Here is a 57,671-nt window from a genome sequence, read left to right as displayed (position 1 = left end):
GGCCGCGCGACGGGAAACGCGCGATGGCGGGCCGGCCGCCGAGGCGAAGCGCGGACAATGGCGGCATGAGCTCCCCCAAGTCCGTCCTGTTCGGCTTCCACGCCGTCACCGTCCGCCTCAAGACCCATCCCGACTCCGTCGCCGAGGTGCATTTCGATCCCGCCCGGCGTGACCAGCGCATGCGGGCCTTCATCGAGCGTGCAAAGGAGGGCGGCGCCAAGCTCGTGGAAAGCAGCGATGAACGGCTCACGCAACTGGCCGGCAGCCCGCGCCACCAGGGCGTGGTGGCCCGCGTGGCGACGCTTGCACAGTCGCATTCGCTGGACGACGTGCTCGATGCCGCTGAATCGGAAGGCAAGGGCCCGCCGCTGGTGCTGGTGCTCGACGGTGTGACCGACCCGCACAACCTGGGTGCGTGCCTGCGCGTGGCCGACGGCGCCGGCGCGCATGCCGTTGTCGCCCCCAAGGACCGTGCCGTGGGCCTGAACGCCACGGTGGCCAAGGTGGCCAGCGGCGCGGCCGAGACCGTGCCCTACCTGATGGTCACCAACCTGGCACGCACCTTGAATGAGCTCAAGGAACGTGACATCTGGGTCGTCGGCACGTCGGACCAGGCCGAGCGCTCGATCTATGACCTCGACCTGAACCGCCCCATCGCCTTCGTGCTCGGGGCCGAAGGCGAGGGCATGCGCCAGCTGACGGCCAAGACCTGCGACGAGCTGGTGCGCATCCCGATGGCCGGCGCGGTCGAGAGCCTGAACGTGTCGGTGGCGTCGGGCGTGTGTCTTTATGAGGTGCTGCGCCAGCGCACGACGGCCGGACGTCGATAATTCTGACTGTTTAGAAAAATTTGGAGCAGCCACCATGGCCGTCATCGAAGTCAAGCACCCGCTCGTCAAGCACAAGATCGGCCTGATGCGCGAGGCGGACATCTCCACCAAGAAGTTCCGCGAGCTGACCGGCGAGATCGCGCGCCTGCTGGCCTACGAGGCCACGGCCGACTTCGTCACCGAGAAGGTCACCATCGAATGCTGGAGCGGCCCGGCCGAGATCGACCAGATCGCTGGCAAGAAGGTCACCGTCGTGCCCATCCTGCGCGCGGGCCTGGGCATGCTGGACGGCGTGCTGGACATCCTGCCCAACGCCAAGGTGTCGGTGGTGGGCCTGGCCCGTGACCACGAGACGCTCAAGCCGGTGAACTACTTCGACAAGTTCGTCGGCAACCTCGAAGCCCGCACGGCGCTCATCATCGACCCGATGCTGGCCACGGCGGGCAGCATGATCGCCACCGTCGACTTGCTGAAGGCACGCGGCTGCAAGGACATCCGCGCGCTGGTGCTGGTGGCCGCGCCCGAGGGCGTGAAGGCGCTGACGACCGCCCACCCCGACGTGCGCTGCTGGACGGCGGCGATCGACAGCCACCTCAACGAGGTGGGCTACATCATCCCGGGTCTGGGCGACGCGGGCGACAAGATCTTCGGCACGACCTGAACGGCCTGGCGGGCTGACGAACCGCTAGCGGCCGGCCCAGCGCGCCAGGGCCTCGTAGACCAGGTAGCGCACGCGCTCGAAGCCGGCCGTCGACGGGCACCAGACGTCGAAGTCGAACAACTCCTGCGGCCGCAGGCCCACCGGCGCCGCGCGCACGCTGATGCCCAGCGGCACGGCCTCGGCCTCGAAGGCGCGCATCGCGCGGCGCATGTGTTCCTCGTGCGTCACCAGCAGGATGTGCCGCACGCCGGCCTGGGCCAGCAGCGGCACCGTGTTGGCCGCGTTCTCGCGGGTGTCGCGGGAGCGGCCCTCCGCCCAGCGCAGCGGCAGGCCGTAGTCCTGCTCGGCCACGCGCGCGACGATGCTGGCCTCCGGTTCCCGCAACTCGCCGGCCGTCCAGCCGATGCCGCCGGAAAACGCCAGCGGCCAGCCGCTGCGCCGCGACAGCCACACGCCGTAGGCCAGGCGGTCCCCCGTGATGGCATTGGGCCGCCCCTGGCCGAACGGGCGCACCCAGCGCCGCACGCCGCCGCCGAGCACCAGCACGGCGCCGTGCGGCTGGCCGCGCAGCGCGACCACCTCCTCCGGGCCCAAGGCGGGCGGCAGACCGGCGGCGCGGCTCAGCCACTCGGCGGCGACTTCCGTTGACGACAGCCACAGCAGCACCAGCGCGGCGGCGAGCATCCAGCCGCCGGCGCGCCGGCCTCGTTTGAGCCGCCAGCCGCCCCAGGCCGCGAGCGCCAACAGCGGCGCGGGCGGCAGCAGCGCGGCCAGCATCAAGGTCTTGAATCCGGAATAGTCGAGGGCGAGGCTCACGTGGCCATCATCGCCGACAACAATAATGCCCCCCGCGACCATGAACCTCTCTCGTTCCCCTCTCCGACTCGCGCTGTGGGCCCTCCTGGGCCTGTCGGCCCTGCTGACCTTGTTGCTGCTGATCGTGACGCTGGCGCTGCCCGGCTGGGTCAGCGGGCGCGGCGCGGCGCTGGCCGCCGAGGCGCTGGGCCGGCCGGTCAGCATCGGGCACGCCCAGTTCCAGCCTTGGCGGCTGGCGCTCGTGCTGGACGATGTGCAGGTCGCCGGTGCGGCGCCCGACCGCCCGGCGCTGTTGACGCTGGCGAAGCTGGATGTCGCGCTGTCGCTGCGCTCGCTGGCACGCGGCCGGCTCATCATCGAGTCGCTCGCCCTGACACGGCCTGAGCTGCGCCTGGCGCGCACGGCGGACGGGCACTACGACATCGACGACATCCTGCAGCGCTTTGCCAGCAAGCCGGCCGGCAGCGGCAACGACGGCGGTGAGCCCCCCGAGTTCGCCGTCTACAACATCGAGCTGGACCAGGGCCGGCTGCTGTTCGACGACCGGCCGGTGCAGCGCCAGCATGAGCTGGCGGCCCTGCATCTGGCGCTGCCTTTCGTGTCGACGCTGGCCGCTGACGTGGAGGTCAAAGTGCTGCCGCGGCTCAGAGGGCGTCTCGACGGCGTGGCTTTCGACAGTCGCGCCGAGGCGCTGCCATTCCAGGACGATGCCAGCGGCCGGCTGACGCTCAAGCTGGCCGGGCTCGACATGGCGCCGCTGGCGGCCTACCTGCCGGCCAGCCTGCCGCTGCGGCTGAACGCGGGGCGGCTCGATGCCGACCTGGCGCTGGATTTCGCCGAACTGCCGCAGCAAGCCCCGAGCGTGAAGCTCAGCGGCACCCTGCAGATGCATGAACTGGCCCTGGCGCAGCCCGACGGCCAGCCGCTGCTGACGCTGCAGCAGCTGAGCCTGCCGCTGCTGGGCGTGCAGCCGCTCCAGCGCGAGCTGGCCTTCGGCCAGATCCAGCTGCAGTCGCCGCGGCTGTGGTGGCGGCCGCAGCCGGCCGGCAGCGGCGGCGGCGACGGGGGCAGCGCCACACCCTGGCGCGTCAGCCTGGCTGGCGCTGAGGTCAAGGACGGGCGGTTGGCGCTGCGCGAGGTCGAACTGGAGGCCATCGAGCTCAAGCTCGGTGCGGCGGCCTGGCCGCTGAAGTCTGCGGCTCAGCTGGACGCGAGCCTGCGTTTGGGCGAGGGCTCGCTGAGCGCGCAGGCCAAGCTGTCGCCCGAGGCGCTGCAGGCGCAGGCCGAGCTGCGTGACCTGGCGGTGGAGCGCCTGGCGAGCTGGTTGCCGTTGCCGGGCGGCGCGCAGCTGGCCAGCCGTCTGTCCGGGCGGGCCGAGTTGCGCGTGAAGCAGCCGCTGGCCGACGCGGCCGTCGACCGCACCCAGCTGACGCTGCGCGAGGTGCAGCTGCGCGACGGTCGGCTGAGCCTGTCGGCCGCGCCGGTGCTGGCGCTTGCCGAGGCGGCGCTGGACCAGGCCGAGATCGACCTGGCCGGCCGACAGGTGCGCCTTGGCATCTTGAAACTGGAGGCGCCCCGCGCCCAGCTGGCGCGCGCCGATGACGGGCGCTGGAACATCGACGCGCTGCTGCCGGCCGCTGCAGCATCGGCGCCAGCGGCAGCGGGCCCGGCCTGGAAGTTCCAGTGGGCGGGCCTGCAGCTCGCACGCGGCGCGCTGCGCTGGCGTGACGCCGCCGTGCCGGCGGGCGTGCCGTCGGTCGCCTTGGCGGTGGAGCCGTTGCGTGTTGAACTGGGGGCCGCTGCCTGGCCGGCCGCAGCAGCGGTGCCGACCCAGATCACGGCGCAGGTGGCAGCGCTGGGCGCCGACGACCGGCCCATCGCCGCCACGTCGGGCAGCCTGCAATGGCAGGGGCGGCTGGGGCTGGCCCCGCTGTCCGCCAAGGGCAGCCTGCAGGCCCAGGCGCTGCCGCTGCGCCTGCTTGACGCCTATCTGGACCCCGCCTGGGGCCTGCATCTGCAACGCGCCGAACTGGGTGTGAAGGCCGACATCGATGCCACCCGCCGCCCCAGCGGCGCCTGGCAGGCGACGCTGAGCGGTGACATGCGCGTGGGCCCGCTGGCGTTGATGCAGGCGCGTGTCGTGGAGGGGCAGCGCGTTGTCGGCGAGGACCTGCTGAGTTGGCAGCGTCTGCAGCTGGACGGCTTGAACGTCGCGCTGGCGCCCGACGTGCCGCTGCGGGTGGCTGTGCGCGACGCCGCGCTGGACGACGCCTACGCACGGCTGATCGTCAACGAGCAGGGGCGCTTCAACCTGCGCGACGTCGGCCCGGCGCAGGCGGCCTCGGCACCGGCCAGCGCGCCTGCACCGGCCGGCGCCGCGTCGGCACCGGTGTTCGCCGTCGAGCGGCTGCGCGTCAGCCGCGGCACGGTGGATTTCAACGACCGCTTCGTGAAGCCCAACTACAGCGCCCGGCTGACCGAACTGCAGGGTTCGCTGGGCGCGTTTTCGTCCGGCGGTACGGCCATGGCGCCGCTCACGCTGCGCGGCAAGGTGGCCGGCACCGGGCTGCTGGCGATCGATGGCCAGCTCAAGCCCGGCGCGCCGCTGGCCATGGACGTGCAGGCCAATGCCAGCGACATCGAGCTGGCGCCGCTGTCGGGCTATGCGGCCCGGTACGCCGGCTATGCCATCGAACGCGGCAAGCTGTCGGCCCGGCTGCGCTACAAGGTCGAGCCCGGCGGCCAGCTCGAAGCCAGCAACCAGATCATCCTGAACCAGCTGACCTTCGGCGATGCGGTCGAGAGCGCCGATGCAACCTCGCTGCCCGTGCGCTTTGCTGCGGCGTTGCTGAAGGACCGTGACGGGGTCATCGACGTGAACCTGCCCATCAGCGGCTCGCTGAACGATCCCGAGTTCAGCGTCGGCGGGCTGATCGGCAAGCTGTTGCTGAACCTCATCGGCAAGGCGCTGACATCGCCGTTCTCGCTGTTCACGGGCAGCGACGCGGCGCAGGAGGCGCAGGTCATCTTTGTGCCGGGCAGTGCAGACCTGGCGCCGACCGATCGGCTCGACCACATCGCGCGGCAGCTGGCCGACAAGCCCGGCGTGCAATTGACGCTGACCGGCTGGGCCGACGCCGAGACGGAAGTCGCCGCCATCCGCGAGAAGCGCCTGGACGCGGCCCTCCAGGCCGAGACGGCGGCCACGCCCGACGCGGCCTTGAAGCGGCTCTACGAGGCCAGCAAGCTGCCCAACAAGCCTCGCAACCTGCTGGGCCTGGCCAAGGACCTGCCCCCGGCGCAGATGCGTGGCATGCTGATGGGAAGTTATGAGGTGGGCGACGAGGCGCTGCGGCAACTCGCCGTCGCCCGCGCGGTGGCGGTGCGAGACGCGCTGCTGGCCCGTGGCGCGCCGAGTGCGCGCGTTTTCCTCGGCGCGCCCAAGCTGTGCGACGGGGCTTGCGAGGGCAACTGGCGCCCTCATGTGGAACTCTCCCTGGGCGCTCATTGAAAATCACGGCATGAACCTTGAACGCATCACCCTGGCTGGCGGCTGTTTCTGGTGCACGGAAGCCGTCTACGAACGCGTGCGCGGCGTGCATCGCGTCGAGAGCGGCTACAGCAACGGGCAGGGGCCGGCCCCCAGCTACGAAGCCGTCTGCGGCGGCAACACCGGCTTCGCCGAGGTCGTGCGGCTGGACTTCGACCCCGCCGAGGTGTCGCTGCGCGAGCTGCTGGAGGTGTTCTTCACCATCCACGATCCCACGTCGCTGAACCGGCAGGGCGCCGACGTCGGCACGCAATACCGCTCGGGCATTTACTGGCACACGCCCGAACAGCGCGAGCTCGCCGAGCAGGTGCTGAGAGAAGCCAATGATCACTACGGCGGTCGCGTCGTGACGGAACTCTTGCCAGAGACCAACTACCACCCGGCCGAGGCCTATCACCAGCACTACTACGCCCGCCATCCTGAGCAGGGCTACTGCGCCTTCGTCGTGGCCGGCAAGGTCGACAAATTCATGTCCAGCTTCAAGCGGTTGATCAAGTGATGCTCGGTTGGAGCGGGCTCGTCCATCACTACGCGGGCGCCACAGACACTCTGCGCTATGTCGATTTCTCGCTGGGCCGCGGTCGCCACCTGCTGCTGCGTGGCGCGTCGGGTGCCGGCAAATCCACTTTGCTGGCGCTGCTGTCCGGTTTGCTGCGCGTGCAGCAGGGTGAGCTGGAGGTGGCCGGCACCTCGCTGGCGGGCATGAGCGCACGGGCGTTGGACGCCTGGCGCGGCGAGACGCTGGGCGTCGTGCCGCAGCGGCTGCATCTGAGTGACGCCTTGACGGTGGCCGAGAACCTGGCGCTGCCCGCGCTCGCGGCCGGCCAGCGGGCCGACACCGCCCGCGCCGCCGAACTGCTCGAGGGCTTGCAACTCGCCGAGCTGGCCGAGCGGCGGCCGCATCAACTGAGCGTGGGCCAGGCCCAGCGCGTGGCTGTGGCACGCGCCCTGATGCGCCGCCCGCGATTGCTGCTGGCCGACGAGCCGAGCGCCAACCTGGACGACGACCACGCGCTGCACATGCTGGCGCTGTTGCTCGACGCCGCCGAGCGCGAAGCCTGCACGCTGGTCATCGCCAGCCATGACGGTCGCGTCATCGAGGCCCTGAGCGCCCGCGAGGACGTTGCCGAGGTCGTGCTGCGCGGCATGCAGCCATCGGGGCAGATGGAGGTGCCGACGGGCAGTTCCACCAGCTACTGGGCCGACGAGGGGTTTGCATGATCCGGCTCGCTTGGCGTTATCTGTGGTCCAGCCCGCTGACGACCGCACTCAATCTGTTGCTGCTGACTCTCGGGCTGGCGGCGGTGACCTTCGTGATGCGGGCCAGCAACCAGGTCGAGGCGGGCCTGCGGCGCGATCTGGCGAGCATCGACCTCGTCGTGGGCGCCAAGGGCAGCCCCATGCAGATCATGCTGGCTGGCGTCTTCCACCTCGACGCCCCCACCGGCAACATCCCGCTGGCCACGCTGGAGGCGCTGAAGCAGCAACCCCTCGTGGCCCAGGCCGTGCCCATGTCGCTGGGGGACAGCTACCAGGGGCACCGCATCGTCGGCACCACGCCGGACTACCTCGACCTGTACGCCGCCAGCCTCGCCCAAGGCCACGTGTGGGCGGCGCCGATGCAGGCGGTGCTGGGCGCTGAGGTGGCGCGCCGCAGCGGGCTGCGCGTCGGCGACCACTTTGCCGGCAGCCATGGCCTCGGAGAGGGCGGAGAGGCGCATGGCGACCACCAGTTCGAGGTTGTGGGGGTGCTCGCCGAGTCGGGCAGCGTGCTGGACCGGCTGGTGCTGACGGACATTGCCTCCGTGTGGGCTGTGCATGCCGGCCACTCGGAGCGGCGTGAAGCGCATGCCGACGGGCATGACGACGACGCGCGCGAGATCACGATGGCCCTGGTGCGCTACCGCAGCCCGCTGGGCGCGGCACTGCTGCCGCGCTGGGTCAATGCACAGGAAGGGTTGCAGTCGGCGGCCCCGGCGCTCGAGACGGCGCGGCTCATGCGCCTGGTGGGGGCCGGTACCGAGGTGCTGCAGGGCTTTGGCATCGTGCTGCTGGCGGCGGCGGGGCTGTCGGTCTGGGTGGCGCTGCTGCACGCCGTTCGGGCGCGCCAGGGCGATCTGGCCATGCTGCGCATGCTGGGGGCTCCGGCACGCCGCGTTGCCGCGCTGATCGCGCTGGAAGCGCTGATGCTGGCCGGGCTGGCCACGCTGCTGGGCCTGGCGGCCGGCCATGGCCTCGTGCTGCTGCTGGAGCAGTTGCTGGCGCAGCGGCAGTCGCTGCGCTTGGGAGGACTGGGCTTGAGCGAGGCCGAGTGGCTGGTGCCGCTGCTGGCGCTGGTCATGGCGCTCGTCGCGGCGGCCTGGCCGGCTTGGCGCGCGTATCGGCTGGATGTGACCACGCTGCTGCAGGCGCCGCGCTGACGCACGACAATCGCCGCACCATGAAGTTCAAGCCGCTTTTCTCCATCGCTCTTTGCCTGGCCGCCGCCTCGGCGCTCGCCCAAACGCCGCCGGCACTCGGCCAGGGCCCCGGCTATCACGACCCGCGCAGCCCCTTCAAGCCGCTGGAAGAGCGCGCCGACATCGTGTCGTGGACGCTGCTCGCGCAAGTCACCGCCCGGGCCGAGAAAAAGAAGATCGTGCCGACCTTCCCCGCGGCCGTGCAGGCGCTGGACCGCAAGACGGTCAAGGTGCAGGGCTTCATGATGCCGCTGGAGGCGGGCGACAAGCAGCAGCATTTCCTGCTGTCGTCGGTGCCCACGACCTGTTCGTTCTGCGTGCCCGCCGGCCCCGAGGGGCTGGTGGAGGTGCGCACGAAGAAGCCGGTGCGCTATACGCTCGAGCCCGTCGTCGTCGAGGGCCAGCTCGCCGTGCTGACCGACGATCCCTACGGCCTCTACTACCGCGTCGAGGACGGCAGCGCCGTCAACTGAGCAGCGTCTCGGGCTAGGGTGCCAGCCGGTCGCGGGCCCAGCCGTCGTCACCGAGTGTGAAGCGCAGCCGGTCATGCAGCCGCGAGCGGCGGCCCTGCCAGAACTCGAAGCGGTCCGGCAGCAGGCGATAGCCGCCCCAGTGCGGCGGCCGTTCCGGGTTCAGGCCATGCTGCACGGCGGCCTTGGCGGCGTTGGCCACGAGCACCCCGCGGGAGCTGATCACGCGGCTCTGCGGTGAAGCCCAAGCGCCCAGTCGCGAGTCCAGCGGGCGGCTCTTGAAATAGTCGTCCGACTCCTGCGCCGATGTCTTCTCGACCCGACCTTCGATGCGCACCACGCGCTCCATCTCGACCCAGTGGAACTGCAGCGCCGCGAACGGGCGATGCGCCAGCTCTTCGCCCTTGCGGCTTTCGTAGTTCGTGAACCAGACAAAACCGCGCCCATCGCAACCCTTGAGCAGCACGACGCGGGTCGACGGCCGGTCGTCGGCCCCCACCGTGGCCAGCGTCATCGCCGTGGGTTCGGACACGTCATGGGCGATGGCTTCCTCCATCCAGCGGTTGAACAGCGCCAGCGGCCCATCGGCGGCTTCGGCCTCATCCAGTTCACCCAGTTCGTAGCTTTTTCGGAAATCACTCAGCTTGCTCATGAGGCCGAAGTATGCAGACCTTCCCTTAAGTGAACGCCCCAGTTTCTCAACGCCGCGCCCGCCCGGCATGCTTGCGGCACTGCAGCAAGGATGAACAGGTCTCCCTGATGATCGAACGACGCCCCGCCGTCGTGGTGCTGGCCGCAGGACGCGGGTCACGCTTCCGCGGCACAGGACACAAGCTGGAGCAGGCGCTGGCCGCCACGCCCGGCGCCGACACCTTGCTGACGCGCACGCTGCGCCATGCCATCGCCACGCAGTTGCATGTTGTCGTCGTGACGACGCCCGCGCTGGCGCCGGCCGCCCATCAGTGGGTGGCGGCACGCGATGTCGTGACGCTGCCGGAACGTGACGCCGAGGACCGCCCCGTGCCCATCGGCATGGGCCATTCCATCGTTGCCGGCGTCAGTGCGGCCGGCGACGCGGCGGGTTGGTTGATCCTGCCCGCCGACATGCCGCTCGTGACGCCCGCCACCATCACGGCGGTGGCCGAGGGCTTGTCGCGCTACCCGGTCTGCTATGCCCAGTACCGCGGCATGCAGGGCCACCCGGTGGGCTTCGGCACGGAGCTGTTCTCGGAGCTGATGGGCTTGCAGGGCGACGAGGGCGCGCGGCGCATCGTGGCGCGCTATCCGGCCCAGCCCATCCCGGTGGACGACCCCGGCGTGCATGTGGACGTCGACACAGTCGAGGACCTGGCCCGGCTGGTCGGCTGAATCAAAGCGGCGCGCACAGGCCGTGGCGGGCCGCCAGATGCGCCTGGCGCTCGAGCTCCCGGTCACGGATGCCGTGCTCGCGCAAACCCTGGACGGTGCGCAGCAGGTACTCGAGCGTCGTGCCATAGCGCCCGCGCGCATGCTGAAAGATGTGCAGCAACTCGGGTTCGTGCAGCGGCCCCGTCCAATTGGGGCTCTGGCGGGACAAGGTGAAGGCCAGCGCGCGCAGCCGGCCGGTGCCTGGCGCATCGGTCGCGCAATTGAGCCAGCGCGGCTCGTAGACGCCGTTGGGCATCTCGCGCGCCCACAGGCGCGGCAGCACCTCCGCCCCGGCCGCACGCGGGATGCGATAGACCAGGCCGCGGCAACTGCCGCCCGACACCAGCGCCAGCACCAGCCCGGGCTGCTGGGGCGAGCCGCGATTGACGCTCGAGCGCATGCGCAGCACACGATGAAAGCCGGTGACCTTGGCCTGCAGGGCCTGGGCATACTCGAACTCCGGCCGCCAGATCAGCGAGCCGTAGGCGAACAGCAGCAGGTCGTCGCCGCTGTCCTGCCATTCGGCCGTCGTGCGCTGCAGCAGCTGGGCGCTGCGCGCCGGGCCGTGAGGAATGTGGATTGCCTGGGAAGCCATCGCCACTCATCTTGTCATGGCGGTACCCAGGTCGTAACCCGGGAGTCGTTGCGGGGAAGTAATATGGTTACCTAAAATTCCATGGGGTGGTTACAAAATCCCGGAGATACAGCGATGAATTCCGTACTCAAAGAAGTCACCCACCGCATCAGCGAACGCAGCGCCCGGCTGCGCGGCGATTACCTGGCCCGCATCGGCCGCATGGACGGCCGCCAGCGCGGCTTCGAGCGCATGGGCTGCGCCAACGTGGCGCATGCCGTGGCGGCGCTGCCGGCGAACGACAAGCTGCGCATCGTCGCCGAAAAGGCGCCGCACCTGGGCATCGTCACGGCCTACAACGACATGCTGTCGGCCCATCAGCCTTACGAGGGCTACCCCGACCTGATCCGCGCCGAAGCGCACCGGCTGGGCCTCACGGCGCAAGTCGCCGGCGGCGTGCCGGCGATGTGCGATGGCGTCACGCAGGGCCTGCCGGGCATGGAGCTGAGCCTGTTCTCGCGCGACACCATCGCGATGAGCACGGCCGTGGCGTTGACGCACGACGTGTTCGACGCGGCGCTGCTGCTGGGCATCTGCGACAAGATCGTGCCGGGCCTGCTGATCGGCGCGCTGCATTTCGGCCATCTGCCCTGCGTCTTCGTGCCGGCCGGGCCGATGAGTTCGGGCATCTCCAACAGCGACAAGGCCAAGGTGCGCGAGTTGTACGCGCAGGGCAAGGTCGGCCGCGACGAGCTGCTGAAGAGCGAATCCGCCGCCTATCACGGCGCCGGCACCTGCACCTTCTACGGCACGGCCAACAGCAACCAGATGCTGCTGGAGGCGATGGGCCTGCACGTGCCGGGCAGCGCGTTCGTGCATCCGCACGACGACCTGCGCGTGGCGCTGACCCGCGAGGCCGTGGCCACCGCGCTCGAGATCAGCGGCCGCGTGGCGGGCAAGGCGGCCAAGCCCATCGGTAAGGTGGTCGACGAGCGCAGCATCGTCAACGCGATGGCCGCGCTGCTGGCCACGGGCGGCTCCACCAACCACCTGATCCACTGGGTCGCGGTGGCCCGCTCGGCCGGCATCCTGATCGACTGGACGGACTTCTCCGACCTGTCGTCCGTCGTGCCGCTGCTGGCCCGGGTCTATCCGAACGGCAGCGCGGACGTGAACCAGTTCCAGGCCGCCGGCGGCCCGGGCTTTGTCATCCGAGAACTGCTGGATGCCGGCCTCATGCATGAAGACGTCATCACCGTTGGCGGCGAGGGCTTGCGCCCCTATGCCTTCGTGCCACGTGCCGTGGGGCAGGGCGGCGAGGTCTTGCGCGAGCCCTTGCCGGCCGCCAGCGCCGACGACAGTGTCGTGCGCACGGCCGCTGCGCCGTTCAGCACCACGGGCGGCTTGAAGCTGCTGGCCGGCAACCTCGGTCGTGCGGTCATCAAGTCGTCCGCCGTGCCCGAAGACCGCCACACCATCGAGGCACCTTGCCGCATCTTCACGACGCAGGAGGCGATGCTGGCCGCGTTCAAGAACGGCGAGCTGGAGCGGGACGTCGTCGTCGTCGTGCGCTTCCAGGGGCCCCACGCGAACGGCATGCCGGAGCTGCACAAGCTGACGCCGCCGTTGGCCGTGCTGCAGGGCAAGGGCTTCAAGGTGGCGCTGGTCACCGACGGGCGCATGAGCGGCGCATCGGGCAAGGTGCCGGCGGCCATCCACGTCAGCCCCGAGGCCCTGGCCGGCGGCCCGCTGGCGAAGCTGCGCGACGGCGACGTCGTGCGCGTGTGTGCGGTCAACGGCGTGCTGGCCGCGCTGGTGGACGATGCGGCCTGGGCGGCGCGCGACAAAGCCAAGCTCGACCCGGCCGAGGCCGACGTCAACGCACACGGCCTGGGGCGTGAGCTCTTCGCCGGCCTGCGGCGCAATGTGCTGAGCGCGGAAGAGGGCGCCATCACCTGGCTGTGAACCTCCGGGCTGCAGCGCGCGGCGCGCCGTGAACCCGGCGACGCAGGCTGCCGCCCTTCAACAAGGAAGAGAACCGATGCTTGAAACCCTGAGCCTGGCCAGCCACGGCCCCGTCATTCCCGTCATCGTCATCCAGCGCCTCGAGGACGCCGTGCCGCTTGCCGAAGCGCTGGTCGCCGGCGGCGTCAAGGTGCTGGAGGTGACGCTGCGCACCCCGGTCGCGCTGCAGGCCATGGAAGCCATGGCGCGCGTGCCCGGTGCCATCGTCGGTGCCGGCACGCTGCGCACGCCGCAGGACGTCACGAACGCCCGCAACGCAGGCTGCCAGTTCGGCGTCAGCCCGGGCTACACAGATGCGCTCGCCGCCGCGTGCAAGGCCGAGGGCCTGCCGCTGCTGCCGGGCGTGTCGACGGCGTCGGAAGTGATGCAGGCCAATGCAGCCGGCTTCGGTTTCCTGAAGCTGTTTCCCGCCGTGGCCGTGGGTGGCGTGAACCTGCTCAAGGCGCTGGCCGGTCCGTTCCCCGATGTGGCGTTCTGCCCGACCGGCGGCATCTCGCTGGAGACCGCGCCGCAGTTCCTGAAACTGCCCAACGTCAAGGTCTGCGGTGGTTCCTGGCTCACGCCGCAGGATGCCGTCGATGCCAAGGACTGGGCGCGCATCACCCGCCTAGCCGCCGAGGCCGCCGCATTGCGCGGCTGAAAGCGCTGTCAGCGCGTCGGTGCCGTGGGCGCTGACGTGCTGTCTGGCCGGATTCAGGCCGCCAGACGCACTGCCGCCGTTGCCGCCCGGCGCGGCGACGCCAGCCGCCGTAGCTCATCCAGCACTGGCCCCTGCCAAGGCAGCAGATACACCAGCGTGGCCAACGTCGCCCGTCGCCGCGACGACAACAGCGGCCTGCCACGGGCATCGAGCAGTAGCACGTTGGAGCGCACGCTGAGCGGATCGGCCTGCGCGATCGTGCCTTCGCTGAGCTCCACCCAGTCCCATTCCAGCCAGGCGTTGACGTCGGCATAAGCCCGCTCCCAGCGCGTCACGCCGGCCATGCGCTCCTCGCCGCCGGCCGGGCGCACCACACGCGTCTGCGCATGGTTGACCTCCGCCGCCGCGCTCGACAGCGCGGCCACGGGCCAGCAAACACTGCCTTCAGGCAGTCGGATCAAGCGTGACATGGGCAACTCCTCACGTTCGTGCAATTCGAACTGGAGGACAGTTTGTGTTCACCGTAACGACCGTACAAGCTGGCAGACTTGGCAGGTATGGGTGCTTTCGAAATGAACTATCAACAGCTGATCGACGTTGGGATGAGTGCCAACTTCGACAGTTTCGAGCGCCAGTTGGTTTCCGCAGCAGGTGCCATGGGCTTTCCGATCATTTCCGGAGCGTTGATGCGAGGCCAGCTGGCATCCGATGGCATGGCCGGGAGAACCTTCGGCAATACCCCGCCGGGGCATGTGGATGCAGCGCGTGACCTGGGTGACGCCCTGCGCGATCCCGTGCTTGAGCGACTCATGGCTCAGCCGCTGCCAGTGGTGTACGACCGGCAGACCTATGTCGAAGCGGGTGCAAGTGAGTTGTGGGAGCGCCAGGCACCCTACGGCTACAAGACCGGCATCGCGATCAAGCTCTACCTTCCCGGTGACAAGACCTTCTTGCTCGGCGTGGATCGCGAGGAGAGTCTGCCGTCGCCGGGTGAGGGGCTGACGCAACTGGTGGGCGGTTTGCAGACGCTGGCTTCGCACGCCATGGTGGCGGCAGATCGGCTGGTGAGCCTGAAGCTCAACGAGCGTGAGCTGGCCAGGCTGCCAAAGCTGACGAAGCGGGAAATGGACGTTTTGACCTGGACGGCGCAAGGCAAGACGGCCTGGGAAGTCAGCGTCATCCTCGGCATGAGCGAGAAGACGGTGAACTTCCATCTGGGCAACACGATGCGCAAGCTCGGCGTGAGCTCCAAGCACCAGGCCGTTATCAAATGCTTGTCTGCGGGTCTTCTTTGATGGGCGCAAGCTGGCAAACCTGCCAGGTTTCAGGTGGGGTCAAAGCGTGCAAAGTCAGGGCTGTTGTTCAACCCCTGCCACTCTTTGCCGGAGCTTTCAAATGAGCCTCATCGATATCATTCTTGAAGTCCTCAGCATCCCGCGTTTCGGCTTCTAATTGCAGCCGAGTTTGGCGGCCTTCATTTCGGTGAAGGCCGCCAATTGCTTTTTCAGGGTCCGAGTGCCTGACGCGTTGGCAACTCGGTCTTGCTCACACTGTGTCCATATCTTCTGAAACCTATGCCCGGCTTCTGAGCCTCGCCGACCAGGCGCCGCTCGAATGCCTGCCGCTGACCGCGCGGACGCTGGATCGGGCCAAGACGCTTGGCTACAACCAGATCGGCCAAGTTCGCTCGGCGCCCACGAGCCGACTCGTTGGCGACCTCGGCGAGGAACGCGCGGAAGAGCTGCGCCGAGCTCTCTACGACTTTGGCATGCGCCAGCCAGGCACGGCCGACGCGCTCGTCTGATCGGGCCTTCTTCCGCCGTTCTCACGGCGCCACTGTCAGGCTGTGATGGCGTTGCCGTCATGGCCTGAAGCCGCTGGGCACCAACGCCGCGGCGGCGTGTTCTTTCCTCGGTCGGTCCGCATGCATGCGAGCATGCGGGGCTTGAAACCGGCAGCCCAGGCTGCCCAGCCCCGCTTTCCCCGCCATGCAAGACCGTGACCTCCCTCTCGAATCGTGGCCGCGCCGCGCCGCGTTGCAGCATTTCCAGCACATGGCGCAGCCGGCGTTCAGCGTCACCGCGCCGGTCGACGTGACCGGCCTGCGCGAGCGCGCGGCCGCGCATGGCGCCACACCCTGGTTGGCCTATCACCATGCGGCGCTGGAAGCGGCCAATGCCGTGGACGGCATGCGGCAGGCGCTGCGGGCCGATGGCGGCGTGCGGGAGTTCGGGGCCATCCATGCCAGCACGACGGTCTTGCGCGACGACGGCAGCTTCGGGTTCCTGACGCTGCCGCGCGAGCCGTCGCTGGCGGCCTTTGCGGCGCGCGCGCGTCCCGGCATCGAACGGGTGCGCCGTGCGACAGGTGATCTGTTTGCCGCCGACGAGCCCGGCGACGTGCAACCGCAGACGCTGGTGCACATGACGACGCTGCCCTGGCTCGCCTTCACGGCCTTCACCCATGCGCGCGGCCAGGGCGACGACCGGCCCAAGGTGGCTTTCGGCCGTTTCACGGCGCAGGGCGGGCGGCTGACGATGCCGGTCTGCGTGGATGTGCACCACGCGCTGTGCGACGGGGTGCACGTGGGCCGATTCTTCGAGCAGCTCCAGGCAAGGCTGGACGCGATCTGAACGCTATCGGAACGCCGCGCCGGCGTCAGCCGTCGATCGTCACGATGACGGGGGCGTGGTCGCTCGGCCGCTCGTTCTTGCGCGGCAGCTTGTCGATCTCGCAGGCCGTGACGCGGGGCTTCAGCGCGTCGCTGACGAGGATGTGGTCGATGCGCAGGCCCTGGTTCTTGCGGAATGCCAGGTTGCGGTAGTCCCACCAGCTCCAGCTCTTGGGCGGCTGCTCGAAGAGGCGGAAGGCGTCGGTCAGGCCCAGCGCCAGCAGCTGCCGAAAATGCTCGCGCTCCTCGGGCGTGCAGTGGATCTGGCCGGCCCAGGCGACGGGGTCGTAGACGTCGCGGTCTTCCGGCGCGATGTTGAAGTCGCCCATCAGCACGAGCTGTTCGTGCTGCTTCATCTCGTCGGCCAGATAGGCGCGCAGGCCCGTCAGCCAGTTCATCTTGTAGGTGAACTTGTCGCTGTCCGGTGCCTGCCCGTTCGGAAAGTAGCCGCCGATGACACGCACGCCGCCGACCGTGCCGGCGATCACGCGGGCCTGTTCGTCGGCGAAGCCGGTGATGTTCTTCACCACGTCGTCGGCACGCTCGCGGCTGATCAGCGCCACGCCGTTGTAGGTCTTCTGGCCGAACCACTGCACCTGCCAGCCGGCCTCGCCGATCTCCTTGGTCGGGAATTTGTCGTCGGTGAGCTTGGTTTCCTGCAGCACCAAGGCATCGACGGGATGAGTGGCCAGCCAGTCCAGCACTTGCGGCAGGCGGATGGCCAGCGAATTGACGTTCCAGGTCGCGAACTTCTTCATGCGGGCATCCTAGTCCAGCGAATCAGTGAAATTGGTGGTGCGTGAGCCCTTGGCCAGCCGCAATCAAGGCGCAAGCGCGCAGGCGTGTAGGCACCCGGCAAGCGCTTGCAACGCGGAGTGCGGCTGGCCAAAGCCTCACGACGGCATCGCCCGGCAGGCGCTGCAATCCCTTGCACAAGCCTGGCTTCAGCGTGCTTTTTGACTGGTTTTCCCTCCGATGGGCGTGGAGGGCCACCGCTATTATCAAAACGCCCTCCATTGACGCCAGTGATCCGTCCCGCCTGGTTTGCCAGCATGAGGTACGAGCCGCCATCGACGCATGCGTGAAGCCATCCTGCTGTTCCTGCGAGCCAATCGCCGTCATCTGCTTGATCTGGCACTCGCGAGCCTGCTGGTCAATGCCTTCGTGCTGACCCTGCCGCTGTTCTCGATGCTCGTCTACGACAAGGCGGTCGGCAACGAGCTGCACGAGACGCTGTGGGCCCTGTCCATCGGCATGATGCTGCTGTTCGCGCTGGAGCTGGTGCTGCGCCTGTCGCGCGTGCTGCTCGTGGAGCATGCGGGCGCGCGCTGGGACATGCATCTGGACGAGCGCCTGCTGCGCGGCGTGCTGGCCGCGCCGGCCTCGCGGCCGCTGCCCGTGGGCACGCTGCTGGCGCGCTACCGCGAGCTGGGCGCCACGCGCGACGTGCTCTCCGCACAGTTCCTGCTGCCGCTCGCCGACGTGCCGTTCGCCGTGCTGTTCGCGCTGGTGCTGGCCGTCATCGCCGGGCCGCTGGTGCTCATTCCGCTGGGCACGGGCCTGCTGCTGCTGGCGGCTGGCGCGGTGCTGCAGGCGGCTGCCGCACGCCGCTCGCAGGTGGCCAGCAAGGCCACGGCGACCAAGCTGTCGTGGCTGGTCGACGTGTTGACGGCGCGCGAAAGCGTCATGTCCGCCGCCGGCGCGCGCGTGGCCGAGCGCGGGCTGCGCGAACCCTCGGCCATCGCGGCGCGTGCGTCGTCGCGGGCGCGGGTGTGGCAGCAGGTCAGCCAGCAGCTGCTGCCCGTGGGCATGTCGGCATGCACGGTGCTGACGCTGCTCGCAGGCGTCTACCGCATCGAGGCGCAGGCGCTCAGCGTGGGCGGGCTGATTTCGACAACCATGCTGGGCGGCCGGCTGGTCAGCGCCATCTGCCTGTTCGCGCCGGTGGTGCTGCGCTGGCAGGAGTTCATGCGGGCCCTGCGCGACATGACCCAGACGGTGGCGCTGGACGCCGCCGCGCTGCCCGAGGGCGAGACCACCAGCCAGACTGCGCCCTTGGGTGCGGCGGCCGGGGAGGGCGTGCGGCTCAGCGGCGTGGGCTTCGCCTATCCCGACAAGCCGCCGGTGCTCGCGGATCTGAGCGTCACGCTGCAGGCGGGCGAGATGGTGGCCGTCGTCGGCAGTTCCGGCGCCGGCAAGTCGACGCTGTTGAAGCTGCTGGCCGGGCATGTCGCACCCAGCTCGGGCCAGTTCGCGCTGGGCGGTCGCGTCGTCTGTGACGATCTCACGCGCCGCTGGCTGGCCGGTGCCGTGGCCTACAAGCCGCAGGAGCCGGGCTTCCTGGCCGGGCGGCTGCAGGACGTCGTCGCCCCCGGTGAGGGCGATGCCCGCGAGGCGGCGCTGCTGCAGGCCTTGCGCGTGGCCGGTCTCGGGCCGCAGCTGGACCGTGGCGAGCTGGGGCTGAACACCGAGCTGGGCCCCAACGGCGCGGGCTTGTCCGGCGGCCAGCGGCAGATGCTGGCGCTGGCGCGCGTGCTGCACCAGACAGCCGACCTGATGCTGCTGGACGAACCCACGCTCGGCCTGGACCGGCAGGCGCAAGAGGGCTTTCTGGCCGCGCTGCCGGGCTGGAAACAAGGGCGCTGCGTGGTTGTCGCCACACACAGCGCCGAGCTGATCCAGATCTGTGACCGCGTGCTCGTGCTGGAGCGCGGCCGCCTCGTGGCCGATGCGCCGCCGCAGCGCCTGCTGGCGCCCGGCGCGGTCACGCCGCGCACGCCCGTGCCGCGCACGACGTCCGCCTGAAGGGATGCGACACATGGTTTTCTCACCGCGTAGCCCGGCTGCTGGCCGCTCGCTCGCCGCCAGCGGGCTGATCGCGGCCGGTCTGGCACTGTTGGGCCTGGCGCCCACGATGGCCCAGGCCCAAGCAGAGGCGCCTGCTGCTGCCGCCTCGGCGCCGGGCTCGCCCGCGCTCGTGGACATGGCCAAGCCGCGCGTCGCCAGTCTGCAGCCGCTGCTGGGTGTGCCGGCCGTGCTGCCGCTGAGTGGCAACGGGCCGCCGCTGTCGCTGGGAGACGCCTTGCAGCTGGCCTGGCAGAACAGCCCCGAGGTGGCCGCCGCGCGCTTTCGCTCGCTGAGTTTTGACTACACGCGCAAGGCCGCGCGTGGCGCGCTGCTGCCGCGGCTGGAGACGCGCTTCTCGGTGGGCCGGGGGCATTTCGAGACGCCCGACAGCCAGGTCAATCTGGGGCGGGGCGACCATTCCGCCGTGCTCAGCCAGGCCTTGGTCGACGAGGCGGCGCGCAGCGAATGGACACGCCAGGACCTGCTGGCCGCGTCGGCCGAGGTACAGGAGGCCGGCGTCGAATCGCAGACGCTGCTGGACACCGGCTCGGCCTGGTTCGCCGTGCTGCAGCAGCGCGTGGGCGTGGAGCTGGCGCAGGACTACGAGAAGGCGCTCAACGAGTTGCTGCGCTACATCGGGGACCGCGTCGCTGCGGGCGGCGCCAGCCCGGCCGAGCGCGAGCGCATCGCCGCGCGGGTTGCCAACGTGCGCTCCGGGCTGGCGGACTCGCGCGCGGCGCTGGCGGCGGCGTTGCGCAACTTCCAGCGCCTGTCGTCCGTCGCGCCGTTCGGCCTGTCGCTGGATGCACCGCTGGACCTGTATTTGCCGGCCAACGCCGAAGCCGCGATGACCGAGGCCGACGCCGGCAATGCCGACATCCTGTCCGCCCGGCTAGAACAGCAGGCGGCCGAGTTCGAGCGCCGCGGCAATCGCGCCGCCTTCCTGCCGCGCGTGGCGCTGGAGCTCACGCACTCGCAGACGCGCAATTCCTCGGGCACCGAATCCAACCAGCGCGACAGCAAGGCCATGCTGGTGGTGACGCTGCCGCTGGCCAACGGCGGCGCCGACTACGCGCGCATGCGGGCCGCCGAGGCGCGCCGCAACGAGCTGGAAGCGCGGGCCGAAGGCACGCGGCGGCGCGTCGTGCAGGACCTGGAGACCAGCTATGCCAACCTGGCCGCTGCGACCGAGCGTTTCTCGTCGGTGCGCGACGAGCTGGAGGCCAACCGCAAGGTAGTCGACGCGTTCCGCACGCAGCTGAGCGGCGGCAACCGCCAGCTGCTGGATGTGCTGGACGCTTACCAGCGCCTGCACCAGAGCCGCCTGGACATCGTGCAGGTCATCGTCAGCGCCGCGCAGAACGAGTGGCGCATCGCCCACCTGACCGGCGCGCTGCGCCAGGTCGTTGCGAGGTGAATGTGAGCCTCTCGCCCAAGCTCGCCTCGCTGGACGCGGGCAAGCGTCGTCGGTCCCCCGAGGGGACGGCGATGCTCGCTGCATCGAGCGGCGAGCACATCGCCAGCCGGGCTGGCTTGGGACGGCCCGGCGCTCGGGCCGAAGACTCTTTCAGCCGCGAATGCGGCATGGACAACTGACATGGCAGGCGGCGGCGGCAAGGGCGGCGGCGATTACTGGCCGGGCTTCGTGGACGCGTTGACCAACGTGGTCATCGCGATGGTGTTCGTCATCGTCGTGCTGGCGATCGCCTTGAGCTTCTCCGCGCAGATGCTGGCCAAGCGCATGGCCGCCAAGATCGCCGAGCAGCAGGCGGAGCTGGGCCGGGCCCGCGCGGCCGTGATCGCGCCGGCGGCCCAGAAGGAGCAGCCGCCGGGCGGCGCGCCGGTCATCGACACCCCGACGGCCCAGCGCACCCGCATCCCCGTGGCCGGCAACGAGGCCGCGTTGGCGGCGAGCGCGGCCGCGGCCAAGCTCAAGCCGGCGGAGCACTACCTGCAGCTGGACTTTGCGCCGGGCGCGCTGACCGTCGACGCGACAGCGGCTAAGGCGCTGGGCGAAGCGCTCGCGCCGCTGAAGCAGCGCCTGGCCGAGTCGCCGACGCTGCGGCTGGAAGTCGTCGCCCTCGGGCCCGAAATCCATCTCAGCGAGAACCAGCGCGCCGCCTTTATCCGCGCGATGGCAGTGCGCAACGAGCTGCTGGGGCAGGGCATCGCGGGCGAGCGCATCGTCACCCGCATCGACATGAACGCCAGTGCGACGGCGCCCGCTGTCGCCGTGCGGCTGGGAGACAAGCCATGACGACCGCGCCCAGCCCGGTGCAAAGCGCCAGTGCCAGTGCCGTGCCGGTGGACCTGCTGCTGTCCTACTTCGACAACACGCTGGGCCAGACCCGCCGCCTGCGCCGGCCCCGCGCGCTGATCTACAGCGTGGCGGGCCTGTGCGCCGCGTTGCTGGTCTGGACCGCGCTGGCCAACGTGGATCTCGTCGTGCACACGCAGGGGCGCATCGTGCCCTCGGGCAAGCAGCAGCTGGTGCAGCACCTGGAGGGCGGCATCCTGTCCAAGGTGTTCGTGCGCGAGGGCGACGCCGTGAGCGCCGGCCAGGCGCTGGTGGCGGTGTCGGACCTGCAGGCCAGCTCATCCCGCGCCGAGAAGGGGGCGCGGCTCTCGGGCATGGCCGCGCGCGTGGCCCGGCTGGAGGCCGAGGCCAGCGGGGCGTCTCGCTTCGTGCCGCCCGCTGGCGCGCCGGCTGCGGACCCGGCGGTGCGCGCGGAGGCCGAGTCCTTCGCGGCGCGCGCGGCCAAGCTCGCACAGACCACGCGGGTGCTGGAGGAGCAGGCCACGCAGCGCCGCCAGGAGGCGGCCGAAGCAGCGGCACGCGGCAAGGGCTTGCGCGCGGAGCTGGACGTCGCCCGCTCGCAGCTGGCGCTGGTGCAGAACATGGTGGCGCGCAATGCCGGCTCGCAAAGCGAGCTGCTGGATGCACGCGGCCGTGTGGAGCGCCTGACGACGCAGATCGCCGAGAGCGAGGCATCGCTGCCGCGCATCGCCGCCGCCGCTGCCGAGCTGGCCGCGCGCCAGGCCGAGACGGCCGCGCAGTTCCGCAGCGAGGCCCGCACCGCGCTGAGCGATGCGCGCGTCGAGCTGCGCCGGCTGGAAGAAGACATCAAGACCGAAAACGACCGCGTGCGCCGCACCGTGCTGACGGCGCCGGTGGCCGGGGTCGTCAACAAGCTCGCCAGCAACACCGTGGGCGGCGTCGTCAAGCCCGGCGAGACGCTGCTGGAGCTGACACCGCTGGACGACGCCATCGTCGTCGAGACCCGCGCGTCGCCCGCCGAACGCGGCACGCTGCGCGTCGGGCTGCCCACGCGCGTCAAGGTGGCGGCGTTCGACTACACCAGCTACGGCACGCTGGAAGCCCGGGTCAGCGAGATCAGCGCCGACAGCCTCGTCGACGAGCGCGGCGAGCGCTACTTCCGCGTCGTCGCGACGGTGGACCCGGCCAGCGCCCGCCGCTTCGGCCAGCCGCTGGGGCCCGGCATGAGCGTCAGCGCCGATGTCGTCACCGGCCGCCGCACCGTCCTGCAATACCTGCTGTCACCCATCCGCGGGCTGGCCGACGGCGCACTCCGGGACCGCAAATGAAGCCGCACCTTGCGCAGTGCCGGGCCTTGCACCGAGCGCTCTCAACCGAACCGAGATCAGCGTCATGAGCGATATCGCCACCGCCCCCGTGCACGAGCCGCTGCCCCATCGTGCCTCGCACTCGCTGCACGAGCACGGCATGGGCAAGCGGCACATCCTGTTCGTCGCGCTGCCGCTGCTGGCCATGCTGGGCGGCGCGGCGTCGATGTGGCATTTCGTGTCGTTCGCGATCATGTCCAACCCCCTGCTCAACGGCATCATCATTGCCGTGCTGTGCTGGGGCATGTGGACCATGGTGGGCCATCTGATCGAGATGTTCGGCGAAGACCGCGTGTTCCGCGCCGGCATGCGCTGGCTGCGCGAGGGCGATGCCAGCGGCGAGCAGCACCCGCGGCTAGGCCCGCGCGCCTTCGTCACCGGCATGCTCGACCGCCTGCAGAAGCTCGGCCTGGGCCACCAGGTCTACATCCACAGCTCCGCGATGGAGCCCGAGATCGAGGCGTTGGAGCAATACCTGAACAAGCGCCAGGAGCTGAGCCAGTTCCTCGTCGGGCTGATGGTGGGCCTGGGGCTGCTGGGCACCTTCGTCGGCCTGCTGGAGACGCTGGTCGAGACCTCCGGCCTGATCGCCACCATCGCCAAGAGCGCGGGCGGCGGCGCCGACATGGAGGGCGAATTCGCCAAGATCGTCGGCGGGCTGCAAAAGCCGCTGTCGGCGATGGGCACGGCTTTCTCGGCGTCGATGTTCGGCCTGGTGGGCTCCATCGTGCTGGGCTTCCAGATGGTGGCCGTGCGCAAGGCGGCGGGCGACCTCGTCGACTCGGTGCGCGGCCAGGTGCTGTCGCTGGCCGAGAAGAGCAGCGTCAACGAGAACGTCGAGATTTCCGAGCGCTTCCTGGCCACCTTGCTGGCCGACATCCTGGAGCAGCACCGCGCGTCGTCGGCCGGTCTGGCCGATGTCGTCGCGCGGCTGGACCAGCTGGTGCCGCAGGTGGCGCAGATGGCGGGTGCGGCAGCCCAGCTCAGCGTGCGCCTGGCCAGCCAGGAGGCCGTGCTGGAGCGCACGACCGCCACCGTTGGCGGCGTGGGCGACGTGGTGCCGGCGATGTCCCGCCTGGCGCATGCCGCCGAAGGCATGCTGCAGGAGAGCGGGGCGTCGAACGAGAAGGTGGCGCGCATGCTGGACTTCCTGCCGGCGCAGGAGGCGCTGGTCGGCGACGTGCGGCTGGCGCTGAACCGCGTGGAGAAGCTGGAGCGCGAGATCACGACGCTGACCGCCGCCAACCGGGACCTCAAGGATGAGGTGCTGCAGCAGGCCGCGCTGGTCAAGCGCATGGACTCCACGTTGTGGAACCTCGAGAAAGACCAGCTGCGCGACGCGCTGTCCGACGACAAGGGGCCGCTCGCATGAGCACGCCGGCGTCGATCATGGACGGCGTGCGCGCGGCGGCCGGTGGCCAGCTGCAGCTGCCCTCGGTGCCGCGCGTGGTGCGCCGGCTCATCAGCCAGCTGCGCGACCCGGCGGCCTCCGTCGTCGACCTGGTGGACGAGCTGGAGCAGGAGCCCCAGCTCGCGGCGCGCACGCTGCGCATCGCCAACTCGCCCTACTACTGCGGCCGGCGCAGCCTGGCCAGCCTGCAAGACGCCGTGGCCATCATCGGCACGAACACGCTGAGAACCCTGGTCATCAGCGGCGGGCTGGAGGCCGTGTTCGTCGCGGTGCCGGGCGTGAACCTGCGGCAGTTCTGGCTGGACGCCACGATCACCGCCAAGGCCGCGCGCAGCCTGACACGCCTGGCCGGCGGCGACGCCGAGGCGGCCTTCCTCGCCGGCCTGCTGCACAACGTCGGCCATCTCATCCTCTGCCAGGCCTTCGCCGACACGCTGCCGGCCGTGCTGGCGGGGGCCCGGTCGGCGCGCGGCAAGGAGCTCGCCGCCGTCGAGCGCGAGGCCTGCGGGCTGGACCACGCCCAGGTCAGCGCCGCCTGGCTGGACGAGCTGGGCTTTCCGTCGGTCATCGTCGATGCGGTGGCCCATCACCTCGACAGCGACATCGCCCCCGGCACACTGGCCCCGGTGCTGGCGCTGGCCACGCAGGTGGCGGCGTCCATCGAGGCCGGCGACAACGCGCAGCGCGCGCTGCACAAGCTCGACGTGAGCCTGGTCACGGCGGCCTCGCTGGTGGCGGAGAAGCTCGACGAGCGCTTCGGGCCGCAATACGAGCAATTGGCCGCAGGGGGTGAAGCGTGAACATGGGCAGCGCCACGCGGCGAGCCGCCGGGGTGGTGGTGGCCGGCTTCGTGCTGGCCGCGCTGGCCACGCTGTGGCTGCTGCACGGGCTGTTGACGCCGCGCCAGTTCGGCTGGGTGCTGGTGCTGCACGGCGTGGCGCTGCTGGGCACGCTGGGCGGGCTGGCGCTCGTGCTGCGCTGGTGGCGGCGCGGCGGTGAGCCGCTGATGGCCCAGCTCGACGCCGCCGGCCTGGGCCGCATCGCCGAGCGCCCGCAGGCCGGCCCGGTGGAATGGGCGCCGATGACACGCGTCATCAACGTGGCATTGACCCGCATCAAGGCGCAGCTGGACGACCGCGACCACCGGCTGGGCGAGCTGCATGCCGAGATCTCGGTGGACCCGGTGACCGGCCTGGCGGCGCGCGCGCAGTTCATGGACCGCCTGGCCGTCGTGCTGCACGACCCGGACGAGACGGCCGTGGGCGGCGTCGTGCTGCTGCGCGTGGACGACCTCGCCGGCCTCAACCAGCGCGCCGGGCGCGAGCGGGCCGACGAACTCCTCAAGCAGGTGGCGACACTGCTGCGCACGCGGGCCTTGCGGCTGGATGCCAGCGGCGGCATGGTGGCGCGGCTCAACGGCGCGGACTTCGCCGTGCTCGTGCCGCGCGTGCAGGCCGATGCGCTCGACACCTGGACGCGTGAGCTGGCGGAGGCGCTGCACGGCCTCAAGCAGCGCGAGCTGACCGACCGGCCCCGCGTGGGCTGGCTGGCGGCCAGCGTTGTCAGCAGTGGCGAGACCATCGGCGCCGTCATGTCGCGCGTCGACCGCGGGCTGCAGGCCGGCGAGGGCGGCGACACGGCCTGGCAGATGGTGCGCGCCACGCGCTCGGGCCCGACCGTCTCGCTGGCGCAGTGGCGCAGCCTCATCGACGAGGCGCTGCTGACCGGCCGTGTCGAGCTCGACCTGGCGCCCGTCAAGGCGCTCGATGGCACGGTCACGCAGCAGCTCGCGCAGGTGCGGCTGGAAAACGCCGACGGCCGCCGCTTCGGCGCCGACGAGGTGTTGCCCGCCGCGCTGCGCACGGCCCGCATCGCCGACATCGACCTGCGCGTGGCCGAGCTCGCGCTGGCCCGCATCGCCGGCCATGCCGAGACGTTCGAGAAACTGGCCATCCGGGTGTCGCCCCGCTCGGCCGAGCGGCCCACCTTCGTCGGCCGGCTCGACGAGGCGCTGACGGCGGTCGGCACGCTGGCGCAGCGCTTGTCGGTGGAGTTCGACATCGAAGGCGAGCGCCACGTCGTGGCCGTGCTCGGGCCGTTGACGGCCATGCTGCAGCGGCATGGTGTGCGCATCGGCATCCGCCGCATCGTCTCGCCGCCTGAAGACCTGGCGCTGCTGCGCCGCCTGGGCGTGGGCTATCTGCGCCTCGGGCCCTCGCTGAGCACCGGCCTGGCCGGCGACGGCAGCGCCGGCAAGCGCCGGCTGCTGCAACTGATGGCCGAGCTGGGCGCGTCCGAACAGCTGCGTGTGCTGGCCGATGAGGCCGCCACCAGCGCCGACGCGCAGTTGCTGCGCAGCGTGGGCATTCCCTGTGCGGACGCCAGGGCCGAAGAAGAAGTACGGAGCACCTGATGGACAACGCTGCGGGCAAAGTCGTCATCCACGCCCCTTCCGGGGACGCCGCCATCAAGCTGGCGCTGTCGCGCGCCAGCGTCGCCAAGGTGCAGGTCGCCGGCGTGGACCTGGTGCTGATGATGGCCGACGGCACGCAGCATGTGCTGCAAGGGGCCGCGCTGCGTGCGCTGGCAGAGCCCGACTTCAAGCTGCAGTTCCAGGACGGCGCCACCGAGGCCGCCACGCTGATCACGCAGGCCGGGCCGGTCAACATCACCGACACGCTGCTGCGCACCATCGAGAAGAACACCACCGTCGACGATGCGCCCGCGCCGACGGCGCGCGAAAGCGTCAGCGAGCTGCCGCCACCGCCCAAGCCGGCAGAAAGCGGCCTCACCGCCGGCAGCGGCGGCGGGGAAGGCGTGGCCAAGGCCGAGTACCACGACGAGGCGCGGCCTTTCTCGGTGGTCATCCAGGTCGCGCCGCGGCCCTCGTCGTCGGGCGGCGGCACGCCGCCACCGCCGCCGGCCGCCATCACGCTGAACGTGGCCGGGCAGATGCACAACGTGACCGGCCAGGACGTCGCGACGTCGGCCACCGGCGCCACCATCACCGGCTCGGGTGGCTCGGCCGAGTCCGCGACGGACTTCTCGGCCGCCGCGCAGGCCGCTTCCGAGGTCATCCATGGCACGTCGGGCGATGACGCCATCAGCGGCGACGGCGGCCAGGGCATGGGCTCGGGCTGGGCGCGCCAGTTCGACATCTCGCTGTCGTCCAAGCTCACGCCGCTGGTCAAGTCGGTCGTCATCAGCGGCCTGCCAGACGGCTTCGAGGTCGTCGGCGCCACCAAGGGGGCCAATGGCTGGGAACTCGCGGTCGCCACCGACGGCTCGTCGACACGGCTGAGCGTCATGATCCGCTACGCCGTGGCGTCCGACAGCGCCGGTGCGGGTGGCACGACGTTCGACCTCGTCGTCACGGCCACGGCCCAGGTCGGCCGCGCCATGCTCGAGGGCAAGCTCACGCTGCCGGCCATCGTCCGCGACGTCACGAGCGCGGCCGACATGAGCTATGAGTCGGGCGGCAAGGCCGGTGTCGTGTTCCCGGCCTATGGCCTGGGCGACCTCATCGACGGCGGCGCCGGCAACGACACCATCCTGGGCCTCGTCGGCGCCGACCGCCTGTATGGCAACGCCGGCAACGACAAGCTCGACGGCGGCGCCGCCAGCGACTGGCTGGTGGGCGGCGAAGGGGCGGACCAGCTCATCGGCGGCACCGGCAGCGACACGGGCAGCTACGAGGGCTCGGGGGCCGGCGTGGACGTGGACCTCGCCGCGCACACGGCCAGCGGTGGCGACGCTGATGGCGACACGCTGGACGGCATCGAGAACCTCAGCGGCAGCGGCGGGGCCGACACGCTTCGCGGCGACGACGGCGCCAACCGGCTGGACGGCGGCGCCGGCAACGACGTGCTCGAAGGCCGTGCCGGCGCCGATACGCTGGTCGGCGGCGCGGGCCTCGACACGGCCGTCTACAGCGGCTCGTCGGCGGGCGTGACCCTCGACCTCGCGGCGGGCACCGGCAAGGGCGGCGAGGCCGACGGCGACACGCTGACGCAGATCGAGAACGTCGTTGGCTCCGAGCACGACGACACGCTGCGTGGCGACGCGCTGGCCAATGTGCTGCAGGGCGGCGCGGGCGACGACCTGCTGGAAGGACGGGCCGGCGCGGACGCCCTGCAAGGCGGCGCCGGCAACGACACCGCCAGCTATGCCAGTTCGGCGGCGGGCGTGAATGTCAGCCTCGGCACCGGCCAGGGCAGCGGCGGCGACGCCACCGGCGACCGGCTGCAGGACATCGAGAACCTGACCGGTTCGGCCCAGGCCGACCTGCTGATCGGCGACGCCAACGACAACCGGCTCGACGGCGGTGCGGGTGACGACGAGCTCGAAGGCGGCGGCGGGGCCGATGCACTGACGGGTGGCGACGGCAACGACACGGCCACCTACATCGACGCGCAGACCGGCGTCGTCGTCAGCCTGGCCAATGCGGCCTTGAACACCGGCGAGGCCAAGGGCGACACGTTCTCCGGCATCGAGAACCTGGCCGGTTCGGAGCTGGACGACACCTTGATCGGCGACGGCTTCGACAACGTGCTGACCGGCAACCCCGGCAACGACGCGCTGCAGGGCGGCGCGGGCGACGACACGCTGTTCGGTGGCGCGGGCGCCGACCAGCTCGACGGCGGCGACGGCAACGACACGGCCAGCTACGCCGACTCCAACGAAGGCGTGAAGGTGGACCTGAGCGGTGCCACCGCCAGCACCGGCGGCGACGCGGCCGGCGACACGCTGGCGAACGTCGAGAACCTGACCGGCTCGCGCTTCTCGGATCGCCTCGCGGGCGACGCCAATGCCAACGTGCTGGACGGCGGGCGCGGCAACGATGTGCTCATCGGCGGTGCCGGCGCCGACACGTTGATCGGCAGTGACGGCTCCGACACGGCCGACTACAGCACCGCCACCGTGGCGTTGCAGATCAACCTGAGCACGGGCGTCGTCACCGGCGGCGACGCGACGGGCGACAGCTTCCAGTCCATCGAGAACCTGACCGGCGGCAGCGGCGACGACCAGCTCACCGGTGAGGCCAGCGCCAACACGCTCATCGGCAACGCCGGCAACGACACGCTGGCCGGCATGGCCGGCAACGACCGGCTGGACGGCGGTGATGGTGACGACCTGCTGGACGGCGGCTCCGGCGGCGACCAGCTGACCGGCGGCGCCGGCACCGACACGGCCACCTACGCGGCGTCGGGCACGGGCGTGACCGTCAACCTGGCCACCGGCGTCGGCAAGGGCGGCGACGCCGAGGGCGACCAGCTGGCCGGCATCGAGAACCTCATCGGCTCTGAAAAGGGCGACGCGCTCACCGGCACGGCGGGCGTCAACAAGCTCATCGGCGGCGCGGGGGACGACACGCTGGACGGCGGCGACGGCGCCGACGTGCTGGACGGTGGCGACGGCAGTGACACGGCCAGCTACGCCAGCGCCACGGCCGGCGTCAGCGCGAGCCTGCTGAACCCGGCGACGAACACCGGCGCGGCGGCGGGCGACAGCTACATCAGCATCGAGAACCTGGCCGGCTCCAACTACAACGACACGCTGGTCGGCGACGCCAACGCGAACACGATCAGTGGTGCCGACGGCGACGACTTCATCGAGGGCCGGGGCGGCGCCGACGTCATCCACGGTGGCCTTGGCAACGACACGCTGAGTTATGCCGCGTCCGCCGCCGCCGTGCAGGTGGACCTCGTCGCCGGCACCGGCAGCGGTGGCGACGCCCAGGGCAACACGCTGGATGGCATCGAGAACCTCATCGGCAGCAATTTCGCCGACTCGCTCAAGGGCGACGCCAACGACAACCGGCTGGACGGCGGCAACGGCGACGACCTGCTGGAAGGCGGCGCGGGCGCGGACCAGCTCATCGGCGGTGCCGGCAACGACATGGCCACCTACGCGGGCTCGGCCGCCGGCGTGAAGGCCAGCCTCGTCAATGCGGCCGGCAACGCGGGCGACGCGGCCGGCGACAGCTTCTCCGGCGTGGAGAACCTGACGGGCTCCGCCTTCGACGACACGCTGGAAGGCGATGCCGGCGTCAACCGGCTGGCGGGCGGTGCCGGCGACGACGTGCTGATCGGCGGCGCGGGGGCCGATGTGCTGGTGGGCGGCGCGGGCAGCGACACCGCCAGCTACGCGGGCGCCACCAGCGGCTTGACGGTGAGCCTGGCCGACACGGCGCTGAACACCGGCGACGCGGCCGGCGACAGCTTCGACGCCATCGAGAACCTGACCGGCTCCGGCTTCGACGACGTGCTGATCGGCACCAGCGCCGCCAACCGGCTGGACGGCGGCGCCGGCAACGACCTGCTGATCGGCGGTGCGGGGGCGGATGCGCTGATCGGCGGCGCGGGCATCGACACGGCCACCTATGCCGCGTCGGGTGCCGCCGTCACCGTCAACCTCGCCACCGGCCGCGGCAGTGGCGGCGATGCCCAGGGCGACACGCTCGCCGGCGTCGAGAACCTCATCGGCTCGGCCTTCGACGACGTGCTGACCGGTGCGGCCGGCGTCAACGTGCTGACCGGCGGCGCCGGCAACGACAGCTACACGGTCGACGACAGCGCCGACGTCATCGTCGAGGGGGCGGGCGAGGGCAGCGACAGCGTCAATGCGTCGGCCAGCTATGTGCTGAGCGCCAACGTCGAGAACCTCACGCTGACCGGCAATGCCGACATCGACGGCACGGGCAACGTGCTGGACAACGTGCTGACCGGCAACGCCGGCAACAACGTGCTGGACGGTGGGCTGGGCAGCGACAGCATGGCCGGCGGCGCGGGCAACGACAGCTATGTCGTCGAGTCCAGCGGCGACGTCGTCACCGAGAACTTCGGCGAGGGCACGGACACCGTGCGGTCGTCCATCAGCTATGCGCTGGGCGCCAACGTCGAGAACCTGACGCTCACGGGCAGCGCCAGCATCAGCGGCACGGGCAATGCGCTGGACAACGTCATCCTCGGCAACGCCGGCAGCAACCTGATCGACGGCGGCGCCGGTGCCGACACGCTGGCTGGCGGCGCCGGCGACGACACCTATGTCGTCGACAACCTCGGCGACACCGCGACGGAGGCAGCCGGCGAAGGCACGGACCTCGTGCGCAGCAGCGTCGGCTTCACGCTGGGCGCCAACCTCGAGAACCTGACGCTGCTGGGCACCGCCAACATCGATGGCACCGGCAATGCGTTGAACAACATCCTGCTGGGCAATGCCGGCAACAACCTGCTCGACGGGCGCGCCGGGGCCGACCAGATGGCCGGTGGCGCGGGCGACGACACCTACGTCGTCGACAACGCCGCCGACCAGACCACCGAACTGGCCAACGAAGGCACGGACAGCGTGCGCGCCTCCATCAGCTGGACGCTGGGCGACAACCTCGAGAACCTGCTGCTGACCGGCAGCGGCAACATCGACGCGACCGGTAACGCCGCCGACAACGTCATCACCGGCAACGCGGGCGCCAACCTCATCGACGGCAAGGCCGGCGCGGACACGATGGCCGGCGGCGCCGGGGACGACAGCTACGTCGTCGACAACAGCGGCGACACCGTGGCCGAAGACGCCAACGCCGGCTACGACACGGTGCGGAGCAGCGTGAGCTTCGTGCTGTCGGCCAACGTCGAGGAGTTGCAACTCACCGGCACGGCCAACATCAGCGGCACCGGCAACGAACTGGACAACCGCATCGTCGGCAACAGCGGCGCCAACCTCATCGACGGCGGTGCGGGCGCCGACGCCATGCTGGGCGGTGCGGGTGACGACACCTACCTCGTCGACGACGCGGGCGACACGGTGACCGAGGCAGCCGGCGGCGGCACCGACCTCGTGCGCAGCAGCGTCAGCTTCACGCTCGGGGCCAACATCGAGAACCTGGTGCTCACCGGCACCGCGCCCATCAGCGGCACCGGCAACGATCTCGACAACAGCCTCACCGGCAACAGCGGCAACAACCTGCTGGATGGCGGGCTCGGAGCCGACGGAATGGCCGGCGGCGCTGGCAACGACAGCTATGTGGTCGACAACGCGGCCGACGTGGTCACCGAGAACGCCGGCGAAGGCACGGACACGGTGCGGGCCGGTTTCAGCTACGCGCTGGGCGCCAACCTGGAAAACCTCGTGCTGACCGGCACCGGCGACTGGAGCGGCACCGGCAATGCGCTGGACAACGTCATCACCGGCAACAGCGGCAACAACGTTCTCGACGGCGGCCTGGGTGCCGACGCGATGGCCGGCGGGGCCGGCAACGACAGCTACCTCGTCGACAACACCGGCGACACGGTGACCGAAAGCGCGGGCGAGGGCATCGACCTGGTGCAGTCCAGCGTCAGCTTCCGGCTGGGCGACAACATCGAGCAGCTGAGCTTGACGGGCAGCGCCAACATCGACGGCACGGGCAACGCGCTGGCCAACGTCATCACCGGCAACAGCGGCAACAACGTGCTGGACGGCGGCGCGGGCGCCGATGTGCTGACCGGCGGCGCGGGTGACGACACCTACGTCGTCGACAACAGCGGCGACGGCGTCAGCGAGCAGGCGGGAGAGGGCACGGATCTGGTGAGGAGCAGCGTCTCCTGGACGCTGGGCGCGAACCTGGAGAACCTCACGCTGACCGGCGGCGCCGACATCGACGCGACCGGCAACGCGCTGGCCAACGTCATCACCGGCAACGGTGGCAACAACCTGCTGGACGGCCGGGCCGGCGCCGACCAGATGGCCGGCGGCGCGGGTGACGACACCTACGTCGTCGACAACGCCGGCGACACCGTCACCGAGAAAGCCGGTGAGGGCACGGACCTCGTGCGCTCGTCGCTGAGCCATGTGCTGGGCGCCAACGTCGAGAACCTGGTGCTCACCGGCTCGGGCGACAGCAACGCCACCGGCAACGAACTGGACAACCAGCTCACCGGCAACAGCGGCAACAACGTGCTGGATGGCAAGGCCGGCGCCGACCAGATGGCCGGCGGCGCGGGTGACGACACCTATGTCGTCGACAACGCCGGCGACACCGTCGCCGAGGCGGTTGCCGAGGGTGCCGACCAGGTGTTCGCGAGCGTGAGCTTGCGCCTCGGCGAAAACATCGAGGACCTGACGCTGACGGGCAGCGCCAACATCAACGCGACCGGCAACTCCGCCACCAACCGCCTGACGGGCAACGCCGGCAACAACACGCTGGATGGCGGCGCGAGCGCCGACCAGATGACCGGCGGCGCGGGCGACGACATCTACGTCGTCGACAACGCCGGTGACGTGGTCACCGAGAACGCTGGCGAGGGCACGGACACGATCCGTTCCTCCGTCACGCTGGTGCTGCCCGCCAACGTCGAGAACCTGACACTGACCGGCTCGGCCAACATCGACGCCACCGGCAACGCGCAGGACAACGTCATCAGCGGCAATGCCGGCAACAACACGCTGGACGGCGGCGCGGGTGCCGACACGATGGCCGGCGGCGCCGGCAGCGACATCTACGTCGTCGACAACGCCGGCGACACCGTCACCGAGGCCGCCGGCGAGGGCACGGACCTCGTGCGCAGCAGCGTCTCGTTCACGCTGGGCCCCAACATCGAGAACCTGCTGCTCACGGGCAGCGCCAACGTCGACGGCACCGGCAACGAGCTGGCCAACCAGATCACCGGCAATGCCGGCAACAACACGCTGGACGGTGGCGCCGGGGCCGACACGCTGGCTGGTGGCGCAGGAGACGACGTCTATGGTGTCGACGACCTCGGCGACACCGTCACCGAGTTCAGCGGCCAGGGCACGGACACCGTGCGCAGCAGCGTCAGCTTCGCGCTGGGCGCCAATGTCGAGCGCCTGTTGCTCACCGGCACCGGTGACATCAACGCCACCGGCAACGAACTCGACAACACCCTCACCGGCAACATCGCCAACAACACGCTGGACGGCGGCGCCGGGGCCGACACGCTGGCCGGCGGTGCCGGCAACGACACCTATGTCGTCGACAACGCGGGCGACACCGTCACCGAAAACGCCGGCGAAGGCACGGACACCGTGCGCAGCAGCGTCAGCTACGTACTCGGCGCCAACGTCGAGAACCTGGTGCTGACCGGTACGGGCAACCTCAGCGCCACCGGCAACGAGCTGGACAACACGCTCACCGGCAATGCCGGCGCCAACCTCATCGACGGCGGCACCGGCGCCGACCGCATGAGCGGCGGTGCGGGGGACGACACCTACCTCGTCGACAACCTCGGCGATGCCGTCACCGAAGCGGTGGGCGAGGGCACCGACCTCGTGCGCAGCAGCGTCAGCTTCACGCTGGGCGCCAACGTCGAGAACCTGATCCTGCTCGGTACGGCCGACATCGATGGCACGGGCAACGGCCAGGCCAACCAGCTCACCGGCAACAGCGGCAACAACGTGCTGGACGGCGGCGGCGGCGCCGACATCATGACCGGCGGCCTGGGCGACGACACCTACGGCGTCGACAACGCCGGTGACCAGGTCATCGAGGCCAGCGGCGAGGGCACGGACACCGTGCGCTCGGCCATCAGCTACACGCTCGGCGCCACGCTGGAGAACCTGGTGCTCACCGGCACGGGCAACATCAGCGGCACGGGCAATGCCGGCAACAACCAGATCACCGGCAACGCAGCGGCCAACGTCATCGACGGTGGCACCGGCGCCGACACCATGGCCGGCGGCGGCGGCGACGACACCTACAGCGTCGACAACAGCGGCGACGTCGTCGTGGAGGACTTTGCGGCCGGCACCGACACCGAGATCTCGTCCGTCAGCCGCGTGCTGGCGGCCAATGTCGAGAACCTCGTCCTCACCGGCACGGCCAACCTGAACGGTACCGGCAACGAGCTGGCCAACCAGATCACCGGCAACGCCGGCAACAACCTCATCGACGGCGGCGCGGGCGCCGACACCATGGCCGGCGGCGCGGGCGACGACAGCTACGTCGTCGACGACTCGGGCGACCAGGTCATCGAAAACGGCGGCGAAGGCGTCGACACCGTGCGCGCGGGGGCCAGCTTCGTGCTGGGCGCCAACATCGAGGACCTCGTGCTCACCGGCACGGCGAGCGTCGACGGCACCGGCAACGAGCTGGCCAACACCATCACCGGCAACAGCGGCGCCAACGTGCTGGACGGCGGCCTGGGCGCCGACCGCCTCATCGGCGGCACGGGCAACGACACCTACGTCGTCGACGACGCGGGCGATGTCGTCACCGAGAACGCCGGCGAAGGCACAGACACCGTGCGCTCCGCCATCAGCTACACGCTGGGCGCCAACCTCGAGAACCTGGTGCTGACGGGAGTGGACCGCATCGACGCCACCGGCAACGCCGTCGCCAACCAGATCACCGGCAACGGCAACAACAACGTCATCGACGGCGGCGCCGGCGCCGACACGATGAGCGGTGGCGCCGGCAGCGACACCTACCTTGTCGACAACGCCGGCGACGTCGTCATCGAAGCGGCCGGCGAGGGCGTGGACCTCGTGCGCAGCAGTGTCAGCTTCACGCTGGGCAACAACGTCGAGAACCTGATCCTCACCGGCACGAACGACCTGAACGGCAGCGGCAATGCGCTGGCCAATGTCATCACCGGCAACAGCGGCGCCAACGTGCTGGACGGCGGCGCCGGTGCCGACCAGCTCACCGGCGGCGCGGGCGACGACAGCTACGTCGTCGACAACGCCGCCGATGTCGTCACCGAGAACGCGGCCGAGGGCAACGACACGGTGCAGGCCTCGGTGAGCTGGACGCTGGGCGCCAACCTGGAGAACCTGCTGCTCACGGGCAGCAACAACATCAATGGCGCCGGCAACGACCTGGCCAACACGCTGACCGGCAACACCGGCAACAACGTGCTGGATGGCGGCCTGGGGGCTGACACGATGGTCGGTGGCTCGGGCAACGACACCTACGTCGTCGACAACGTCGGCGACGTCGTCACCGAGAACCCGGGCGAGGGCAGCGACACGGTGCAGGCGTCCATCAGCTATGCGCTCGGCAACGAGCTGGAGGACCTGACGCTGACCGGCTCGGCCAACCTCAACGGCAGCGGCAACGCGCTGGACAACGTCATCACCGGCAACAGCGGCGCCAACGTGCTGGACGGCGGTGCCGGCGCCGACCGGTTGGTGGGCGGTGCGGGCAATGACAGCTATGTCGTCGACAACGTGGGCGACACGGTCGTCGAGTCCGCCGGTGGCGGCACCGACACCGTCACGGCCACCGTCAGCCACACGCTGGCCGACAACGTCGAGAACCTCGTGCTCGGCGGCACGGCCGATCTCGACGGCACCGGCAACGACCTGAACAACCAGATCACCGGCAACGCCGGCGCCAACGTGCTAGACGGCGGCGCCGGCGACGACCGCCTCGTGGGCGGCGCCGGCGACGACACCTACGTGGTCGACAGCGCCGGTGACACGGTCACCGAGAACAGCGGTGAAGGCACGGACACCGTGCGCAGCTCGGTCAGCTGGGTGCTGGGTGCCAACCTGGAGAACCTGGTGCTGACGGGCGCCGACGCCATCGACGGCACCGGCAACGGACTGGTCAACCTCATCACCGGCAACGAAGGCAACAACGTGCTGGACGGCGGCGCGGGCGCCGACGAGCTCACCGGCGGCCTGGGCGACGACACCTACCTCATCGACAACGCGGGCGACCTCGTCGTGGAGTTCGCCGGCGAGGGCACCGACACCGTGCAGACCGGCGCCAGCTACACGCTGACGGCCAACGTCGAGACGCTGGTGCTGACCGGCAGCGCCGACATCAACGGCACCGGCAACGCCCTGGGCAACACGCTGCTGGGCAACAGCGGCGCCAACGTGCTGGACGGTGGCGCCGGCGCCGACGTGATGACCGGTGGCGCGGGCAACGACAGCTATGTCGTCGACAACGTCGGCGACCAGCTCTACGAACTGGCCGGTGGCGGCACCGACACCGTCAACGCCAGCGTGAGCTGGGTGCTGGCCGCCAACTTCGAGAACCTCACGCTGACGGGCAGCGCCAACGTCAACGCCACCGGCAACAGCGGCGCCAACGTGCTGGTCGGCAATGCCGGCAACAACCTCATCACCGGCGGCGGCGGTGCCGACACCATCAGCGCCGGCGGTGGCGCCGACACCATCGTCGTCAGCGACCTGGCCTTCGCGTCCATCAATGGCGGCAGCGGCATCGACAGCGTGAAGCTCGACGGCCTGGGCGTCACCAACGTCAACCAGCTGACCGCCAAGGTCACCGGCATCGAGGTGCTGGACTTCTTCGGCGGCACCGTCGAGACCGTCACCGTCACGGCGGGCAGCGTGAACACGAGCGGCTTCGTCGGCAGCGACGGCGGCGGCAAGCTGGAGGTGCTGCTGGACGGCAGCGACCAGCTGCTGCTCAACAGCGCCGACTACAACAACGTCACGACGATCAACGCCGCCCCCGACGTGCTGCTGTCCAACGGCAACACCGGCAAGCTGCTGACCGCCATCGCGGCCGGCGGTGTCAACCTCGCCATCGACGTGAACGGCCTGGTGCTGCCCAGCCTGTCGGACCTGCGCACGCTGTGGGGCATGAGTGCGGACCCGACCTTCGCCACCATCGGCGGAAAGATCACCTGGCTGGACGCCACCGACCTGGACGGCAACGGCACGTCTTCGGGCCTGGCCGAGGGCGGGCTGATCAACGGCAACGGCAACCTCGGCACCTGGGTCGACAAGAGCGGCAGCGGCAACAACTTCACGCAGGCCACCGCCAGCGCGTCGCCGCAGCTGCAGCTCGCGGGGCTCAACGGCATGGCCACCGTCAGCTTCGACGGCAGCGACTACCTCAACAGCAGCCTGTGGGTGGGGCAGAACTACTCGCTGTTCGTCGTCGGCCAGATGACCGGCACGCAGAACGGCCGGCTCGTGTCCTCGTCCACCGACAACTCGCTGGTCGGCTGGCATGGCGGCTACCAGGACCAGCTCTACGGCCAGAACTGGGTGTCGCAGACCAACGGCACGGTGCAGGCCAACACGCCGCTGCTCTACACCGCGAACGACCAGGTCGGCTCCGGCACGCTCTACAAGAACGGCGTGGCGCTGGCCGCCACCGGCAGCAGCACGACGGACCTGTGGCTGGGCAAGATCCAGCTGTCCGGCTACCAGGGCGCGAGCGAGCTGAGCAAGGGCTCGGTGTCGGAGCTGCTGGTGTTCGACCATGTGCTGTCGCCCGGCGAGCAGCGGGTCATCGAGAACTACCTCGCCGCCAAATGGGGTGTCGGCACCGCCATGGACCTGACGGGCGGCGCGCTCGGCACGGTGGCGCTGGACACCACCTGGACGGCCGCCAAGCTGAGCTTCGGCACCAGCGCCGGCGAAACCCTGACCGCCACCTACACGGCCGCCTCCGCGCGCGGCACGGGCAAGGTGGATGCGGTCGTCTTTGGCGGTGACGGCGACGACACGCTCAACGGCGCGGTGCGCGTCGACGCGCTGTTCGGCGGCACGGGCAACGACACGCTGGACGGCAAGGCCGGCGCCGACTGGATGGTCGGCGGCGCGGGTAACGACACCTACACCGTCGACGACATCGGCGACACGGTCGTCGAGGATGCCAACGCCGGCACCGACCGCGTGCTGTCGTCGGTCAGCTTCACGCTGAGCGCCAACATCGAGAACCTCACGCTGACCGGCACGGCCGCCATCAACGGCGCCGGCAACGCGCTGGCCAACAGCATCCTGGGCAACAGCGGCGTCAACCGCATCGACGGCGGCGCGGGCGCCGACACCATGACAGGTGGCGCGGGCAACGACGTCTACTTCGTCGACAACGCGGGCGACCTCATCGTCGAGAACGCCAGCGAGGGCACGGACGCCGTCTACGCCAGCGTCAGCTACACGCTGGCCACCAATGTCGAGAACATCTACTACGTCGGCCGCACGGCGGGCACCATCACCGGCAACGCGGCGGCCAATGCGCTGTACGCGAGCGTCTACGCCGGCATCACGACAACGATGGCTGGCGGCGCCGGGGACGACCTCTACTACCAGCAGGCCGACAGCCTCGGCAACTTCAACCTCAACCTCAACGTCGTGGAAGCGGCGGGCGCCGGCACCGACACGGTCTACCTGCAGCGCACGACGAACAACGCGACCGTGCTGACCTACACGCTGGCCGCGAACGTCGAGAACATCGACATTTCCTCGGCCTACAACATCAACGTCATCGGCAACGCGCTGGACAACGTCATCACCGGCCCCAACAACCTCGGCACGCCCAACGCGGTGACGCTGAGCGGCGGCGCCGGCAACGACACCTATGTCGTCACGCTGCCGTTCACGGCCATTGTGGAGAATGCCAGCGAAGGCACCGACCTGATCCTGGCCAACGTCGATTTCCGGCTGCCCACCAACGCCGAGAACCTGACGGCCAACAACCAGAACAACCTGAACCTGTTCGGCAACGGCCTGGCCAACACACTGACCGGCACCCAGGCCAACGAGCGCCTGGATGGCGGCGCCGGGGCCGACACGCTGACGGGTGCGGCCGGTGACGACAGCTATGTCGTCGACAACGCCGGTGACGTGATCACCGACACCACCGGCCTCGACAGCGTCGAGACCACGCTGGCCAGCTACACGCTGGGCGCCACGCTCGAACGCCTCAGCTTCACGGACACCGGCACCCACACCGGCACCGGCAACGCGCTCGCCAACCTGGTGGTCGGCAACACCGGCGCCGACACGCTGGCGGGCATGGACGGCAACGACACGCTGTACGGCGGTGGCGGTGCCGACAACCTCAGCGGCGGCAACGGCGACGACCTGCTGATGTCTGCCGCGCGGCCCAGCTACCTGTCCGGCCTGCAGCAGAGCGGCCTGCGCGCCGAGTACTGGAACAACCAGACCTGGCTGGGCGCGCCGGTGCTCACGCGCCAGGACGCCGACATCAACTTCACCTGGGGCAGCGGCTCGCCCGCCACCGGCGTGGTCGGTGTCGACAACTTCTCGGCGCGCTGGACGGGCTACCTGAACATCACCACCGCTGGCGTCTACACCTTCGCCATCAAGGCAGACGACGCCGCCTCGCTCTACATCGACGGCCAGTTGCTGGCCAACACCACCTACGCGGCCGGCCAGGTCACCGCGCTGCCGCTGACGCTCAGCGCCGGCCAGCACACGCTGCTGATGCAGTCCAACGAAGGCACCGGCGGCGCCTACACCCAGCTGCTCTGGACGACGCCCAGCGCCAGCACCCTGGTGGCCGTGCCGTCCTCGGTGTTCAGCTACGGCGATGCGGCCGTCAACGACACGGTCGGCGACACGCTCAATGGCGGCGCCGGCAACGACACGCTGACCGGTGGCGCGGGCGTGGATACCTTGATCGGCGGCACCGGCAACGACACCTACGTCGTCACCAACAGCGTCGACACGTTGACCGAGAACGCCGGCGAGGGCACCGACACCGTGCAGTCCAGCGCCGCGTACACGCTGGCCAGCCTGCCCAACATCGAGAACGTGACGCTGACCGGCAGCGCTGCCGTCAACGCGACCGGCAACGCGGTGGCCAATGTGCTGACGGGCAACAGCGCCGCCAACACGCTGGACGGCGGCGACGGCAACGACACGCTGATGGGCGGCGGTGGCGCCGACCAGCTGATCGGCGGGCTGGGCAACGACAACCTGACGGCCGACGGCGGCAGCACCCTGCAGGGCGGCGACGGCGACGACGTGCTCCGGCTGGGCAACGTCGCGGCCTGGACGCCGGCGCAGTTCGGCAGCAACCTCGCGCTCTGGCTGGACGCGGCCGACATCGACGGCGACGGCGTGCAGGAAGGCCGCAGCGAGACCGGGCTGACGGCGAGCGGGCGCGTCTACCTGTGGCGCGACAAGAGCGTCGGCGGCCACGACGCCACGACCGGCAACGGTGCCTACGAGCCGCAGCTGGTGCTGGACGGCATGAACAACCTGCCGACGGTGCGCCTCGACGGCCTGGACGACCGCCTGAGCCTGAGCCTGCCGACCATCGCCTCCGGCGGCAGCATCTACTGGGTGCAGCGCTCGGGCGACAGCTTCTACATGCCGATGGCCACCGGCGCCGCCGGCAACCCCTGGCTGCTCATCGCCGGCAACGGCGACAACAACACCGACGTGGTCGGCTCCGGCAACACCAACCTCAAGACGGCCTGGACGGTGGATGGCACGCTGCAGACCTGGACGACGCGGGCCAACGTCTACACGACGCTGACCGAGGCCACGCATGTGGTGTCCACCGTGAACCAGGCGCTGAACTTCAACGGCACGCTGACGATCGGCAACGCCTGGGGCAGCCAGTGGATGTCCAGCAGCGACTACAGCGAAGTCGTCGTCACCAGCCTGGCGCTCACGACGGCGGACCAGCAGACGCTGGACGGCTACCTGGCGTGGAAATGGGGGACCGTCGGCCAGCTGGCAGCGAGCAACCCCTACAAGACGGCGGCGCCGACCGTGTTCACGACGGCCAGCACGGGCGGCTCGCTGTTCGGCGGCAACGGCAACGACACGATGACCGGTGGCAACGGCGATGACCTGCTCGACGGCGGCGCCGGCAACGACGTGATGGCGGGCGGCGGCGGCAACGACAGCTATGTCGTCGACGCGGCGACCGACACCGTCACCGAGAACGCGGGCGAGGGCGCCGACGTGGTGCAGTCCAGCGTCACCTGGACGCTGGGCGTGAACCTCGAGAACCTGACGCTGACCGGCGCCGCCGCCATCAACGGTAGCGGCAATGCGCTGGACAACGTGCTCATCGGCAACAGCGCGGCCAACACGTTGACCGGCCTGGGCGGCAACGACACGCTGGACGGCGGCGCCGGTGCCGACACGCTGGTCGGCGGGCAGGGCAACGACAGCTATGTCGTCGACAACGCCGGCGACGTCGTCACGGAGAACGCCGCCGAGGGCACCGACGCGGTCGCGGCCTCGGTGAGCTACACGCTGGCCGTCAACGTCGAGAACCTGACGCTGACCGGCACCGCCAACCTCAATGGCACCGGCAATGCGCAGGACAACGTGCTCACCGGCAACAGCGGCGACAACGCGCTGGACGGTGCAGTGGGCGCCGACACGATGGCCGGCGGCGCCGGCAACGACAGCTACGTCGTCGACAACAGCGGCGATGTCGTCACCGAAGCGGCCAGCGCCGGCACGGACACGGTGCAGTCGTCCATCAGCTTCGCGCTGCCTGCTAACGTCGAGTACCTGGTGCTCACCGGCGCGGCCAACATCAACGCCACCGGCAATGGCCTGAACAACCAGCTGACGGGCAACAGCGGCGACAACGTGCTGGACGGCGGCGCCGGCGCCGACGCGATGGCCGGCGGCGCGGGCAACGACAGCTACATCGTCGACAACACCGGCGACACCATCGCTGAATCTGCCGGCGCGGGGACGGACATCGTGCAGTCCTCGGTCAGCTACACGCTGGCGGGGAACGTCGAGCACCTGGTGCTCACCGGCACGGCGAACATCGATGCCACCGGCAACGGCCTGGACAACCAGCTCACCGGCAACGCCGGCGACAACGCCCTCAACGGCGGCGCCGGGGCCGACACCATGACGGGCGGCGCGGGCAACGACAGCTATGTCGTCGACAACGCCGGCGACAGCGTCGTCGAGGCGGCGGGCGGTGGCACCGACACCGTCCAGTCGTCGGTGACGCACACGCTGTCGGCCAATGTCGAGAACCTGACGCTGACCGGCAACGCCGCGATCGACGGCACGGGCAATGGCGACGACAACCAGATCACCGGCAACACGGCCGCCAACACCTTGTCCGGCGGCGCCGGCAACGACACCCTCATCGGCGCCGGCGGCGCGGACATATTGCTGGGCGGCGACGGCAACGACACGCTGGTGGCCGCATCGCCGTCCGACCTCGCGGCGGCCGACGGCGGCACGGGCGTGGACCTGCTCAAGTTCACGACCAGCGGCGCGAACTTCGACATCGCGTCCTTGATCAGCGTGGCCAGCAACCTCGAGGCACTGGACGTGCGCAACGGCGGCGCGGGCAACATCAGCCTGTCATCGCTGGGCATCACCAGCATCACCGATGCCAGCCACGCGCTGACGCTCAAGCTCGACAGCGGCGACGTGCTCACCGTGGCGACCGACACGCAGCTGCAGCAGCTGTCGACCGGCACCGATGCCTACGGCAACGCACTGACGGATTACGCGGTGCTGCAGGACCAGTCCGGCACCTGGGTGCAGACGTCGACGCTGCACGTCGTCATGGGCGCGGGCGGGTGAAACCTCGTGGTGGCCACCGCCACCACGGGGCAGGCGCCTCAGAAGGGCAGGCTCAGGTAGTAGCTGCCGAGCTCGGTCAGCTGGCCATTCGCGGCGAGCAGGCTGGTGTAGTGGGTGTCGTTGCTCCAGCGACCCGTGAACCACGCGTAGCGGAACACATCGGCGCGGCTCTCGCACAGCGCCACCATCTCGGCCATCTGGGCCTTCTGCTTGGCCACCGTGTCGATCTGGGCGCTGCCGTCGCCGTTGTGCCAGTTCGCCATCTCCGTCACCCAGAACGGCTTGCCGTACTTGGTCAGCCTGTCGAGCTGGTCCTTGAGGCCGTAGTCGTACCAATGGAAGGCCAGGTAGTCGATCTGCGGCGCCTTGCCGGCGTTGGCGGCGGCATAGGCGGCATAGAACGCGTCCATCCAGACCACCGGGTCGGCATAGCCCGACATCGTGCCCCACGTGATCGCCGGCCCGACGAGCTTCACGCCCGTCTTCTTGGCGACCGCCTCGTACTGCGGCCACAGCTGCGCCGCGGCTTGTGGCGTCAGGTTGGCCTGGTCCACGAGGTTGGGCTCGTTCAGCAGCAGCAGGTACTGGATGCTGGGATTGGCAGCCAGGAAGGCCTCGATGTCCGACGCCGTGAACTCGCGCCACAGCATGGGCACGAAATCCATCGCATACCTGCTGCGGTAGTCGGTCGGGACGGTGGACTTCGGCTTCTGGCCCCAGCCGTACCACCAGGTCACGCCGGGTGACAGGACCTGCAAGTCCTCCGCCGTGGCCAGGTCGTAGGCGATGCCACGCTTGGCGCTCTTGGTCGCCGGCGTAGGTGCCGGCGTAGGTGCCGGCGTAGGTGCCGGCGTAGGTGCCGGTGTGGGTGCCGGTGTGGGTGCGGCGGGGCTGGGCGCGGGGCTCGGGGAGGGCGACGGCGCGTCGCTGCCGCCACCGCCGCAAGCGGTGAGGCTCACGGTGGCGAGGGAGGAGAGGGCGCCGGCCAGCAGCTTGCGGCGGGCCAGGCGGTCGATGTCGGCGGTCATGGCGCTTACAGCGACTTCAGGAAGGCCAGCAGGGCTTCGCGGTCGGCCTTGGACAGCGCGGCAAAGCGTGCGCGGCTGCTGGCGCCTTCGCCACCGTGCCACATGATGGCTTCGGTCAGCGTGCGGGCCCGGCCGTCGTGCAGATAGCCCACCTTGCCAGCCGCGCCAGCGACACGCTCCGTGTAACCGATGCCCCACAGGGCCGACGTGCGCCACATCGTGCCGGTCGCGCGGCCTTCGACGAAGCCGTCGGCCATGTCGGCGCCCATGTCGTGCAGCAGCAGGTTGGTGTAGGGCTTGATGAGCTGGTTGCGCAGCTCGGCGAACTCGGAGCCGTTGCCGGTCTTCATCGACGCCACGTGGCAGGTCGTGCAGCGGCTGGCTTCGAACACGCGCGCACCAGACGCCACCTGCGTCGGGTTCACGTCCAGGTCCGGCAGCGGCGACACGCCCTTCGGGAAGCCGCTCACCTGGCTGCGCTGCGCCGGCACGCCCAGCAGCGCGAGGTAGCGGCTGATCAGCGTCAGGTCGTCTTCGGTCAGGCCTTTCTCGACCTTGGACGGCGTGCACTTGCCCGACAGGCAGTCACGGTTCGGGAAGACGGGCGAGGTGACCGACATGTCCTGCAGCGCCGCACCGGCGGCCTGGTGGCGCAGGCTCACCTTGGAGGCCTTCCAGCCGTAGCGGCCCAGGCGCACGACGCCGGTTTCCGGGTCGTAGGCGAAGTTGGCGATGCCCACCACGCCGTCGGCATCGGGCGTGGTGCGGGCGCGCGCCAGGATGTCGGCGTCGGGCACGGCTTCCAGCAGGCCCATGCCGATCATCGGCTGGGCGGAGCGCAGCGAGTAGGCCGCAGGCGTCGGGCCGTCGAAGGCGACACGCGGCTTGCTGAGCTCGACGACGGTGCCGTCGTCCAGCTTGACGCTGCGCACGTCGAAGCCCGCCACGCGAACGCCGGTGCCCCAGTCCTGCAGCGCGCCGGTGCTCAGCGAGCGTGCGTTCATCTGCACGGCCACGCCGTAGGTCGGGTGAGGCACCTGCTTGCCGTCGGCGTTCAGCGCCGCGGCGCGCACGCCCATCGTGTCCAGGCGTTGGTTGATGGCGGTCGGCGCCAGGCTGCGGCCGTTGCCGATGTGGCAGGCAAAGCAGCTGGACTTGTTGAAGCGTGGGCCTTGCAGGCCGACGGCGGCGTCGTTGCGGTCGTTGCCTGACTCGTTGTGTTCACCGGTCCACATGTCGGTGTGGATGAGGCGGCGCCCTTCGACGAAGCGCTGCATGTTCTGCATGCCGATCTGGTTGTTCGGCTGCTGGAACATGAAGGCGCCGTTGTCGGCGTAGTCATACGACACGGAGCCCGTACCGCCCTGCAGTGTTTCCTCGGGCAGCGGCGCGTTCATCAGGCGCGGCTGCACGCCGTACCAGGGGCGCAGGCCGGAGCCAACGACGTAGGTGACCTCGTTCGTGTAGTAGCGCACCGCGCCGCTGTCGCCGACGGCGTCCATCGCCGCACGCGTCGAGAAGAAGGAGCCGGTGAACTCGATCGCATCGCCGACCTTCAGCGCCCGCGACGCGATGGTCTTGCCGTTGGGCACCATGACGCCATCGGCGTTGGCCGACAGGTCGGAGTGACCCGGCACGGTGTCCAGCACGACGCTGCAGCCGTCGTTGGCGCCCTTGACGCCGGCGTAGCCGCTGTTCGGGCTGAGCAGCGCGTCCTGTGGTGGCTTCTTGATGACGGGGCAGGACGCCACGTCCTTGAAACCGTCGGTGTAGGTGGTGTCGTCCAACAGGTCACCCGGCGACATCCAGCCGTAGCCGGTGACGCCCGGCGTGTCGTAGCGGCGGAAGAACGAGTGGCCACCGCCACGCTGCGCCTGCTGGTAGTACTGGTTGACGATGATGGTGGGCTTCGTGACGCCCGCCACACGGCTGTTGTCGATGAACTCCACACCCCAGGTGCGGTTCTTGAAGTAGTTCGCGACGAAGTTCAGGTAGGCGCCGGGGCCCTTGTCCTTCGCATTGCCGGCCGCGTCCACCGTGTCGTTCACGCCGAAGCCGATCTCGTTCCAGTCCTCGCCGCGCTCACGGGCGTGGCGCGAACGGCCCACCATGCCGAAACGGGTGACCAGCGTGCCGTCGGGCAGCGTGAACTGCACGGTTTCCAGCGGGGCCTGCACGGCCGGCGCGGGCGCCAGCGCCGAGCCATCGGCCGGGAACTGCTGCGCCGTCGTCGCGATGGCCGGCAGCGTGTTGTCGCTGCCCGGCGACTTGAAGCTCACCTCGAACAGCGAGTAGCCGTACTGCGTGGCGCGGGCCACGCCTTGCACGCGCACGTAGCGGACGAAGGCGTTGAGGTTGAAGAACTCCTCGGTGCCGCCCTTGCCGCCCGTCACGTAGCGGATCTGGTACCAGGTGGTGCCGTCGTCCGAACCCTCGATGGCGTATTCCTTGCCGTAGGCGTTTTCCCAGGACAGGCTCACATAGCCCAGTGCCGTCTTGGTGCCGAAATCGAACTGGATCCAGGCGGCATCGTCCTTCGCGCTGGCCCAACGTGTGGTCATGCTGCCGTCGATGGCGAGGCCGGCCGTGTTGGCGCCCTCGACCGCCGAGGACGTGGCGCTGCTCACGCGAACGACCGCGCCGGGCTTGCTGACGTCGGTACCTGCCGGCAGCTGCATGGACACGGGCAGTTGAGAGATCGGCGTGGTGGAGCCGCTACCCGGGAGTTCGACTGGCGTGGTGGCCGGCGGCAACTCCAGCACCGGGTCAGGCGCGCTGGCCGACGATGCCGGCGCCGAAGGCGGCGTGGCGGGCTGGGTCGCCGGCGGCTCGGCCGAAGGCGGCGTGGCAGACCCACCGCCGCCGCCACCGCAGCCGGTGCCCAGGGCGGCGGCGATCAATGCCGCCAGAAGGGTTGGGGCGGTCGCTCGCCAGGGCCGCTTGGGCATCTCGACAGGGTAGGTCATGGTCGGTTCACGTGGTCGGTGTCGCCAGCCCCGGCCAGGTGACCGCAGCATCCCGGCTCCGATCTGGGCCGTTGAACTGCAGTCCTAGGGATGGCTTCAGCGGGCCGGTTCAGGCCGCTTCTGGATGGCGCGCACGATACGACGCGACCGGCGAAGCACCCACACCGCCTTGTCTGCAGCTTGAAACAAGCCGCAACATCCGTTGCCGAATTTGCTAACGCCGAGGCTTGCCGACATGGCGAGCAAACGAGATACCACTTTTCACGCGCTGAGCCGCACCGCTACAGGCGGTGCGCTGGTTTGGCTGCGGAGCGAGCAGTCCAGTCGTCGGGCCGCCTGTTAGGGCCACGGCAGCGCGAGTGGCCAGCGCCGACATGCTTGCGACGAATTCCAACAATTTCGCCAGCGAGGCGCGCACGCCCAGCTGGGTGCCAAAAGTCATCACGCGAGCGCCGCGATGCGGCATTCGACTGGTATGCAAGCCTCGCGCCTGCAAGGCCGTACCACGCGCCACCCTGAACGCCCATGCCGCGGCATCGACATGCCCTTGAGACGTCAAGCCAGGTTCGCGCCGGTTACCGGAGCGCGGCGCGTATCGGTTAGGGCCGGCTCACACCGCAGCAAGCGCGGCCGCCAGATCGCGGCGCAGGTCGGCCACATCCTCGACGCCTACCGACAGCCGCACCAGCGCATCGGTGATGCCCAGCCGCGCGCGCACGTCGGCCGGGATGGAGGCATGGGTCATCAGCGCCGGCAGCGAAATCAGGCTCTCCACGCCGCCCAGGCTCTCGGCCAGCGTGAACAGCTCGACCCGTTGCAGGAAGCGGCGCGCGCCGTCGAGGTCGGTCTTCAGCGCCACGCTGATCATGCCGCCGCCGCCGCGCATCTGTGTTTTCGCCAGTGCATGCTGCGCATGGCTGGGCAGGCCGGGGTAGAGCACGCGTTCGACCTGCGGCTGCTCGCTCAACCACGCCGCCAGCTCGGCCGCGCTGGCGTTGTGCCGCTCCAGGCGCAGCGACAGCGTCTTCAGACCACGCAGGGCCAGGAAGCTGTCGAACGGCCCGGCCACCGAGCCGATGGCGTTGTGCAGGAAGCCGAGCTGCTCGCGCAGCGCCGCCTGCCGGAGCTCACCGCCGACGACGGCCACGCCGCCGATGACATCGCTGTGGCCGTTGAGGTATTTGGTGGCCGAGTGCACGACCAGGTCGAAGCCCAGCGCCAGCGGCCGCTGGCCCCAGGGGCTGGCGAAGGTGTTGTCGGCCACGGCCAGTGCGCCGTGTTCGCGGGCGATGCGCGCGACGGCCGCCAGGTCGGTCAGGCGCAGCAGCGGGTTGCTGGGTGTCTCGATCCAGATCAGCCGGGTGCCTGGCTGCAGGGCCGCGCGCACGGCCGCCGGGTCGCGGCTGTCGACATAGCTGACGCGCAGCCCGGCGCTGTGCTTGCGCACGCGCTCGAAGAGCCGGTAGCTGCCGCCGTAGAGGTCGTCCCCGGCGACGATGTGCGAGCCCGCCGGCAGCGTGTCCAGCACGGTCGCCATGGCCGCCAGGCCCGACGAGAAGGCGTAGGCCTGGGCCCCTTCCTCCAGGTCGGCCACGGCGCGCTCCCAGGCCTGGCGGGTGGGGTTGTGGGTGCGCCCGTACTCGTAGCCGCTGTGCTCGCCGGGGCCGGTCTGCCGGTACGTGGAGCTGACGGAGATGCCGGGCATCACGGCGCCGGTCACCGGGTCCGGGTGCTGGCCCGCGTGGATGACGCGGGTGTCGAAGGCCAGTTGTTCGGTGCTCATGCGGCGAGTTCCTTGCGCAAGTGGTTGATGAGGTCCACACGGGTCACCAGGCCATGAAAGCCGGCGTCGTCGGCGATGACGGCCACCAGACCGCGGCGCAGTTGCTCGGCCAGGTCGGCCAGCGGCGCGTTGGGTGCGAGGGTGATCACGTCGGCGTTCATCGCGCTGGCGACCGGCGCGGCGAAGGCGTGCGCCTCGGTGTGCAGGCGAGCGAGAAGGTCCGATTCGTCCAGCAGGCCGGCGAGCCGACCCTCGGCCAGCACCGGCAACTGCGACACATCGGCCTGGCGCATGCGCGAGAACGCCGTCTTGAGCGTGTCGCCCGGGCTGACGCTGACCACACCGCCGCTGGCCGCCGGCCGGGCGATGAGGTCACGCAGGTCGCCCACGCGCGGGCGCGGCAGCAGGCCCTGCTCGAACATCCAGTGGTCGTTGTAGACCTTGGACAGGTAACGCGTGCCCGTGTCGCAGACGAAGGTGACGACGCGTTTGGGCGTCGTGTGCGCGCGGCAATACCGCAGCGCTGCGGCCAGCAGCGTGCCGGTGGAGGAGCCGGCCAGGATGCCCTCGGCACGGTAGAGCTCACGCGCGGTGGCGAAGCTCTCGGCATCCGGGATGCTGTAGGCGGTGCGCACCGGCCCGAGGTCGGCGATGGGCGGAATGAAGTCTTCGCCGATGCCCTCGACGGCCCAGGAGCCGGCGTCCTTGAGATGCCCGGTGTCGATGTAGTCCTTCAGGATGGAGCCCACCGGGTCGGCCAGCACCATCTCGATGCCCGGCCGCACGCGCTGGAAGTAGCGCGACAGGCCGGTGATCGTGCCGCCCGAGCCGACACCGCAGACGATGGCATCCACGTCGTGTGCCATCTGCTGCCAGATCTCAGGCGCCGTGGTGGTCTCGTGCGCCAGCGGGTTGGCGGGGTTGTTGAACTGGTCGGCATACCAGGCGCCGGGGATCTCCCGCACCAGGCGGGCGGCCACGTCCTGGTAGTAGTCGGGGTGGCCCTTGCCGACATCGGAGCGGGTGAGGTGCACCTGGGCGCCCAGCGCCTTGAGCTGCAGCACCTTCTCGGCCGACATCTTGTCCGGCACGACGAGCGCCACCTGATAGCCCTTGGCGCGGGCCACGAGCGCCAGGCCCAGGCCGGTGTTGCCGGCCGTGGCCTCAACAACGGTGCCGCCGGGCTTGAGCAGGCCGTCCCGCTCGGCCGTCTCGATCATGGCCAGGCCGATGCGGTCCTTGATGGAGCCGCCGGGGTTCTGGGATTCGAGCTTGAGGAAGAGCTGGCAGGGGCCGGTGTCCAGGCGCTGCACGGGTAGCAGTGGCGTGTTGCCGATGAGGTCCAGCACCGCGGGCCGGGCCTCCAGCGGGAGTCGAGCGGTCATGAAAGCGTGGAGCCCGCAGCGAGCGGGCCCGAGTGTCAAGGCCTCGCACGCTACGAAGTCAGCCTTCGCGTGCCAACGATGCGTTCCGCATGAGCTTGTACGGATTTCGTTGATTGGCGACACGCCGGCTCGCCGTCGTATCGGCTGCCGGGCGCCGCGCTGGCATGGCTGCCCCTCAAAAGCTCACCTCGCGCACCAGAACGGCCAGAGCCTGGCGCCCATAGCGGGCCAGCGGAGGCTCCCAGGGGCCGTTGATCGACAGCTGACCACGCCAGGACTGGGCGCCCAGCGTGCGGGGCAGGGGCTCTTGGACAGCCAGCGTCACGTGGTAGGCGCCATGCTCCGGCACGAGCAGTCCGCCTTTCTCACGCACCAGCAGATGTCCGCCGGCCTGCGTTGCCATCTCGGCCCGAGGCAAGGTGCGCGAGGTGTCGCGGTCGATGGCCACGACCTTGAGCCGGACGGCCCGCAACGGCAAGCCTGGCGCGACGAACAAGGCCGCATCCCCGGGGCGGACATGCCTCACCATGTCTTCGTCCACCCAGGTCTCGACGATCCAGCGGCCGTCGTCCCGTACGAGCAGGCCGATGCGCTCGCGTCGGCTCAACCACTGCCCCGCGCGCAGGTCGGGGTCCACGTCGCGCAGCAGGCCTGCGAATGGCGCCGTGGGCCGGTAATTGGCGAGCTCGTCGTCGATGCTCGCCAGCTCGGTTCGCGCCACCGCCGCAGCGTCCTCGTTCACCAGCAGCCGGTTGCGCGCATCCGCATCGAAGCCGGACGTGGCCGCCTGCCATTTCAGGCCTTGCAGTCGTGCCAGCAACGCCACGCGCCGCTGGGCGAGTTCGGGGGCGTGAAGCCGTAGCAGCTCGGCGCCAGCGGGCACGGCCTGTCCCTCCCGAAAGGGCAGGGCGTCGAGCCGCGCCGGGCCCGGTGCGTAGACCGGCCAGATGTCGGCCGGACGCAGCATTGCCGTGGCGGTGGAGCGGGTGGGCCAGGGCAGTGCCAGCAGCAACAGCGCGGCTCCCAGCAGCGCCGCGCTGAACCGGGTGCGCCGTCGAGCCCGGATGACGGCCCAGCGCTGATGCCAGGCCCGCCATTCCTGCAGCAACGGTGCCAGCAAGAACCAGCCGATCTCCACCGCAAACAACACGACGCCCAGGACCTTGAACGCGACTTGATAGACGAACAGGGCGATACCAAGGAACAGCAGGGCGCGATAGATCCAGGTGGCCCAGGCAAAGGCGACCAGGGCGCGCGTGCGTGCTGGCGGCAACAGCTCTGGCGCGGGCTCGGCGAGGTCGAACAGCAGTTCCCGCAGTCGCCATCGCGCCAGCGCGAAGCTGCGCTCGTGCAGATTGGGCATGTCCAGCGCATCGGACAGGATGAAATAGCCATCGAAGCGCATGAACGGGCTCATGTTCACCGCGAGCGTGGTGAGCCAGCTGGTCGTGGCCAGCACAAAGGCGGCTGAGCGCCAGGCGCCGTCAGGCAGCAGCGCCCAGGCGGCCGTCGCCCAGGCGGCGATATGCAGTTCGGTGACGATGCCCGCGCAAGCCACCCGCAGGCGTTGGCGTGCGTCGGTCAGCTTCCAGGCTTCGTTGGTGTCCGTGTACGCCACCGGCCACATGACAAGAAATGCCAGCCCCATCGTCGGAACGCGGCAGCCATAGTGCTTGGCCGTGAACGCATGCCCCAGTTCATGCGCCAGCTTGGTCAGAAACAATGCTGCGCCATAGGCGCCCAGGCCCTCCCAGCTGAACGCGTCGACGAGCGAGCTCTGGAAGGCGTTCCACTGCTGTGCGACCTGCGTGGCGCCGAAGAGCAACGCCGCCAGCGTGAGGAGGCGAAAAGCCGGCCGGCCGAACAGGCGAGCCACCGGCAGCCAGCGGCCCAGCCAGGCATCCGGGCGCAGCAGTGGAATGCGGAAGAACAGGTAGTGGTGCAGCAGCCAGTGGAGTGGCGAGCCCCGCTGTCGGGCCCAGCGCTCGGCCCATTGCCGCGCCAGGCCGGGCTCTGGGCGCGTGAGTTGATGCGCGATGAGGAACTCGCCGACACGCTCCACGTCCTTCGCCTGAATGTCCAGCGTCGTCTGCGCGCTCACCTCAGCCGCGATGGCCTGGCCATCGCGTCGCCACCATCGCTGCAGGATTTCGAACGTGGGCCAGTCCAGTCGGTAGAAAAGCTGTCTCACCGGATCGTGCAGGGTCCAGCTCGGCTGGCCGTCGGGCAGGCATGGGCCCGGCAGCAGGTCCAGTTCCTCGCGCAGCACCGGCAGGCTCATGATCACAGCCCCAGGGTCACTCGCACCGTGGCCATAGGCCGCCGCAGCGCCCAATAGGCCAGAGGCACCCATCCGGCATGAAGTTTCGCGGCGCCCTTGAGACCGACACGGTGCGTCGTGCCAGCGTCGAGCGTGGCCCTGATCCGATAGGCGTAGCTGCCATCTGGCCGCTGCACGGCGTCGTGGGCGAAGTAGCGCAGCCGGGCCGTGACGGGCGCCAAGGGCGTGGCGTTCAGGTAGAGCTTGACCTCGGCATCCGTTGCCAGGTCGACAGCGTCACCGAGCGGAAGCCATGCTTCGATCTCGACGTCATCTGGCGCGGCGATGCGCAAGATGCGCTCCCCGATCGTCACGGGCCGGCCTATCCATTCGCTGGGATCATCCAGCAGCACGATGCCCGCCTGCGGCGCCAGGACCCGGGCGCGCGCCAACTGCTCCTGCAGGTATTCAACCTCTGCGCGCTTCTCGTCGATTCTTCCGGTCAGCAGGGCGAGCTGCGATTTCACGCGCATGTCGGCGAGCGCCTGTTGCGAGGCCTGCCGATACTCCGTCTCGATGGTCGCCAGCGTCTGGCGGGCGACGTCCAGCCGCCCCTGGATGGCCAGTTCATCGAAGCCGAACAACGCCTGGCCCTGACTCACCCGTTGGTTGGGCTGAACCTGGAAGCTGCTGATCACCCCGTCGAGCGGCGCGCGCACCACGGCAGGGTGCGCCGGCACCAGCTCGCCGGGGGCGAGAACGGTCAGTCGCACCGGCAACGCCGCCAGCATCAGCAGCGCGGCGATCCAGCGCGGCCCCGGCCGCCGCCACCAGCGTGCGCGCTCGACATCACCGTCCTGCTTGCCTGGCAGCAGCCGCCGGCGCCAATCGGTCAGGGTCATCAGTCGCTGCTTGCGCAGGGCGAGGAACGCGTGCCACCAGGCATGGGACCACTCACGCGCCAACGCCACGTCCTGTTCGGGCCAAGGCGCTTCGCCGGCCAGCAACCACAGCCCCTGCGGCGGTTCACCCTCCTTGCCCAGCGGCAGCACGAGCGCATATGCCGGCCACCAGGTGTCCCATTCGCTGGCGAGTTCCGCGGGCAGGTCACCGGCACTCATCGCGCCACCAGCCGGCATGCGCGTCACGACGTAGTCGGACAGCCGCGTGAGCCACTGCACATAGGGCGCGTTGGCTTCGGCCTGCACGACGCCCGACAGGCAGTCGATGCCTGCCTCCGCCGACCACAGTGCGGCCTGCCGGAAGTTCAGCAGTGCGAGGCTGTCGTTGACGAGCAGGAAGGCCAGCTCTCGCGGCGTGGCGGCGAGTCGCGCTCGGCGAACCAGCTCGTACAGCCGCGCGACCGGCGCTCCGGCGGCGACCTCCATCAGGCCGCGACTCCCGCGCTGCGACCGCCCAGCCAGCCCGGACGCGAATGCGCGGCATCACGCATCTGCGCGCTCAGGCCGGGGCGTCCCAGCGATGTCTTTTGACCTTTGCCGACCGACATCTTGAAGATGGTTCTAGCCTCCCGCCCTTCGGCGTCGCGGGCGATGATGACGACCTGCAATTCGCCATCGAAGGTCGGCGGAGCGTCGATCTGGAAGGTGCCCGACCGCGCGTCGAACCTCACCCAGGCCGGCAGATCTGCGCCATCCGCCCGCTTGGCGGTCAGGTTGATGCTGGCGTCCGGCTGGGTATGGGCAAACGCATCGGCCGGCAGCGTGAAGCTGCTGACGCGCCCGCCTTGGACGAACTGGTCGGTGATGCCCATGAAGACGGTCAGGCTGGGCGTATCCGCTTCGATCACGACGACGCGAAACCCCGACGACGCGGTCAGCGCATCGGCGATGCGCCCCGGCAACGGCGCCGCGATGTCCGCCGCGATGCGCTCGACCAGCGCGATGGGCGGCGGCAATGCGGTGACCGGTTGCGGCGTCGGCAGCTCGACGGGTGGGACGGCCTCCACCACCGGCGGCGGCACCACGATGGGGGGCTCAACCGGCTTGGGGCGGTCGTCGTCGGCCGCGCCGAGGGTGGCTGTGCCCGTCGTGTTGTCGGCGTTGAAGACGTTGGCGGAGCTGCCGTCATCCTTGATGGTGGCCGTACCTGCCACGCGCGTGCCGGCGGTATTGCGGGCCACGAGCCGCAATGATTCGCTGCCCTCTTGCGCGCTGTCGTTGACGATTGCGACGCGCACCAGCAGGCGACCGCTGGGGCCCACCGTCACGAGGCTCCCCGCCGTGTAGGCGCGCCAGGCGGTGCCGTCGAAGACCTCCAGCGCCGTGCCCGTGTCCGAACCGACGTCAGCCGAGTCCGGCTCCAGCGCCAGATCGATGCGCTGGCCGGCGGCCGCGTTCACGTTGAACAACAGGAAGGGTGACGCCTCGCTCACTGTGGGGCTGTCGACGCTGAGCGGCCGGTCATCGTCCGCAATCGCGCGCTCGTCCACGCTGCCATCGGCATTGAAGATGCTGCCGGTGCCGTCGTCACGGATGGTGGCCGTGCCGCTGGCGGCGCGGCCACCCGCCGGTGTGGCAGTCAGCGTGAACGTCTCGTTGTTGTCCGGCAGGTCGTCATTGATGATGGACGTTCTCGCCAGCAGCAGGCCGTCGGCGGGCAGGGGGACGGGGCCGGCATGGGCGAGCCAGGTGCGCCCACCGTCCACCGAGATCTCGAGGAGCGGCCCGTAGTCCGTTCCATCGCCGGTTGCGGTACCGGCTGCGAGCGTGAGGCTGACCGATTGGCCCGCATTGCCGCTGACAACGAAGACGGCCGTGGCCGACGCTTCGTTGACGAGTGGGCTGCTGACGCTGACCGGACGGTCGTCGCTACGCGACGCGTCCGTGTCGACACTGCCATCCAGCGCGAACACATCCCCGCTGCCATCATCCCGGAGCGTCGCCGTGCCGACGGCGGCGCCGGACGTGGCGGTCGCTGTCAGTGTGAAGGTCTCGTTGTTGTCGCTGACGGTGTCGTCGACGACGGACGTGCGCGCCAGCAGCACACCATGGGCAGGGAGCATCACGCTGCCGCCGTAGTTGGCCCAGGTGTTCCCGCCGTCGACGGAAATCTGGAGATTGCCGGTGCCGGGGCTGCCGAAGTCCGTGCCATCGCCGATCGCCGATCGATCCGCCAATGCCAGCGTCACGGTCTGTCCGGGGCCGCCACTGACCGTGAAGACGGCATAGGGCGACGCCTCGTTGACCACTGGACTGCTGACCGTAGGCGGGGGGAGTGTGTCGACTGCCAGGACAACGCGGTTGTCCGCGTCGCTGCCATCGTCGTTGACATTGCCGGCGGCATCGGCGAACACGCCGCTGGCCACACTGACCATGGCGGCACCCAGCAGAGGCTCGGTCGGCGTGAAGACTGCCGTGTAGCTGGTGCCGCTGCCGGTGAAGCCGCTGAGCATACCGCCGGTGACGGTGATGTCGGCGGCCGTGAAGTCGGTGGCCGGTTCGGACAGCGTGAAGGTGAGGGTGGCGGTGTCGCCGAGCTTGAGTTGGGTTTTGTCGGTGGAGACGACGACGGTGGGGCGCAGGCCGTCGTAGACCAGCGTGACGTTGTTGTCGGCGTCGGCGCCGTCGTCATTGACGTTGCCGGCGGCGTCGGAGAAGCGGCCGCTGGCCACGGCCACGGTGCCGCTGGCGCTGCTGGGCGTGAAGATGGCCGTGTAGATCGTGCCGCTGCCGGTGAAGCCGCTGAGCGTGCCGCCGGTGACGGTGATGTCGGCGGCCGTGAAGTCGGTGGCCGGTTCGGACAGCGTGAAGGTGAGGGTGGCGGTGTCGCCGAGCTTGAGTTGGGTTTTGTCGGTGGAGACGACGACGGTGGGGCGCAGGCCGTCGTAGACCAGCGTGACGGTGTTGTCCGCGTCGGCGCCGTCGTCATTGGCGTTGCCGGCGGCGTCGGAGAAGCGGCCGCTGGCCACGGCCACGGCCACGGTGCCGCTGGCGCTGCTGGGCGTGAAGACGGCCGTGTAGCTGGTGCCGCTGCCGGTGAAGCCGCTGAGCGTGCCGCCGGTGACGGCGATGTCGGCGGCCGTGAAGTCGATGGCCGGTTCGGACAGCGTGAAGGTGAGGGTGGCGGTGTCGCCGAGCTTGAGCTGGGTTTTGTCGGTGGAGACGACGACGGTGGGGCGCAGGCCGTCGTAGACCAGCGTGACGGTGTTGTCGGCGTCGGCGCCGTCGTCGTTGACGTTGCCGGCGGCGTCGGAGAAGCGGCTGCTGGCCACGGCCACGGTGCCGCTGGCGCTGCTGGGCGTGAAGATGGCCGTGTAGCTGGTGCCGCTGCCGGTGAAGCCGCTGAGCGTGCCGCCGGTGACGGCGATGTCGGCGGCCGTGAAGTCGATGGCCGGTTCGGACAGCGTGAAGGTGAGGGTGGCGGTGTCGCCGAGCTTGAGCTGGGTTTTGTCGGTGGAGACGACGACGGTGGGGCGCAGGCCGTCGTAGACCAGCGTGACGGTGTTGTCGGCGTCGGCGCCGTCGTCGTTGACGTTGCCGGCGGCGTCGGAGAAGCGGCTGCTGGCCACGGCCACGGTGCCGCTGGCGCTGCTGGGCGTGAAGATGGCCGTGTAGCTGGTGCCGCTGCCGGTGAAGCCGCTGAGCGTGCCGCCGGTGACGGCGATGTCGGCGGCCGTGAAGTCGGTGGCTGGTTCGGACAGCGTGAAGGTGAGGGTGGCGGTGTCGCCGAGCTTGAGCTGGGTTTTGTCGGTGGAGACGACGACGGTGGGGCGCAGGCCGTCGTAGACCAGCGTGACGGTGTTGTCCGCGTCGGCGCCATCGTCATTGGCGTTGCCGGCGGCGTCGGAGAAGCGGCCGCTGGCCACGGCCACGGTGCCGCTGGCGCTGCTGGGCGTGAAGACGGCCGTGTAGCTGGTGCCGCTGCCGGTGAAGCCGCTGAGCGTGCCGCCGGTGACGGCGATGTCGGCGGCCGTGAAGTCGGTGGCTGGTTCGGACAGCGTGAAGGTGAGGGTGGCGGTGTCGCCGAGCT

33 protein-coding genes and 1 pseudogene are annotated in these 57,671 nt (G+C 70.1%); 21 read left to right on the top strand and 13 right to left on the bottom strand.

Annotated features, from left to right (window positions below; translation table 11 throughout):
* Positions 1-65 precede the first annotated feature (65 nt).
* Positions 66-830, top strand: coding sequence for a 23S rRNA (guanosine(2251)-2'-O)-methyltransferase RlmB (rlmB, locus tag ACG00X_RS03170; RefSeq protein WP_394486487.1), 765 nt, complete (start codon positions 66-68; stop codon positions 828-830).
* A 34-nt stretch (positions 831-864) separates the two neighbouring features.
* Positions 865-1,491: a uracil phosphoribosyltransferase gene (gene upp, locus ACG00X_RS03165; protein ID WP_394486486.1), complete on the top strand. Its 627-nt coding sequence runs from the start codon at positions 865-867 to the stop codon at positions 1,489-1,491.
* A 24-nt stretch (positions 1,492-1,515) separates the two neighbouring features.
* On the opposite strand, the gene ACG00X_RS03160 is transcribed toward upp, so the two are convergent.
* Entirely contained in the window at positions 1,516-2,307 is a 792-nt protein-coding gene (locus ACG00X_RS03160; protein ID WP_394486485.1) for a YdcF family protein, read from the bottom strand.
* A 40-nt stretch (positions 2,308-2,347) separates the two neighbouring features.
* Between ACG00X_RS03160 and ACG00X_RS03155 the strand changes: the two genes are divergently transcribed.
* Genes ACG00X_RS03155 through ACG00X_RS03135 form a run of 5 tightly spaced genes read left to right on the top strand, consistent with a single transcriptional unit; the run spans position 2,348 to position 8,789 of the window.
* On the top strand, positions 2,348-5,818 hold the full coding sequence (locus ACG00X_RS03155) for a DUF748 domain-containing protein (protein WP_394486484.1): 3,471 nt from the start codon (positions 2,348-2,350) through the stop codon (positions 5,816-5,818).
* Positions 5,819-5,828: 10 nt separating this feature from the next.
* Complete coding sequence (gene msrA / locus ACG00X_RS03150; RefSeq protein ID WP_394486483.1) at positions 5,829-6,356, top strand: peptide-methionine (S)-S-oxide reductase MsrA; 528 nt, start codon at positions 5,829-5,831, stop codon at positions 6,354-6,356.
* A complete protein-coding gene (locus ACG00X_RS03145; RefSeq protein ID WP_394486482.1) occupies positions 6,356-7,078 on the top strand; it encodes an ABC transporter ATP-binding protein in 723 nt (240 codons plus the stop codon). Before msrA ends, ACG00X_RS03145 begins: the two co-directional genes overlap by 1 nt.
* Complete coding sequence (locus tag ACG00X_RS03140; protein WP_394486480.1) at positions 7,075-8,277, top strand: ABC transporter permease; 1,203 nt, start codon at positions 7,075-7,077, stop codon at positions 8,275-8,277. Before ACG00X_RS03145 ends, ACG00X_RS03140 begins: the two co-directional genes overlap by 4 nt.
* A 20-nt stretch (positions 8,278-8,297) precedes the next feature.
* Positions 8,298-8,789 (top strand): DUF3299 domain-containing protein, encoded by a 492-nt coding sequence (locus ACG00X_RS03135; protein WP_394486479.1) that lies wholly within the window; start codon positions 8,298-8,300, stop codon positions 8,787-8,789.
* Between the two features lie 13 nt (positions 8,790-8,802).
* Here the strand turns inward: ACG00X_RS03135 and pdxH are convergent, their stop codons facing one another.
* Positions 8,803-9,438, bottom strand: a complete 636-nt coding sequence (gene pdxH, locus ACG00X_RS03130; RefSeq protein ID WP_394486477.1) for a pyridoxamine 5'-phosphate oxidase — start codon at positions 9,436-9,438, stop codon at positions 8,803-8,805.
* Positions 9,439-9,545: 107 nt separating this feature from the next.
* On the opposite strand from pdxH, the gene ACG00X_RS03125 reads away from it, so the two are divergent.
* Positions 9,546-10,154, top strand: coding sequence for a nucleotidyltransferase family protein (locus ACG00X_RS03125; protein ID WP_394486476.1), 609 nt, complete (start codon positions 9,546-9,548; stop codon positions 10,152-10,154).
* Between the two features lies 1 nt (position 10,155).
* On the opposite strand, the gene ACG00X_RS03120 is transcribed toward ACG00X_RS03125, so the two are convergent.
* The gene (locus tag ACG00X_RS03120) at positions 10,156-10,788 is read right to left on the bottom strand and encodes a gamma-glutamylcyclotransferase (protein ID WP_394486475.1); all 633 of its coding nucleotides are present in this window, start codon (positions 10,786-10,788) and stop codon (positions 10,156-10,158) included.
* 114 nt (positions 10,789-10,902) lie between these two features.
* Between ACG00X_RS03120 and edd the strand changes: the two genes are divergently transcribed.
* Positions 10,903-12,732 (top strand): phosphogluconate dehydratase, encoded by a 1,830-nt coding sequence (edd, locus tag ACG00X_RS03115; RefSeq protein ID WP_394486474.1) that lies wholly within the window; start codon positions 10,903-10,905, stop codon positions 12,730-12,732.
* Positions 12,733-12,808: 76 nt separating this feature from the next.
* Positions 12,809-13,432, top strand: a complete 624-nt coding sequence (gene eda / locus ACG00X_RS03110; RefSeq protein WP_394486473.1) for a bifunctional 4-hydroxy-2-oxoglutarate aldolase/2-dehydro-3-deoxy-phosphogluconate aldolase — start codon at positions 12,809-12,811, stop codon at positions 13,430-13,432.
* 53 nt (positions 13,433-13,485) lie between these two features.
* On the opposite strand, the gene ACG00X_RS03105 is transcribed toward eda, so the two are convergent.
* Entirely contained in the window at positions 13,486-13,902 is a 417-nt protein-coding gene (locus tag ACG00X_RS03105; RefSeq protein WP_394486471.1) for a DUF4902 domain-containing protein, read from the bottom strand.
* A gap of 87 nt (positions 13,903-13,989) precedes the next feature.
* Here ACG00X_RS03105 and ACG00X_RS03100 point away from each other — a divergent pair, with 87 nt between their 5' ends.
* The 3 genes from ACG00X_RS03100 (at position 13,990) to ACG00X_RS03090 (ending at position 16,065) form a co-directional block, all read left to right on the top strand.
* Positions 13,990-14,727, top strand: coding sequence for a helix-turn-helix transcriptional regulator (locus ACG00X_RS03100; RefSeq protein ID WP_394486470.1), 738 nt, complete (start codon positions 13,990-13,992; stop codon positions 14,725-14,727).
* Positions 14,728-14,984: 257 nt separating this feature from the next.
* Positions 14,985-15,236 (top strand): hypothetical protein, encoded by a 252-nt coding sequence (locus ACG00X_RS03095; RefSeq protein WP_394486469.1) that lies wholly within the window; start codon positions 14,985-14,987, stop codon positions 15,234-15,236.
* Positions 15,237-15,420: 184 nt separating this feature from the next.
* Complete coding sequence (locus tag ACG00X_RS03090) at positions 15,421-16,065, top strand: CatA-like O-acetyltransferase (RefSeq protein ID WP_394486468.1); 645 nt, start codon at positions 15,421-15,423, stop codon at positions 16,063-16,065.
* A 25-nt stretch (positions 16,066-16,090) separates the two neighbouring features.
* On the opposite strand, the gene xth is transcribed toward ACG00X_RS03090, so the two are convergent.
* On the bottom strand, positions 16,091-16,861 hold the full coding sequence (gene xth / locus ACG00X_RS03085) for an exodeoxyribonuclease III (RefSeq protein ID WP_394486467.1): 771 nt from the start codon (positions 16,859-16,861) through the stop codon (positions 16,091-16,093).
* A 319-nt stretch (positions 16,862-17,180) separates the two neighbouring features.
* Here xth and ACG00X_RS03080 point away from each other — a divergent pair, with 319 nt between their 5' ends.
* The 8 genes from ACG00X_RS03080 to ACG00X_RS03045 all read left to right on the top strand — a co-directional run bounded on the left by ACG00X_RS03080 (position 17,181) and on the right by ACG00X_RS03045 (position 43,257).
* Positions 17,181-18,908, top strand: coding sequence for an ATP-binding cassette domain-containing protein (locus tag ACG00X_RS03080; RefSeq protein WP_394486466.1), 1,728 nt, complete (start codon positions 17,181-17,183; stop codon positions 18,906-18,908).
* A gap of 13 nt (positions 18,909-18,921) precedes the next feature.
* Positions 18,922-20,367 (top strand): TolC family protein, encoded by a 1,446-nt coding sequence (locus ACG00X_RS03075; protein WP_394486465.1) that lies wholly within the window; start codon positions 18,922-18,924, stop codon positions 20,365-20,367.
* Positions 20,368-20,547: 180 nt separating this feature from the next.
* Positions 20,548-21,207, top strand: coding sequence for an OmpA family protein (locus tag ACG00X_RS03070; RefSeq protein WP_394486464.1), 660 nt, complete (start codon positions 20,548-20,550; stop codon positions 21,205-21,207).
* Complete coding sequence (locus ACG00X_RS03065; protein ID WP_394486462.1) at positions 21,204-22,556, top strand: HlyD family type I secretion periplasmic adaptor subunit; 1,353 nt, start codon at positions 21,204-21,206, stop codon at positions 22,554-22,556. The genes ACG00X_RS03070 and ACG00X_RS03065 overlap by 4 nt, the downstream gene beginning before the upstream one ends.
* A gap of 64 nt (positions 22,557-22,620) precedes the next feature.
* Entirely contained in the window at positions 22,621-23,967 is a 1,347-nt protein-coding gene (locus tag ACG00X_RS03060) for a hypothetical protein (protein WP_394486461.1), read from the top strand.
* Positions 23,964-24,806, top strand: a complete 843-nt coding sequence (locus ACG00X_RS03055; RefSeq protein WP_394486460.1) for an HDOD domain-containing protein — start codon at positions 23,964-23,966, stop codon at positions 24,804-24,806. The genes ACG00X_RS03060 and ACG00X_RS03055 overlap by 4 nt, the downstream gene beginning before the upstream one ends.
* A 2-nt stretch (positions 24,807-24,808) precedes the next feature.
* Entirely contained in the window at positions 24,809-26,419 is a 1,611-nt protein-coding gene (locus ACG00X_RS03050; protein ID WP_394486459.1) for an EAL domain-containing protein, read from the top strand.
* Positions 26,419-43,257: a beta strand repeat-containing protein gene (locus ACG00X_RS03045; protein ID WP_394486458.1), complete on the top strand. Its 16,839-nt coding sequence runs from the start codon at positions 26,419-26,421 to the stop codon at positions 43,255-43,257. Before ACG00X_RS03050 ends, ACG00X_RS03045 begins: the two co-directional genes overlap by 1 nt.
* A 38-nt stretch (positions 43,258-43,295) precedes the next feature.
* Here ACG00X_RS03045 and ACG00X_RS03040 read toward each other — a convergent pair whose 3' ends face one another.
* The 8 genes and pseudogenes from ACG00X_RS03040 to ACG00X_RS03005 all read right to left on the bottom strand — a co-directional run.
* The gene (locus ACG00X_RS03040) at positions 43,296-44,285 is read right to left on the bottom strand and encodes a glycosyl hydrolase (RefSeq protein WP_394486457.1); all 990 of its coding nucleotides are present in this window, start codon (positions 44,283-44,285) and stop codon (positions 43,296-43,298) included.
* A 5-nt stretch (positions 44,286-44,290) separates the two neighbouring features.
* Positions 44,291-47,251, bottom strand: a complete 2,961-nt coding sequence (locus tag ACG00X_RS03035) for a di-heme oxidoredictase family protein (protein WP_394486456.1) — start codon at positions 47,249-47,251, stop codon at positions 44,291-44,293.
* A gap of 610 nt (positions 47,252-47,861) precedes the next feature.
* A complete protein-coding gene (locus ACG00X_RS03030) occupies positions 47,862-49,034 on the bottom strand; it encodes a trans-sulfuration enzyme family protein (protein ID WP_394486455.1) in 1,173 nt (390 codons plus the stop codon).
* The gene (locus ACG00X_RS03025) at positions 49,031-50,419 is read right to left on the bottom strand and encodes a pyridoxal-phosphate dependent enzyme (RefSeq protein ID WP_394486454.1); all 1,389 of its coding nucleotides are present in this window, start codon (positions 50,417-50,419) and stop codon (positions 49,031-49,033) included. Before ACG00X_RS03025 ends, ACG00X_RS03030 begins: the two co-directional genes overlap by 4 nt.
* Positions 50,420-50,594: 175 nt before the next feature.
* Entirely contained in the window at positions 50,595-52,700 is a 2,106-nt protein-coding gene (locus ACG00X_RS03020; protein WP_394486453.1) for a site-2 protease family protein, read from the bottom strand.
* A 2-nt stretch (positions 52,701-52,702) separates the two neighbouring features.
* The gene (locus ACG00X_RS03015; protein ID WP_394486452.1) at positions 52,703-54,067 is read right to left on the bottom strand and encodes an efflux RND transporter periplasmic adaptor subunit; all 1,365 of its coding nucleotides are present in this window, start codon (positions 54,065-54,067) and stop codon (positions 52,703-52,705) included.
* Positions 54,067-57,120, bottom strand: a complete 3,054-nt coding sequence (locus tag ACG00X_RS03010) for an Ig-like domain-containing protein (protein ID WP_394486781.1) — start codon at positions 57,118-57,120, stop codon at positions 54,067-54,069. The genes ACG00X_RS03015 and ACG00X_RS03010 overlap by 1 nt, the downstream gene beginning before the upstream one ends.
* A 36-nt stretch (positions 57,121-57,156) precedes the next feature.
* Positions 57,157-57,663, bottom strand: a pseudogene (locus ACG00X_RS03005) (Ig-like domain-containing protein); the annotation flags it as partial.
* Positions 57,664-57,671 lie beyond the last annotated feature (8 nt).

Origin of the sequence: Pelomonas nitida, from assembly GCF_043555975.1 — a bacterium.
Taxonomy (GTDB): domain Bacteria; phylum Pseudomonadota; class Gammaproteobacteria; order Burkholderiales; family Burkholderiaceae_C; genus Pelomonas; species Pelomonas nitida.
This window is presented reverse-complemented; position numbering and strand designations above follow the sequence as displayed.

Bases quoted from the DNA above. Each gene is read 5' to 3' on its own strand.
- rlmB (WP_394486487.1), top strand. From the start codon at position 66: ATGAGCTCCCCCAAGTCCGTCCTGTTCGGCTTCCACGCCGTCACCGTC.
- upp (WP_394486486.1), top strand. From the start codon at position 865: ATGGCCGTCATCGAAGTCAAGCACCCGCTCGTCAAGCACAAGATCGGC.
- ACG00X_RS03155 (WP_394486484.1), top strand. From the start codon at position 2,348: ATGAACCTCTCTCGTTCCCCTCTCCGACTCGCGCTGTGGGCCCTCCTG.
- msrA (WP_394486483.1), top strand. From the start codon at position 5,829: ATGAACCTTGAACGCATCACCCTGGCTGGCGGCTGTTTCTGGTGCACG.
- ACG00X_RS03145 (WP_394486482.1), top strand. From the start codon at position 6,356: ATGCTCGGTTGGAGCGGGCTCGTCCATCACTACGCGGGCGCCACAGAC.
- ACG00X_RS03140 (WP_394486480.1), top strand. From the start codon at position 7,075: ATGATCCGGCTCGCTTGGCGTTATCTGTGGTCCAGCCCGCTGACGACC.
- ACG00X_RS03135 (WP_394486479.1), top strand. From the start codon at position 8,298: ATGAAGTTCAAGCCGCTTTTCTCCATCGCTCTTTGCCTGGCCGCCGCC.
- pdxH (WP_394486477.1), bottom strand. From the start codon at position 9,438: ATGAGCAAGCTGAGTGATTTCCGAAAAAGCTACGAACTGGGTGAACTG.
- ACG00X_RS03125 (WP_394486476.1), top strand. From the start codon at position 9,546: ATGATCGAACGACGCCCCGCCGTCGTGGTGCTGGCCGCAGGACGCGGG.
- ACG00X_RS03120 (WP_394486475.1), bottom strand. From the start codon at position 10,788: ATGGCTTCCCAGGCAATCCACATTCCTCACGGCCCGGCGCGCAGCGCC.
- edd (WP_394486474.1), top strand. From the start codon at position 10,903: ATGAATTCCGTACTCAAAGAAGTCACCCACCGCATCAGCGAACGCAGC.
- eda (WP_394486473.1), top strand. From the start codon at position 12,809: ATGCTTGAAACCCTGAGCCTGGCCAGCCACGGCCCCGTCATTCCCGTC.
- ACG00X_RS03105 (WP_394486471.1), bottom strand. From the start codon at position 13,902: ATGTCACGCTTGATCCGACTGCCTGAAGGCAGTGTTTGCTGGCCCGTG.
- ACG00X_RS03100 (WP_394486470.1), top strand. From the start codon at position 13,990: ATGGGTGCTTTCGAAATGAACTATCAACAGCTGATCGACGTTGGGATG.
- ACG00X_RS03090 (WP_394486468.1), top strand. From the start codon at position 15,421: ATGCAAGACCGTGACCTCCCTCTCGAATCGTGGCCGCGCCGCGCCGCG.
- xth (WP_394486467.1), bottom strand. From the start codon at position 16,861: ATGAAGAAGTTCGCGACCTGGAACGTCAATTCGCTGGCCATCCGCCTG.
- ACG00X_RS03080 (WP_394486466.1), top strand. From the start codon at position 17,181: ATGCGTGAAGCCATCCTGCTGTTCCTGCGAGCCAATCGCCGTCATCTG.
- ACG00X_RS03075 (WP_394486465.1), top strand. From the start codon at position 18,922: ATGGTTTTCTCACCGCGTAGCCCGGCTGCTGGCCGCTCGCTCGCCGCC.
- ACG00X_RS03070 (WP_394486464.1), top strand. From the start codon at position 20,548: ATGGCAGGCGGCGGCGGCAAGGGCGGCGGCGATTACTGGCCGGGCTTC.
- ACG00X_RS03065 (WP_394486462.1), top strand. From the start codon at position 21,204: ATGACGACCGCGCCCAGCCCGGTGCAAAGCGCCAGTGCCAGTGCCGTG.
- ACG00X_RS03060 (WP_394486461.1), top strand. From the start codon at position 22,621: ATGAGCGATATCGCCACCGCCCCCGTGCACGAGCCGCTGCCCCATCGT.
- ACG00X_RS03055 (WP_394486460.1), top strand. From the start codon at position 23,964: ATGAGCACGCCGGCGTCGATCATGGACGGCGTGCGCGCGGCGGCCGGT.
- ACG00X_RS03050 (WP_394486459.1), top strand. From the start codon at position 24,809: ATGGGCAGCGCCACGCGGCGAGCCGCCGGGGTGGTGGTGGCCGGCTTC.
- ACG00X_RS03045 (WP_394486458.1), top strand. From the start codon at position 26,419: ATGGACAACGCTGCGGGCAAAGTCGTCATCCACGCCCCTTCCGGGGAC.
- ACG00X_RS03040 (WP_394486457.1), bottom strand. From the start codon at position 44,285: ATGACCGCCGACATCGACCGCCTGGCCCGCCGCAAGCTGCTGGCCGGC.
- ACG00X_RS03035 (WP_394486456.1), bottom strand. From the start codon at position 47,251: ATGACCTACCCTGTCGAGATGCCCAAGCGGCCCTGGCGAGCGACCGCC.
- ACG00X_RS03030 (WP_394486455.1), bottom strand. From the start codon at position 49,034: ATGAGCACCGAACAACTGGCCTTCGACACCCGCGTCATCCACGCGGGC.
- ACG00X_RS03025 (WP_394486454.1), bottom strand. From the start codon at position 50,419: ATGACCGCTCGACTCCCGCTGGAGGCCCGGCCCGCGGTGCTGGACCTC.
- ACG00X_RS03020 (WP_394486453.1), bottom strand. From the start codon at position 52,700: ATGAGCCTGCCGGTGCTGCGCGAGGAACTGGACCTGCTGCCGGGCCCA.
- ACG00X_RS03015 (WP_394486452.1), bottom strand. From the start codon at position 54,067: ATGGAGGTCGCCGCCGGAGCGCCGGTCGCGCGGCTGTACGAGCTGGTT.